At 43.1% G+C, this 49572-nt stretch carries 39 protein-coding genes and 1 pseudogene (1 of these 40 cut by a window edge); 13 read left to right on the top strand and 27 right to left on the bottom strand.

What is annotated here, in order from left to right; genetic code table 11:
- Positions 1-66 precede the first annotated feature (66 nt).
- From kduI to DW862_RS08120, 3 genes are all read left to right on the top strand, one after another.
- Complete coding sequence (kduI, locus tag DW862_RS08130; RefSeq protein WP_008023755.1) at positions 67-909, top strand: 5-dehydro-4-deoxy-D-glucuronate isomerase; 843 nt, start codon at positions 67-69, stop codon at positions 907-909.
- A 40-nt stretch (positions 910-949) separates the two neighbouring features.
- Positions 950-1753: a gluconate 5-dehydrogenase gene (locus tag DW862_RS08125; RefSeq protein ID WP_004313702.1), complete on the top strand. Its 804-nt coding sequence runs from the start codon at positions 950-952 to the stop codon at positions 1751-1753.
- 258 nt (positions 1754-2011) lie between these two features.
- The gene (locus tag DW862_RS08120) at positions 2012-3253 is read left to right on the top strand and encodes a DUF4861 domain-containing protein (RefSeq protein ID WP_120067717.1); all 1242 of its coding nucleotides are present in this window, start codon (positions 2012-2014) and stop codon (positions 3251-3253) included.
- 117 nt (positions 3254-3370) lie between these two features.
- Here DW862_RS08120 and DW862_RS08115 read toward each other — a convergent pair whose 3' ends face one another.
- From DW862_RS08115 to DW862_RS08020, 17 genes are all read right to left on the bottom strand, one after another.
- Positions 3371-3841, bottom strand: a complete 471-nt coding sequence (locus DW862_RS08115) for a lipocalin family protein (protein WP_117610914.1) — start codon at positions 3839-3841, stop codon at positions 3371-3373.
- A 49-nt stretch (positions 3842-3890) separates the two neighbouring features.
- Positions 3891-4610: a hypothetical protein gene (locus DW862_RS08110; protein ID WP_371414104.1), complete on the bottom strand. Its 720-nt coding sequence runs from the start codon at positions 4608-4610 to the stop codon at positions 3891-3893.
- A 105-nt stretch (positions 4611-4715) separates the two neighbouring features.
- On the bottom strand, positions 4716-5351 hold the full coding sequence (locus DW862_RS08105; RefSeq protein WP_120067712.1) for an outer membrane beta-barrel protein: 636 nt from the start codon (positions 5349-5351) through the stop codon (positions 4716-4718).
- Positions 5352-5371: 20 nt separating this feature from the next.
- Positions 5372-5863 (bottom strand): hypothetical protein, encoded by a 492-nt coding sequence (locus tag DW862_RS25845; RefSeq protein ID WP_165861896.1) that lies wholly within the window; start codon positions 5861-5863, stop codon positions 5372-5374.
- 99 nt (positions 5864-5962) lie between these two features.
- On the bottom strand, positions 5963-6193 hold the full coding sequence (locus tag DW862_RS08090) for a hypothetical protein (RefSeq protein ID WP_004313711.1): 231 nt from the start codon (positions 6191-6193) through the stop codon (positions 5963-5965).
- A gap of 681 nt (positions 6194-6874) precedes the next feature.
- Positions 6875-7489, bottom strand: coding sequence for a polysaccharide deacetylase family protein (locus tag DW862_RS08075; protein ID WP_004313712.1), 615 nt, complete (start codon positions 7487-7489; stop codon positions 6875-6877).
- Between the two features lie 110 nt (positions 7490-7599).
- A complete protein-coding gene (locus DW862_RS08070; RefSeq protein ID WP_120067706.1) occupies positions 7600-11013 on the bottom strand; it encodes a DUF2723 domain-containing protein in 3414 nt (1137 codons plus the stop codon).
- A gap of 562 nt (positions 11014-11575) precedes the next feature.
- Complete coding sequence (locus DW862_RS08065; protein WP_008770478.1) at positions 11576-12412, bottom strand: metal ABC transporter ATP-binding protein; 837 nt, start codon at positions 12410-12412, stop codon at positions 11576-11578.
- 37 nt (positions 12413-12449) lie between these two features.
- Positions 12450-13379 carry a metal ABC transporter solute-binding protein, Zn/Mn family gene (locus tag DW862_RS08060; RefSeq protein WP_120067703.1) on the bottom strand — a complete coding sequence of 310 codons (930 nt, stop codon included), beginning with the start codon at positions 13377-13379 and terminating at the stop codon, positions 12450-12452.
- Positions 13380-13417: 38 nt separating this feature from the next.
- Positions 13418-14218 (bottom strand): tRNA (5-methylaminomethyl-2-thiouridine)(34)-methyltransferase MnmD, encoded by an 801-nt coding sequence (gene mnmD, locus DW862_RS08055; protein WP_120067701.1) that lies wholly within the window; start codon positions 14216-14218, stop codon positions 13418-13420.
- A gap of 51 nt (positions 14219-14269) precedes the next feature.
- Positions 14270-14749 (bottom strand): YqaA family protein, encoded by a 480-nt coding sequence (locus tag DW862_RS08050; protein WP_008023780.1) that lies wholly within the window; start codon positions 14747-14749, stop codon positions 14270-14272.
- A complete protein-coding gene (locus tag DW862_RS08045) occupies positions 14734-15744 on the bottom strand; it encodes a hypothetical protein (protein WP_009041166.1) in 1011 nt (336 codons plus the stop codon). The genes DW862_RS08050 and DW862_RS08045 overlap by 16 nt, the downstream gene beginning before the upstream one ends.
- Before the next feature lie 114 nt (positions 15745-15858).
- Positions 15859-17133: a phosphoribosylamine--glycine ligase gene (purD, locus tag DW862_RS08040; RefSeq protein ID WP_120067698.1), complete on the bottom strand. Its 1275-nt coding sequence runs from the start codon at positions 17131-17133 to the stop codon at positions 15859-15861.
- Between the two features lie 68 nt (positions 17134-17201).
- A complete protein-coding gene (locus tag DW862_RS08035) occupies positions 17202-19400 on the bottom strand; it encodes a DPP IV N-terminal domain-containing protein (protein ID WP_120067694.1) in 2199 nt (732 codons plus the stop codon).
- Positions 19401-19414: 14 nt separating this feature from the next.
- On the bottom strand, positions 19415-19975 hold the full coding sequence (locus DW862_RS08030; protein ID WP_004296702.1) for an ORF6N domain-containing protein: 561 nt from the start codon (positions 19973-19975) through the stop codon (positions 19415-19417).
- A 145-nt stretch (positions 19976-20120) separates the two neighbouring features.
- Positions 20121-21560, bottom strand: a complete 1440-nt coding sequence (locus DW862_RS08025) for a class I SAM-dependent RNA methyltransferase (RefSeq protein ID WP_120067692.1) — start codon at positions 21558-21560, stop codon at positions 20121-20123.
- A 16-nt stretch (positions 21561-21576) separates the two neighbouring features.
- Complete coding sequence (locus DW862_RS08020) at positions 21577-22482, bottom strand: serine O-acetyltransferase (RefSeq protein ID WP_004296704.1); 906 nt, start codon at positions 22480-22482, stop codon at positions 21577-21579.
- 123 nt (positions 22483-22605) lie between these two features.
- Here DW862_RS08020 and DW862_RS08015 point away from each other — a divergent pair, with 123 nt between their 5' ends.
- A complete protein-coding gene (locus DW862_RS08015; RefSeq protein ID WP_120067689.1) occupies positions 22606-24648 on the top strand; it encodes a histidine kinase in 2043 nt (680 codons plus the stop codon).
- Positions 24645-25424, top strand: coding sequence for a LytTR family DNA-binding domain-containing protein (locus tag DW862_RS08010; RefSeq protein ID WP_004296706.1), 780 nt, complete (start codon positions 24645-24647; stop codon positions 25422-25424). Before DW862_RS08015 ends, DW862_RS08010 begins: the two co-directional genes overlap by 4 nt.
- An 88-nt stretch (positions 25425-25512) precedes the next feature.
- Here DW862_RS08010 and DW862_RS08005 read toward each other — a convergent pair whose 3' ends face one another.
- Positions 25513-25908, bottom strand: a complete 396-nt coding sequence (locus DW862_RS08005; RefSeq protein ID WP_004296707.1) for a DUF3836 domain-containing protein — start codon at positions 25906-25908, stop codon at positions 25513-25515.
- Positions 25909-26298: 390 nt separating this feature from the next.
- Positions 26299-29148, bottom strand: coding sequence for a DNA polymerase I (polA, locus tag DW862_RS08000; protein ID WP_120067687.1), 2850 nt, complete (start codon positions 29146-29148; stop codon positions 26299-26301).
- Positions 29149-29236: 88 nt separating this feature from the next.
- Between polA and DW862_RS07995 the strand changes: the two genes are divergently transcribed.
- Entirely contained in the window at positions 29237-30211 is a 975-nt protein-coding gene (locus DW862_RS07995; RefSeq protein ID WP_008641604.1) for a polyprenyl synthetase family protein, read from the top strand.
- On the opposite strand, the gene DW862_RS07990 is transcribed toward DW862_RS07995, so the two are convergent.
- The 8 genes and pseudogenes from DW862_RS07990 to DW862_RS07945 form a co-directional block, all read right to left on the bottom strand.
- Positions 30212-30892 (bottom strand): DUF1266 domain-containing protein, encoded by a 681-nt coding sequence (locus DW862_RS07990; protein WP_120067727.1) that lies wholly within the window; start codon positions 30890-30892, stop codon positions 30212-30214.
- 398 nt (positions 30893-31290) lie between these two features.
- Complete coding sequence (deoC, locus tag DW862_RS07980; protein WP_087321016.1) at positions 31291-32193, bottom strand: deoxyribose-phosphate aldolase; 903 nt, start codon at positions 32191-32193, stop codon at positions 31291-31293.
- Positions 32180-32518, bottom strand: coding sequence for a nucleotide pyrophosphohydrolase (locus DW862_RS07975; protein WP_004313731.1), 339 nt, complete (start codon positions 32516-32518; stop codon positions 32180-32182). The genes deoC and DW862_RS07975 overlap by 14 nt, the downstream gene beginning before the upstream one ends.
- A 39-nt stretch (positions 32519-32557) precedes the next feature.
- Positions 32558-33010 (bottom strand): D-aminoacyl-tRNA deacylase, encoded by a 453-nt coding sequence (dtd, locus tag DW862_RS07970; RefSeq protein WP_004313732.1) that lies wholly within the window; start codon positions 33008-33010, stop codon positions 32558-32560.
- A gap of 245 nt (positions 33011-33255) precedes the next feature.
- Positions 33256-35100 carry an excinuclease ABC subunit UvrC gene (uvrC, locus tag DW862_RS07965; protein WP_120067684.1) on the bottom strand — a complete coding sequence of 615 codons (1845 nt, stop codon included), beginning with the start codon at positions 35098-35100 and terminating at the stop codon, positions 33256-33258.
- 70 nt (positions 35101-35170) lie between these two features.
- Positions 35171-35701, bottom strand: a complete 531-nt coding sequence (locus DW862_RS07960) for an adenine phosphoribosyltransferase (RefSeq protein ID WP_004313735.1) — start codon at positions 35699-35701, stop codon at positions 35171-35173.
- A gap of 50 nt (positions 35702-35751) precedes the next feature.
- Complete coding sequence (gene mnmG, locus DW862_RS07955) at positions 35752-37638, bottom strand: tRNA uridine-5-carboxymethylaminomethyl(34) synthesis enzyme MnmG (protein WP_120067682.1); 1887 nt, start codon at positions 37636-37638, stop codon at positions 35752-35754.
- 923 nt (positions 37639-38561) lie between these two features.
- Positions 38562-38651, bottom strand: a pseudogene (locus DW862_RS07945) (DNA-binding protein); the annotation flags it as partial.
- Between the two features lie 308 nt (positions 38652-38959).
- On the opposite strand from DW862_RS07945, the gene DW862_RS07940 reads away from it, so the two are divergent.
- From DW862_RS07940 to DW862_RS07910, 7 genes are all read left to right on the top strand, one after another.
- The gene (locus DW862_RS07940; protein WP_074705652.1) at positions 38960-40285 is read left to right on the top strand and encodes a VapE domain-containing protein; all 1326 of its coding nucleotides are present in this window, start codon (positions 38960-38962) and stop codon (positions 40283-40285) included.
- A gap of 365 nt (positions 40286-40650) precedes the next feature.
- Positions 40651-41220, top strand: a complete 570-nt coding sequence (locus DW862_RS07935) for an RNA polymerase sigma-70 factor (RefSeq protein ID WP_087320994.1) — start codon at positions 40651-40653, stop codon at positions 41218-41220.
- A gap of 245 nt (positions 41221-41465) precedes the next feature.
- Positions 41466-42680 carry a FecR family protein gene (locus tag DW862_RS07930; protein WP_117683648.1) on the top strand — a complete coding sequence of 405 codons (1215 nt, stop codon included), beginning with the start codon at positions 41466-41468 and terminating at the stop codon, positions 42678-42680.
- Between the two features lie 51 nt (positions 42681-42731).
- On the top strand, positions 42732-46088 hold the full coding sequence (locus DW862_RS07925; protein ID WP_117683649.1) for a SusC/RagA family TonB-linked outer membrane protein: 3357 nt from the start codon (positions 42732-42734) through the stop codon (positions 46086-46088).
- A 14-nt stretch (positions 46089-46102) separates the two neighbouring features.
- Complete coding sequence (locus DW862_RS07920) at positions 46103-47626, top strand: RagB/SusD family nutrient uptake outer membrane protein (RefSeq protein ID WP_117683650.1); 1524 nt, start codon at positions 46103-46105, stop codon at positions 47624-47626.
- A gap of 21 nt (positions 47627-47647) precedes the next feature.
- Positions 47648-48394, top strand: coding sequence for a DUF4843 domain-containing protein (locus DW862_RS07915; RefSeq protein WP_004298027.1), 747 nt, complete (start codon positions 47648-47650; stop codon positions 48392-48394).
- Positions 48395-48412: 18 nt separating this feature from the next.
- Positions 48413-49572, top strand: partial view of a PKD-like family lipoprotein gene (locus DW862_RS07910; protein WP_008023805.1) — the 5' portion only. 514 nt of this gene lie beyond the right edge of the window; the window shows 1160 of its 1674 coding nt (coding positions 1-1160); its start codon is at positions 48413-48415; its stop codon lies off the right edge, out of view.

Raw genomic sequence — 49572 nt, 5'->3', positions numbered from 1 at the left:
AATAACAATTTAACTAACTGAATCAGCTAGTGATTTCAACTACTGATTCGCATAAATAAATAAGGTATGAAAACGAACTATGAAATTCGCTATGCTGCGCATCCTGAAGATGCAAAAAGTTATGATACTACAAGAATCCGCAGAGATTTCTTAATCGAAAAGATATTTGTCCCCAATGAAGTAAATATGGTATATTCCATGTACGACCGTATGGTGGTAGGTGGTGCGCTGCCGGTAGGAGAGGTGCTGACGCTTGAAGCAATCGATCCGCTGAAAGCTCCGTTCTTCCTCACCCGTCGCGAAATGGGTATCTACAATGTCGGCGGTCCCGGTATTGTGAAAGCGGGCGACGCAACCTTCGAACTGGATTATAAAGAAGCTCTTTATCTGGGTTCGGGCGACCGTGAAGTGACTTTCGAAAGCAAAGACGCTGCTCATCCTGCCAAATTCTACTTCAACTCACTGACTGCACATCGCAATTATCCCGACCGTAAGGTGACGAAAGCCGATGCCGTAGTAGCTGAAATGGGTTCTTTGGAAGGCTCCAACCACCGTAATATCAATAAGATGCTGGTGAATCAGGTGTTGCCCACCTGCCAGTTGCAGATGGGTATGACGGAACTGGCTCCGGGAAGTGTCTGGAATACGATGCCGGCCCACGTACACAGCCGTCGTATGGAAGCCTACTTCTATTTCGAGATTCCCGAAGATCATGCTATCTGCCACTTTATGGGTGAGGTAGGCGAAACACGTCACGTATGGATGAAAGGCGATCAGGCTGTTCTTTCGCCCGAATGGTCTATCCACTCGGCTGCTGCTACCCACAACTATACCTTTATCTGGGGAATGGGTGGTGAGAACCTCGACTATGGCGATCAGGACTTCTCGTTGATTACAGATTTGAAATAACAAATCCAATAGTTTTCCTAATTTAATAATAAAAAGAATTATGAATCAGTATTTGAATTTTTCTTTGGAAGGTAAAGTAGCGCTCGTTACAGGTGCTTCTTATGGTATCGGTTTTGCTATTGCTTCTGCATTCGCAGAACAAGGCGCTAAAGTTTGTTTTAACGACATCAATCAAGAGTTGGTAGACAAAGGAATGGCTGCATACGCTGCAAAAGGTATCAAAGCTCACGGTTATGTATGCGACGTGACAGACGAACCGGCTGTTCAGGCTATGGTGGCTACAATTGCCAAAGAAGTAGGTACAATTGATATCCTTGTAAATAATGCAGGTATTATCCGTCGTGTTCCGATGCACGAGATGGATGCTGCTGATTTCCGTCGTGTAATCGACATCGACTTGAATGCTCCGTTCATCGTTGCTAAGGCTGTTCTTCCTGCTATGATGGAAAAACGTGCTGGTAAGATCATCAACATCTGCTCTATGATGTCCGAACTGGGTCGTGAAACTGTATCTGCTTACGCTGCCGCTAAGGGTGGACTGAAGATGCTGACTCGCAATATCTGCTCTGAATATGGTGAATACAACATTCAGTGTAACGGTATCGGCCCGGGTTACATCGCTACTCCGCAAACTGCTCCTCTTCGTGAGAAACAAGCAGACGGAAGCCGTCACCCATTCGATTCATTCATCTGCGCCAAGACTCCTGCCGGTCGTTGGTTGGATCCTGAAGAACTGACAGGTCCTGCTGTGTTCCTTGCTTCTGAAGCTTCTAACGCTGTCAACGGTCACGTTCTTTATGTAGATGGTGGTATCCTTGCTTATATCGGAAAACAGCCGAAATAATGTAAGATAGAAGAGATTCCGATAAGGTGATAGAATGGCAAAGAGCATCCTCTTTTCATCTGTCACCTTATTTTTTATCATTCCCTTTACAGGAGTTATAGGACCGACTTATTGGACATATATGCCCAACGTGTTGAACATATATATACAACACGTTGGTTATATATAGCTGATGCGTTGGATCTATATATCCAACAGATGCGGATATAATAGCCTCTATTTGCAAAGTATATATTATTCATTCAATGTAGACTAATTATGAAAAAGATATTAATTCTGTTTGCTGTAGCCTTGATAGGGTTTGCTTCCTGTGCCGACAGTAAACAGTCAATGACAATCACAGTGACCAATCCGCTGGCTCTTGAACGGGTGGGAGAGATGGTTGAAGTGCCGATGAGCGATGTTGTTGCCAAGTTGAAACTGGCAGATACAGCACAGATTGTAGTGCTTGATGTTGACGGTCAGCAAGTGCCTTATCAGGTGACGTATGACGAAAAGGTTGTTTTCCCCGCTACGGTAGAAGCGAACGGAACGGCTATTTACACTATTCAACCGGGTACACCGGCACCTTTCGATGTCGTTGCTTGCGGTAAATATTATCCCGAACGTCTGGACGATGTTGCCTGGGAGAATGATCTTGGCGGATTCCGTGCGTATGGTCCTGCCTTGCAAGCTCGTGGAGAGCGTGGTTTTGGCTACGATCTTTTCACGAAGTACAACACAACGGAACCGATTCTGGAATCTCTCTATGCGGAAGAACTGAATCCTGAAAAGCGTGCCAAGATAGCTGAATTGAAAAAGACAGATCCTAAAGCTGCCTCTGAACTACAAAAAGCTATCTCTTACCATATCGATCATGGATATGGCATGGATTGCTATGCCGTAGGACCTACGTTGGGTGCCGGTGTTGCTGCTCTGATGGCAGGTGACACTATTATCTATCCTTACTGCTATCGTACACAGGAAATCCTTGATAATGGTCCGCTGCGTTTCACGGTGAAGCTGGAATTTAATCCGCTGGTAGTCCGTGGAGACTCTAATGTAGTGGAGACTCGTGTAATCTCACTGGATGCAGGTTCTTATCTCAACAAAACGATTGTTTCATATACCAATCTGAAAGAAGCAATGCCGGTGACTACCGGACTTGTATTGCGTGAACCGGACGGTGCGACTGTGGCAGATGCTGCCAATGGCTATATCACTTACGTAGATCCTACAACAGATCGTAGCGGTGCAAACGGCAAGATATTTGTCGGTGCTGCATTTCCTGCACAGGTGAAAGAAGCGAAAGTGGTTCTTCTTTCTGAAAAGGAAAAGAAAGAACGTGGCGGAGCCGACGGTCATGTTTTGGCTATCAGCGAATATGAGCCGGGTTCTGAATATACTTATTATTGGGGTTCTGCCTGGGATAAGGCCGCTATCAAGACTCCGGATGCCTGGAATAAATATATGGCTGAATATGCGCAGAAGTTGCGCACTCCGCTGACAGTAGCATATTGATGTGTTGAATTGCTTTTCCAATAGATTAAGCAAAGGTTTCTTTGGTAAAAAGAAACCTTTGCTTAATTTTATCTTCCTGAAAAAGAAAGAAAGTTTTTGCGTTATAACGCCTTTGAATTATCTCGTAAAAGCGTGTTGTTCGTAATATTCGTATGTTGTTCCGTCTTCTTTCTCTTTTTCACGAAGTTCATAGACTAATTCATTTTCTGTCATTGTGGTCACTGTCCACACTTCTGTGTAATTATCCTCTTCAGTGTCGATGAGAGTCAGCTTATTACCGGAGTAGCTCCATGTACCATGATAATAATTAGTACTTCCGGAGGAGTTGTAGACATCTTTTTCTACATACGTACCGTCTTCCTTGAACTCTATGGAATAACGGTTGGTTCCATTTACAAAATCTTCTTTAGAGTCACTTACCTTTTCACCATCTTCCCATTCTTGTGAAAGATAATACACTCCATTCCATGTTCCTAACAATAAATCGCGTGAACCGACAGTCTCATCGTCGTCGTCGCCACAGGAATAAATGCTGAACGACAGTAATACTGCAACTATGCAAACGCTTGCTTTCCAGATTGTTTTCATAATAAATTGTTTTAATTGTTTGATTTTGAGATGATTCGTTTTTTAGACTCTATTTGATAATAGTTTCCACATGTCCGTTCTTGAAGAACAGGTAGAACGAGCTGGAATACATCCATTGTACTTCTCCATTTGATTCTTGAATAGTCTGCGGTTTGCCGAAAGCCAGTAGACATTCATCTTCCGTCATGCCTTTCACCGGCTTGTTGATGTTGATTTCATTCCAGTGAGTAATCGGTGAAAGCTGGTTCGTTATGATGAAGTCGAACATTTTGTTCAATACTTGCGATTCAACCTGTACGAAGTCATCCATGATTTCTTTGTGAGATGCTTTCTTGCCCGGTTGTAGCTTCTCCATAGGAGTGATTCTTTTCATTATCACTGCTGATGACTCTATCCGTATATTGGAAAGATAATAAACCAGTTTGCCGTCCTTTACTTGAAACAGGGCCTTGCAATAGTAAGTATTCTTTTGGCTTGAGTCTGCCTGCGAGGCAAGTATCAGATCGCAACTGAAGTTTTTAGCCGGTACGTTGACCTCCGCTATTCCTTCCCGTAACTGTGGACAGACATTCTTGACGATCCATAGCAGTGCATTAGCGTAGATGTTTTCGTCTTGCATATCGCTGAAAGGGGTAAATCCGCTGACCACATATTTATTGCCGTCTGCACTGACAGGATAGCTCTTTTTCTGTTCGGTGAAAGTCTGTGCTGTTAGTGGGATAATTCCTACCAGTAGATATAAGATTACCAGAAATTGTCGTTTGGTCATCATATTCCGTTCTTTTTAAGAAAACAGCATCCACGGCCCTTTTTGTGAAAAGAAAAGATCGTGGACGCTGAATAAATAATATGGTTTATTGAGGTTTGGTTGTCCTTAGAAGGCAATACCCAGACGAATCATAAAGTTACTGGTTTTGAATCCGTCGGCATCGCTGAATGCATCTATAAATCCGCGTTCGTAGGTGAGATCCAGATTGAAACGGTCATACCAGACTCCTACGCCGATATTCATACCGGCATCAAAATGATTGTAGTCAACCTCCATATAATCTGCATAATCACCCCAACTGATGCTTTCTCCATCTTCTTTCATTTTGCTTGTGTAATCGTAACTAGCGAAGACTCCTACATGCGGGTCGATACGGACGTTGTCCGCCACAGCAAATTTCCATCCGAATGTGAACGGAGAATATTGTATGTTGTGAGCCATACATTTCGTGTCGTCCACTTTGAAACCACGGGAGCCAAGTCCAAACTCCATCCCCCAGTATCCTCCTGTACTGCCTAAAGGCTTCTGATAACCAAATGTTGCGTTATATCCGATGTTTGAATCAGCTCCTTCGGCCCCGTCACCGGAGAAATTCATGATATTCAAACCTGCACGCAAGAACCATTGTGTGCTGCTGGCTTGCTTCTCTGTTTTGACGATTGCGCTTCTGGATGATACGATTTGCGCTTGAGTTCCTACACACAATAAGAGTGCGGCAACCATTGATAGTACTTTTTTCATTGTTATTGATATTTTAGTGATTAATTCTTATTCTTAACGACGGGCGCTATCTGGCTTTTTCCATCTGTGGGTGACAACTTCTGTAGGCGAATCCATTCGTAATCGTCCTTAGTGGCCGGATGCCAGTTGACGAAAATTCCGGGATAACCTACCACCGTAACCGTGTACCCACCTGTTTTTTCATTATCTTCCACTTTGAAAGTGGCCCCCATGATGACGTCGCAATTATATTTAATGGTGGACAGATAAGTCCCCCAAGCACGGATGTTGTCAAGTTCTCCTTTCATGGCGATCTCCACTTCCTCTTTGCTTAGTGTCCATTCATCCTTGATCCGTCCCTTATCTTCCAGTATTTTCACCTCGACAACTGTCGGTTTGACACAAACTTCAGTAACTGCATCGCCTGCACGTGCCTGTGCGTCGCGAAACTTGAAGACCGTCTTTTGCGCATGGGCTTCGACGGCACAACCGATAACCAGAGCAATAATCAGAAATAGTTTTTTCGTTTTCATGTCCTTTTGTGATTATATGTTAATATGCCTGCAAAGGTATGCGAAAGGAGTATACTACCGGGTGAAAACATAGTTCCAAGAACGATACGAAATTGTATCCTATTTGGATACACTGGGGAAGCTTCCGGTGTTGATACTGTCAGACAGATCACGGAAAAAATCGTGGCCGAGGATGTAGGAGATGCGCCAGAGCAGGTGGATGTCAATATTCTCTTTCCGGAATATCTTGTAAACATTGGGGCGTGTGCAGCATAGTTGGGTAGCGAACCAGGTGACGGTGCGTCCCTGTTCGTGAAGCGTGCGTTCAATAAGTTGTCCTGCATGAATCATGTGCCTATTCTGCTTATGTGTGTCCCCCGGACTCCCGTTGGGCGGACAATTCAATCTATTATTGACAGGAATATATAGAAATGGCGTGGGAATCTCTCACCTTCGTCCGTTCCATGTTCAAGGCCTTCGCAATGCCAATTATCGGGAACGAACAACGCAGAAAGCCCACGCCGATATGTACAACACCCGTAGCCCCCCTTTGTTTATCAAAGTGAGGCACGGATGTATATAAATACACATCAGGAGGACGTCTTTGTTGCTGTTAGTCATTCCGATAGGTCAAAGTTTGCGAAGTTTTGAACATAAATGACAAACGCTTGTAAACGTCTTCTCAATATAAACATCTCTCCCTCGCCACCCGGAGGCTTTCTGCGGAAGAGACCGTTGCAAATGTATAAAAAAATACGGATGGAAAAGGTAATGTGAATCAGAAACTTTTTGAATACTGGTTATTTTGCCCTCTTTTTTCCTTTGCCGGGCGAAATGCGCTTGTACTGACATCTTATAAGAAAGAGGAGTGATCTCCCAATTTCGGGCACGAAACAGGCCTTAAACTACAAAAGCCGGGGCGTAAGACCTCGGCTTATATTTTTATCTTCTTATCAGGAAGCTTGGCTCATTGGAGACTTTTTTCAAAAATCTCTGTTTTTTTCGAAGTTTCTGTTTTCTCAAAGGTTGTTATTATAACACCTTGAACTCATACCCTTCCTCTTTCAGGAATTCAATGGCACGAGGAAGTGCATATTGCAGGTTACCATTATTCCAGGACTTCAGCGAATCATGGAAAGTGATGATGGAACCGTTGCGTGCATAGCGCTTCACATTGTTCAATACCTGTTCCGGGCGCATCCGTTTACTATAATCACGAGTTACGAGATCCCACATGATAATGCGGTAATGATAGCGCAAGGTATAATACTGCCGGAACCCCATGTGTCCGTGTGGCGGGCGGAAGAGATCGGAATGAATAATTTCGTCTACCTTTCTGGCGTTTGCGAGGTAATCCGGATTAGAATATTCAAATCCACGGATGTGGTTGAAGGTATGGTTACCGATGCGGTGTCCGTGTTCTACCACCATCCGGTATTCATCCGGGTGCTTGCGTATATTGTCGCCTACCATAAAGAAGGTAGCTTTAATATGATGCTTTTCCAATACTTCCAGTACCCAGGGAGTTACTTCAGGGATGGGACCGTCGTCAAAAGTCAGATAGACTGCCCGTTCATTCGGATCCATCCGGAAGATAGCTTGTGGATACAACGCCCGGAAAAGCCAAGGTGGTTGTTCTATAAACATGAGAGTCTGTGTTAAACAAGTATTAAGTAATAAGTATTAAGTATTATCCATGCGGAAAACATATCGGAAGCTATGGTAATACTTAATACCTGATACTTAATACTTACTATTTATTTCCCTTTCATTCTTGTCACGTACTCGTTATAAAGTTGGTCGAGCTGCGTGGAGTAATGTTTCGCGAGTTCTTCTGATTTGTATTTTTCCATTAAGCGGACTTCGGCGTCAAGCAAGCTGGCGTTGTACACGAAGTTTTCGCCGGCGATGGCAAGCTGGTTATCGTTCAGGCTAAGATACCAGATCATGTATTCGAGCGATTTGTTGGCAAGCTCGTCGATGATCTTGTTGGCTTTCTCGTTCTGTCCCAGTTGGTAATAAGATTCTGCCATTTGGAAGGCGCCGTTTGCCCAGTCGTACGGTACGTTGTATGACGGAATCATCTTTTCGGCGTAGTCGAGTGCGGCGAGTGCCTTATCCTTCTTGCCTTCTTTGATAAGCTGGCCTACGAGTTGCGTGAAGATACGGCGGTGCGTGTAGCACATACGCATCACGTTCTCGTCGATATAGATACCCGGTTTGTCGATACCGCCGAACTTGAACTTGTTCATCAGGTTGTCGTACATCTTTTCGCTGTCAATCTTGCTGTCCAGTTTGTCCGTATCGAACGGTGTGAAACGATAGGCAAGACCTTCCTGCATAAAGTGGTTGCCCATGCCCAGATGGTTTTCGCTTCCTACGGTGATTGCCATATAGATAGGACGTTCCCAGTTGGCATTGGCAAGCATTTCGAGCATCATTAGTTCACTCTTGTAGAGGGCGCGTTTCGGGTTGCCGTTGGCGTCTCTAAGGGTGATTGTCATGTATTCGGGGATAGAGTCGCCCAGAGCTTCCGGTATCTTCATGCCGGAGCGGCGTACGGCTTCTTTGTCCACCTTCATTACGATGCTGTCCGTAGGGATAAGCGGCAGTTGGATATCTTTTCCAGTCTTTTTGAGAAGCTCTTTCAACTGGTCGTTCTTACCGAGCATCCAGCGGTTGATGATTTCCTTCAATTCGTATGGATTCTCACCGAAAATGGAGTGAACGAGTGATAATATGGTAGTGTCTCCCTGTGCAGCCAGTTCGTTTGCCTGTTTGAAATAGCTGTCGATGAAAGCCTTCATTTCCGTACGGATAGGGATATATTCATTTTGTCCTTCCACATATTCCACACGGTCCCAAGTGATAGGAAGCGACGGGGAATCGTAGGCCGGACGTTTCATTTGGTCGATATACCAATCTGTTTGCAGATAACTTAGGTTACAGGTGCGGGCATCTGTACGGAAGCCTTCCGTTTCCTGGTTGTACCACAATGGGAAAGTATCGTTATCACCATTGGTATAGATAATCGGATTTCCTTTTTCCTGTAAGGTCATCAGGTAGTTCTGTCCGAAGTCGCGGGCAACGAAGCGTCCGCTACGGTCGTGGTCATCCCAAGTCTGTCCCGCCATCTGGATGGGGACGAACAAACAGAGCACTGAAGCCAGTACGGCTGCCGGAAGTTCCTGCATCTTGCAGTATTCTCGCAGCATACGGATGATACCTGCCACTCCCATACCTACCCAGATGGCAAAGGCGTAGAACGAACCGGCATACGCGTAATCTCGTTCACGGGGTTGTGCAGGGGTTTGGTTGAGGTAGAGCACGATAGCGATACCTGTCATGAAGAACAGGAAGAAGACCACCCAGAATTGCTGGATACCCCGCTGGCTATGATAAGCCTGCCAGAAGAGTCCGATTAAGCCGAGAATCAGCGGCAGACAGTAGAATACATTGTGTCCTTTATTGTTTTTGAGATCCTGCGGAAGCAGTTCCTGATTACCTACCAGCAAGTTGTCGATAAACGGAATACCGGTGATCCAGTTGCCGTGTTCAATTTCTCCGCTACCCTGTATGTCGTTCTGCCGTCCGGCAAAGTTCCACATGAAATAACGCCAGTACATGAAGTTCAACTGGTAGGAGAAGAAGAATTTGATATTTTCCCATTGGTTAGGCATGTTCACCATTACCATTTCTCCACACTGGTCGTAAGGAACGTCGTGTCCTTTGATGTCTACCCATTGCTTGTAGAGTGGTGCGTGTGACGAGCTGTACATACGCGGGAAAAACATATTCTGTGCATATTCGTATTCCACACGTCCGGGAAGTTCGATATAAGAGTCTTTTTCGTCGGGAGAAGTCTTTTCCTTGCGGACAAACTTGCTTCCTGCTTCCGACTGGCGCGGAATACAATAGCCGTCTTTTACGTCGAGTGCCACTTTCGAAGAGAAAGCAGGGCCGTAGAAGAGCGGACGGGTTCCGTATTGTTCACGGCCGAGGTATTCGCCCAGGGTGAATATATCCTCCGGTGAGTTTTGGTCCATCGGAGTGTTGGCAGTAGAACGGATAACGATCAGTGCGTAAGAAGAATACCCGATTACGATCATCATGGTGCACAGCAATGCTGTGTTCATGGTGCGGGCGGTGATACGCCATCTCTCTTTGATTTTAGCCTGTACACTCGGAGCAAGATAAAGTCCCAGTGCGGCAATAACCAAAATACCGATGATGATACTGCTGGCTCCGTGTCCGTAGAATGGGATACCCAGCAAAGCGATCGTCAGGATAAAGGAGATAGCCATGCGCGCTTTGTTCTTTTCGGTGTAACTTTCGTATACACCCCAAATCAGAGCGGCCGCAAGCAGAATGATATAAACCACTACGCCCGAATTGAATGACATTCCGAGTCCGTTGACGAACAACAGTTCAAACCAGCCACCTACTTTCACGATACCCGGTACGATGCCGTAAAGCACGGCTGCAACGAGCACCATTGAACCTAATAGCGCTATTAACGAACCTTTGGCGGTAGCATTCGGCGTTTTTTTGTAGTAGTATACCAATACGATGGCAGGCAGACAAAGCAAGTTCAATAAGTGCACACCGATACTCAATCCGGTCAGATAGGCGATGAGGATAATCCAACGGTCGCTGTGCGGCTGGTCGGCTACGTCTTCCCATTTCAGAATCAACCAGAAAACAACAGCGGTAAAGAGGGAGGAGAAGGCATATACTTCACCTTCCACGGCCGAGAACCAGAATGTGTCACTGAATGTATAAACCAGTGCACCGATCAGTCCGCTACCCATCACTGTGATAAGCTGTCCTTTGGTGATATTGTTTTCGTCAGTGATAACCAGTTTGCGTACCAGGTGGGTGATGCTCCAGAAAAGGAACAGGATACAGGCGCCACTCATGAGGGCACTCATGTAATTCACCATTTTAGCAACAGTTGTTACGTCGGAAGCAAATTGAGAAAACAGATTCGCCACTAGCATGAAGAAAGGTGCGCCGGGCGGGTGACCGACTTCCAGTTTATAGCCGGTGGTTATGAACTCCGGGCAATCCCAGAAACTTGCGGTCGGTTCTATTGTCAGGCAGTAGACGGTTGCCGCAATGATGAATGTAAGCCAACCCATAAGGTTGTTTACGGTTCTGTACTGTTTCATTAGCACTATCGTAGTTTATTCGTTAAAAACAAATTATGAGGTCGCAAAGATAGTGATTTGTAAGGATAATGAGGAAGAAAGTAAGAAATATTAAGTAACGGAGGGGTGATTTACTATCTCTTTCACTCTTCCGGAAGGCGGGAACTTGTGTGTTGGCAAGTAAGGAATTTATTTTTAGCCCTTTAATAAATGAGCTCTGATGTATTAGAGATAAACTTCCTTTATCCTGTTAGTGAACTTCTTTTGCCTTAATAGCAAACTTCTTTTTCATTAGTCATAAACTATAATTGCAAGTTTTGTTTTTATAAATGAAACTTGCAATTATAAAAACAAAGCTTTCAATTTTATAAACGTAACTTGCGTTTATAGATTATCCTTAGTCAATCATAACTTTCCTGTTAGAGAAGAACTAGTTTACTATTAATACAACGGAAGTTTACTATTAATAGCTTGGACGTTAGGTGTTAACACTTGTAATATCAGCTGTTAATGGTTGAGATTTCAGGTATTAATACTTGGGTTGCTGTATATATATGTTTGGGATATTGAATATGTGTATCCTTTAATGATGGTGATGATGTTCTCCTAAAACCCGATGAGGCAGTGTGCCGTGTCCCAATAGCTCGATGGGGCAGTTGAAGTTTCTTTCCAGCCATTCGGTAGTGACACCCGTGTCCGGATGGTAATCCAGCGTTTCATTGACACAGGCGATGGATTTTACCTGTTGCAATACAGTGCCGATGTCGTGACTGACAAGGATAATGGCACATTCTTTATTGATTTCAGCTAATAACTCATAAAGGCGTGCTTCGAAACGCTTGTCGATATACGTGCTGGGTTCATCAAGAATCAACACTGCAGGATCCGAGATGATGGCACGTCCTAACAGGGCACGTTGCAGTTGTCCACCGCTTAATTGTCCGATAGAGCGGCTTTCAAGCCCTTCAAGCCCCATGCGGGCGATAATCTGTTTGCCTTTCTCTCTCTGTTCGGGAGTGAACCGGGAGGTGAGCGACTTCTGTATGCTCAATCCGGACAGGATCACTTCTTCCACAGAAATAGGGAACTTTCGGTCTATGGTGCTATATTGCGGTAGGTAACCGAGGAAAAGCTGGGATTTCGCGGAAGAACTTTGGTGGGAGTTTTTGGCAGATGTTTCTGTCGAAGTCCCTTCCGTAGATGTTCTTATGGGAGCCTTCTCGGGAGTATGGAATATAATTTCTCCTCCGGTTGGTTTTAACAAACCGAGGATGCACTTTATAAGCGTTGTTTTGCCGCCTCCGTTCGGACCTATAATACCTAGAAAATCCCGTTCGTAGATGCTTAGATTAACATCGTGGAGAACAGTGCGACCGTCATATCCGGCGGAAAGATTCTTTATTTCGATTATCGGTTTCATCATTGGAAAGGGCTTGATTGGTTCTTTCTTTATACGTTTATTTGGTGGTAGCTTGCGGCGCAAGGGCTTTGGCTACATTCAGCATCTCTTCCTCCCAGTCATAACTTAACGGGTTGATAGGGACCACTTTCGTTCCGGTTTGCTGCGCGATGGTTTCCGCATTGCGTTTGTCAAACTCCGGTTGAACGAAGATAACGCCTACATTTTCCGCCTGACAGACGTCTATCAGGTCTTTCAGATGAGCGGGAGAGGGTTCTTTGCCTCCTTCTTCGATCGAAATCTGATGCAATCCGTAGTCGCGGGCGAAGTAGGAGAGAGCCGGATGATAAATCATGAAGGCTTTGGCTGCTTCGGGGGTGGAGAGTTGCCGGCGAATCAGGCTGTCGGTGTGCTGGATGCGCTGACAGAGAGAGTCGTAACGGTTTCTATAATATGGTTCGTTTGCTTTATCCAGTTGGCTAAGGGCCTTGTAGGTGTTTCCGGCGATGATTAAAGCATTACCGGTAGAATTCCATACGTGTGGCTCTACGGCGTGGATATGGCCGTCGTGACTGTTGTGGCCGTGGGCATGGCTATGGTCATCATTGTTGAGTATGAGGTCGATTCCTTTCGAGGTGTCGAACACTTGGATATGGGGAGTATTGTTCATCAGGCGGTCCATCCAGGTTTGTTCGAAACCGATGTACCCGATGCGGAAATAGGCTTTGCTGTCTCCTAAAGAAACAAGTTGCTGGGGGATAGGATCGTATGTCTCCGGACTGGAACCTTTGGGCACCATGCTGACTACTTTGAATTTATCTCCGGCAATAGCCTCGGTGAAATAACGTTGCGGTTCCAGTGTGACGGTTATCACCGGCTTTGTCTCGTCATCGTTACTTGCCTGGGAGGAACGTCCTGTGCAGGCTGCTATCAGGAGGCAGGTACCAAGAAGGAAAAGTGTTCTCATATCTTTTAGTTGTTGTTTCATGATTTTTTCTGTTTCGGGGTTTCAATCTTATCTTGTTTCTACTCTTGTTTCCGGGCCCGTAATATTTCCCGTTTACCACCCGGAGGTCCGGGGAGGCGTTCTACTGTGAATCCGGCTGTCTGCAACATTCGGCGTACTACACCTTTGGCACAGTAGGTAGTCAGAATTCCGTCTCTATCTAATAAAACATAGAGGCGGTTGAATAGTTCTTGCGACCACATTTCCGGTTGCTTTTCCGGGGCGAAGGCGTCGAAATAGATGGTATTAAACGGAGTATTGGAAGTTGAGTATTGAGAAATGACTGCATTGTTGTTGGTGCTGTTCATTTTTGACTCTTCCTTCTTTCCCGTTATCCATTGATTGACGTCCGTTTCTATTTTTCGTAAGGTGAAGTGTGGCGTAAGCTGCACGTCTTTCTCCCAGGGCGATGTATGAAGCTGCTTAAACAATTCGATAGCCGATTGTTGTTTTTCTTCATTCGGGGTAAATTGCTCGTCGGTTGTTGTTTGCTTCCGATGTATGGTAAGCTGCTCATCGCTGGAGATATATCCTAGCTGTTCTACTGTCTGCCAGTCTAGCGGATAGAGTTCCAACCCTGTATAGTGTATATTTCGTCTGCTTCTTTCCGCTTCTTCAAGGGTGAGCCAAGCGTTGAGTCCTGTCCCGAAGCCGATTTCAAGAACACGTGGAGTAGCGGCAGGAGAGGCTTTCAACCCCATATCGATGAAAATATGTTGAGACTCCGTGCGTGCCCCTTTCGTCGAATGATAATGTTCATTCAATTCCGGAACAAACAGAGTAGCGCTCCCGTCATCGGTTCTCTCAATTATTCTTTCCATCACTCAATCTTTAATACTTAATACCTAATACTTAATACTTAAAAAAGACCTCTACCCCGCCATAGCATCCCAGGCACTTTCGAGCACATACAGGAGAAGGATATAACGTATCAGTTTGCCGACAAACATGGAAACAATAGTAAGCCATGTGTTGCTTCGCATAAATCCCAGTGCAATGGCGATCACCTCGCCAATGGCAGGAAGAAAGGTGAAGAATGCCATTAATGCCCCTTTCCCTTGCAGGAATTTCACCATTTTGTCTACCTTTTCTTTCTTTACCTTGAAGTATTTCTCAATCCAGCTGATTTTGCCCAGACGTCCCATGTAGTAACAGGTCATTCCGCCCACTGTATTGCCCAGAGTGGCGGATATCAGACAGGCTATCGGGGGCAGGCCGAGTTTCACCAATGCCACCAATACCAGTTCGGAACTGAAAGGCACGATGCTCCCAGCCAATAAAGCCGAGATGAATAATCCCGGAAGTCCCCATTCTATGAGGAGTTGTATCATTGAATCTACAAAAGCGTCCATATATTAAAAGCAAATAAGAGGATGAGGCCGACCAATGAAATGATAAAGAACACATTCGAACTTTTACTATTGGTCAGTACAAAGAAATGTCCGATCAGGATGCTGTTGCTTATGATAAGCAAAGGCAGCAGGGCACTGCAATATATCGGTTGCAAGGCAATCAGCAGGAACAGGAAGAGCGTCAGGTCTATCAAAAACTGGAGATAGGCACGTGTGCGTATCTTATCTTCAAATCCGGCAGCGATGCAATGGACAGCACTGACGATAAACATCACGAGCAGATAGCCCAGTATAGCCAATTCCCAGGGTTGAAGGATTTGTAAGTTAAAGACTTCTCCGAAAGCTAATAGCTGGTTGAAAGGGCGGTAGAACAACTCCATCTCATTATAGAAGAAGGCGTGTCCGAACAGCATCCAGTAGGGCAGCATCCATCCGAGCAGCGCGCCGCAGAAACTACGCGGAGTGAGCGACTGGAAACGGTAGGCTTCGAGCAACCAAAGCACCGAGAGGATGGTGAGCTGTGGGAAAAGAATGCTTCCCGCTCCGATAAAGAAGAAGGAATAGAATAGATAGCCCGCAGCTTGAGCTTGCTGATAGCTTTTAAACAGAAAATAAATGGAAATAAGAGAACCGAGGGCGACAATGTCTCCTATGTATAGTAAATGCATTCCCGGACAAACGGTAACCAGCAGGAAATAAATAGCTGTCTGCATGGAAGCCCTCATGCGGATAATACTGAACTGGTTGTTCAATTCTATCAGAAAATAGCCGATGATTGCGTAAACCAGAAAGCTGACAATTCGTTCTGCCCATCCCGGAAGCAGTAGATCGCGGGTGGATTGCAAGAAAGAAGAGCTGTCCTTGGGTGTTGTTGAGGCTATGGAGTCGGGAAATAAAAAGTAAGTCAACACCCAGCATAGGGCGCAGATAAAGATAACGGCAGGCAGGGTCCACCGTCCTGCCGTCACTTGACTTTGTAGTCTTTTATTTCTCATTTGTCTGTCAGTTCTTTTGCCGCCCGGCGGGCATATATCATCGCTTTGTAGGATCTATATGCTGTGCAAATAAGGGATTTATGCCTGCCGTGGCGTATCATTACAGGTTGTTTCTTACAAATCGAATCCGATGTCGCGGCGGAAATACTTCTTGTTGAAGTCGATCATGTCTGCCACTTTGTAGCTCTGTGCCAGTGCTTCTTCTTTCGTTGCACCGTAAGAGCAAACGGCAATCACACGTCCTCCGTTCGTCACCACTTGTCCGTCTTTTATGGCTGTTCCGGCATGGAAGATGATGCTGTCGGTGGCGGAAGCCTGTTCCAGCCCGCTGATAGGGAATCCTTTTTCGTAGGCTTCGGGGTAACCGCCGCTGACAAGAATAACGCAGCCGGCCGAACGTGGGTCCATCACCAGTGTTTTCTCGTTCAGATTGCCTGCCGCTGTGCCTTCAAGCAACTCTACGAAGTCGCTTTGGATGCGCAACATCACGCTTTCTGTTTCCGGGTCGCCCATGCGGACGTTGTATTCGATAACCATCGGTTCACCTTTCACCTTGATAAGACCGAGGAAGATGAAACCTTTGTAGGTGATCTTTTCTTCTTTCAGACCATTGATGGTCGGTTCGATGATGCGTGTGCGTACTTTTTCCATATATACTTCATCAGCAAACGGAACCGGAGTAACGCTACCCATACCGCCTGTATTCAATCCTTTGTCACCTTCACCGATACGTTTGTAGTCTTTCGCTACAGGGAGGACTTTGTAGTTGTCTCCGTCTGTCAGTACGAATACAGAGCACTCGATACCGCTCAAGAATTCTTCAATCACAACGGTTGCCGATGCGGAACCGAACATGCCGCCGAGCATTTCTTTCAGTTCTTTCTTCGCTTCATCCAGCGTAGGAAGGATGAGAACTCCTTTCCCGGCACAAAGGCCATCAGCCTTCAATACGTAGGGAGCTTCCAACGTTTCGAGGAAAGCGAGGCCCTCTTCGAGGTTTTCGGAAGTAATGCTTTTGTAGCGGGCTGTCGGGATGTTGTGGCGCATCATGAAGCCTTTGGCAAACTCCTTGCTGCCTTCCAGTTGTGCTCCTTGAGCCGAAGGACCGATCACGGCAATATGCTTTAGCTCCGGACGGTTTTGGAAGTAATCGTAGATTCCTTTTACCAACGGATCTTCGGGGCCTACTACTATCATTTGGATGTTCTCTTTTAGAGCAAAAGCACTGATTGCTTCAAAATCGGTTGCTTTGATGTTGACATTCTCGCCTACGGCAGTTGTTCCGGCATTTCCCGGAGCAATGTATAGTTTTTCAACTTTCGGACTTTGGGCAATTTTCCATGCCAGTGCATGTTCGCGGCCGCCCGAGCCTAGTAATAATATCTTCATCTTTGTATTGTTATGGATTTATACTGTTATCTATGATTTGTATGGATACGGTGGTGTCTTTGTCAGTTTTATAAGTTCTGCTCAAAGTACCGGGTGATTTTCTCATGCAGATGTACACGGTCGCGTCCTGCTACGTTGTGCTTGTGGCACGGGTAGATAAACAGGTCGGGATAAGTGCGGGCATCTACACAGGCTTTCATGAACGACAGGGTGTGCTGTGGCACGCAGGTGTCGTCGTGGTCGTCGTGAATAATCAATAGGTGACCTTTCAGTTGGCCGGCAAGGTTTTTCAGGTTACATTCTTTGTAGCCTTCCGGGTTGCTTTCCGGTGTATCCATATAGCGTTCGCCGTACATCACTTCATAATAGCCCCAGTCGATTACCGGACCTCCGGCAACGCCTACTTTGAATATTTCCGGGTAACGAAGCATCAAGGCGGTAGTCATGTGTCCTCCGAAGCTCCATCCGTGTACGCCGATGCGTTCGCTGTCTACGTAGGGGAGGGATTTCAGGAATTCAACACCTTTTACCTGGTCTTTACCTTCTTCGATGCCAAGACGGCGGAAGGTGGCATTTTCAAATGCCAGTCCACGGTTGCTGCTGCCACGATTGTCGATGGTAAACATGATATAGCCTTTACCTGCCATGTATGTGTCCCATCCGCGTGCGCCGTTTTGCCATCCTCCGGTGACGCATTGCGCGTGAGGACCTCCGTAGACGTATACGATGACGGGATATTTCTTGGCCGGGTCAAAGTTGGCCGGTTTCATCAGGCGATAATGCAGGTCGGTGGTGCCGTCTGCCGCTTTGATCGTTCCGGTTTCGATGCTTGGCATTTGGTATCCTTCGTAAGGGTTTTCAGCAGTCAGCAGATTGGCTGTTTCTTTGAAGTTTTTGGTGTCTACCAGGTTGATGACGCGAGGCTGGTCTTTTGTTGAATAACGGTCGATAAGATAAGTGCCGGAAGCGCTAAGCATGCCGCTATGTTCGCTTTCTTTGCAGTTCTCGAACGGTTGGCTTATTTTTCCATTGCTCACGTTTACAGCGAAATGTCCGCTTCTCAAGCCTTCTACGGCTGTGAAGATGATTTCTTTACGCTTTGTGTTGAATCCCAGGACGTCGCTGACCAGCCAGTTGCCTTTGGTCAGTTGTTTGACTTTGCCGGCCTGGAAATAAGTACCACCGTTGTCGCTGTTATAAGTTTCACCTTTCATGTTGGCTGCATTGGCATCAAAGAGATAAAGATGATTGTAGCCGTCACGCTGACTTTGATAGATGAACTTGGTAGGGTCCCACGGCAAAAATACGATTGCGTTTTGTGGCTCCACGTATTTAGGATGCATTTCTTCGTAGAGAACGCCCATCGGTTCTCCTGTTTCTGCGTTGTACTGGCAAAGTTTGGCGTGGTTCTGGTCACGGTTTACTTCAATCAGGTAGAGGCTTTTTTCATCCGGTGACCAGCTGATATTGGTGAAATAACGGTCTGTGGGATCACCTGCGTTCAGATAAATGCTTTTGCCTGTGGCAGGATTGTAAATGCCTACTTTTACCTGATGGCTCGTCATGCCTGCCATCGGATAACGTACATTGTTCACTTCGCCTACGCGTGCAGTGATGTCTACAAGCGGGTATTGTGTCACCATGCTCTCGTCCATACGGTAGAAAGCGAGCAGGTTACCTTTCGGGCTCCAGAAAGTGCCTTTGTTGATACCAAATTCATTCCGGTGTACAGTCTGTCCGCAAACGATGCCTTCGGGTTCATTAGTTACCGCTTTCTCGTTTACATACAGATTGTTACCTATCGTGTATGCCACGTTTCCACTGGCTGCGCAATAGTCTTCATTATCTGCTCCGTCTTTGGGTTTGAGAGTGCTGACAACTTGATTGCTCTTGAAATCATATACAATGAACTTTCCTGCTATCTTGAATAGCATTTGTGGCTTATCGGCCCATGGGAAACTGACGGAATACAGGTGTGATAACTTTCCTGCCTTGTTCTCTTCAAGCACTTTGTTGATCTGTTCACGAGTGATAGCCATTGTTTCCTTTCCCGTTTTGGGTTGGATAGAATAAAGGGTATCTACGCCCGGCTTGATACATTCGTCACCCCACCATTGCAGTCCGTACAGGTTGTCTGCATAGCGGTAACTCTCGCCACCCGGAATCAATTCTTCCAGTATCGGCTTTTTGGTTTCTTGTGCCATAACATTGAATCCGATTGGTAGTGCCAACAATAAAAGCATGGCTCTTTTTCCAATTTTACTCATTGCTCTTTTCTTTATTATTTGTTTTTAAATCCTTCTATTTTTACTCTGTCCAAAGGAGTCTGTCTTGATTGGATAATTGCACTTATTTTAGCAAAGGCATTAAATAGGTCGTCAAATTGTTTTTCGTAACTTTCCCTATCAGAGGTAATATCTTCTTCGAGATATTCGATGCGTTGTTTTAATTCTTCCAACTCCTTTTTAGGTATATTGGATAGAAGATATTGGCGCATGCGTACAAAAGCACGGATAATATTGATATTTACTTCCACAGCGGTCTTGGATTTGAGGACGCTGGATAACATAACTATACCATATTCAGTAAATGCAAACGGAAGATATTTGATGTTATATCCTTGTCCTGTTTTCAAGGTCGCAATTTGCGACCTTGAAATTGCAACTTCTTCCTTTGTTAGCTCGAACATGAATTCAGCAGGAAAGCGTTCAATATTACGACGTACTTGTTCTTTGAGGCGTTTAGTCTCAACTCCATACATTTCTGCCAAATCAAAGTCAAGCATAACTTTTTGCCCTCTGATTTCGTATATTTTGTTTTCTATAATGGCTATATCATCCATCTTTTTTTGTTTAGACAGGTTCCAATTTGGGACTGAACATTAGAACTATGATGTAAACTTGAAGTTCCAAATTGGAACTTCAAGTTTTTAATTAATTATTAACTAGCGAATTACAGGATGAATAAGTTGTTGGAATTAGAATTGTTTATTCCTCTTCCTTCTTCGGAATCCTCGGCTCCCGGTTCCCCCTAAATTCTCTTGGCCCTCTTGAATCTCTTCCTCCGCGGAATTCTCCCCGTGGCTTTCTGTCTCTGTCACCACCTTTGAACTCACCACCTTCTCTGCGCGGCTTGTATTCTCCCTCTTTGCGAGGCCTGGATTCACCATCCCGACGCGGTTTGAACTCACCTTCGCGGCGTGGTTTAAATTCTTTTTTTTCTCTGAATCTTGGAGCCTGTTCTCCTTCAGCCTCTTTCTTTTCTTCTCCCTCTTCCTGGCTCTTGAACTCTTTGTATTTTCCGTCAAAAATCTCATATTCGCGGAACTCACACTCCAATGGTCCATTGAACAAAGGAACTTTCTGACTTGCTTTCAGACCAATCTGGTCGAAACACTCTTCCCGATAAGAAAGCACCCATGCCTCGTTTCCTACAAACGCATGTTTCAGACGTTCACCGATCATCTGATAAAGTCCAAGCAAATCATTAGTGGAAATACGTTCACCATATGGCGGGTTAGTGATGATAATCGACTTTTCCTGCGGCTGTTCAAACTGTTGGAACGGCTGCAGCTTCAACACGATGTCTTTCGATACACCGGCAGCTTTTATATTATGAGTCGCAATCTCATTAGCTTTCGGATTGTTATCGTATCCGTAAATCTTATGAACAAATTCGCGCTCCTGACTGTCATCATTGTAAATCTCATCGAACATATCCGCATCGAAATCTACCCATTTCTCAAAAGCAAACCCTTTACGGAATACTCCCGGAGCGATATTCTTAGCAATCAGTGCCGCTTCAACAGGGATAGTACCCGAACCACACATCGGGTCGATCAAATCACATTCTCCGCGCCATCCGGTCATTAGAATCATGCCGGCAGCCAATACCTCATTTAACGGGGCTTCTACTGCTTCCTGGCGATAACCGCGACGGTGAAGTGATTCTCCAGACGAGTCCAAAGACAACGTACAGGTAGTCTGTGCAATATGAATATTCAGAAGTACATCCGGATTGTTGATACGTACCGACGGACGTTTTCCTGTTTTATCACGGAAATAATCCACAATCGCATCTTTCACCTTATACGAAACGAATTTCGAATGGCGGAACTCATCGCTGAATACTACTGCATCGATAGCGAACGTCTTGTTCACATCGAGATATTCTTCCCATGGAATAGCCTGTATTTGATTATAAACCTCATCGGCATCTTTGGCTGTAAAGTTTTTAATTGGTTTCAGGATACGGATGGCGGTGCGAAGGCAAAAATTCGCCTTATACATCATACGTTTATCTCCTGTGAATGAAACCATGCGGCGTCCTATTTGAATGTCGTTGGCTCCTAATGCTGTCAGTTCTTCTGCAAGTATCTCTTCCAGTCCCTGGAAAGTCTTGGCTATCATCTCGAATTGTTCGCTCATATAGATTCTTTTGATTTTATTTTTTTGCTTTAGTTTGTACGATTCTTGCTCCTGCAGGAACATTCTCCGTTACCCAGATATTACCGCCTACAGTCGCATCACGCCCGATGGTGATTCTTCCCAAAATAGTGGCGTTGGAATAAACAATCACATTGTCTTCCAGGATCGGATGGCGGGGGATTCCCTTGATTGGTTTTCCGTCGGCATCCAGCGGGAAACTCTTGGCTCCCAGTGTGACGCCCTGATATAGTTTGACATTGTTTCCGATGATACTCGTGGCACCGATTACAACACCCGTACCATGGTCGATAGTGAAGTGAGTGCCAATCTTTGCGGCCGGATGGATATCAATTCCCGTTTCGCTATGCGCCATCTCCGTGATGATACGGGGAATTAAAGGAACACCCAGTTCCAGCAGTTCATGCGCGATACGGTAATTGCTGATCGCTTTAATGGCCGGATAGCAGAAAATTACCTCTCCATAACTTTCGGCAGCCGGATCGCCATTATAGGCGGCTTCCACATCCGTTGCCAGTATTCTTCTCATGGCAGGTAGCTTACTGATGAATTTAGCAGCAAGACGTGCTGCCTCTTCCCGTTTCGAGTCGGAGCAGACGTTGCATTTCCCCTCTATGGAAGTGCTAAAACACAATCCGGCCAGGATCTGCTCACAAAGTAAGTCAAACAATTTTTCAATGTTGACGCCGATGTGATAATTAATTGTCCGGCTGTTAATAGTAGAATTTCCGTAGTATCCGGGGAAGAGAATGGAGCGTGAAAGCTCAATAATTTCATACAAGACTTTAGCAGAGGGCAGTGGTTCGCCATCTTTGTGCTGATGAAACAGTCCTTTATAAGATTCGCTTTCCGATAGCTCATCGACTGCCTGTGTCAAAATGTGGGTGAAGTTCAGTGGACTCATTAGGTCAGTTACTCATATTTATATGGGCACAAAGGTATTAAAAAAAATAATAAAATTCGCTGGGATTCAGGATAAATAATGTATTTTTGTCACATTCAAAACATGACATGAATAAGGGGACTGATGAATCGGAAGACTGCTATGAAACTATTTGGACTGTTGGGGCTGTTGATGTTGTTGAGTTGCGGATATGCTGATAGACACCGCAATAACTCTTCGTGCGAACAGGTGTTGGTTGATTCTCTGGAAGTTCGTGTACAGGATTCTTTGTTTTCCAATGTGCATTATTCCCGTTCACAGGTGCTTGACGCACTGACACAGGCGCAAGATTCCCAGGTCTATTATCGTTTGCTTGCCCTTTATGGGAAAACATTCTTTGTCTCTTCCGATTTTGATTCTATACTCTATTACAATCGCCGGGTAAAGGAATTTTTCCGCAATGCTTCCCAATCTTCCCAATCTCCACAATGGAATGATGTATTATCCGATGTTTATAATATCGAAGGCAACGTGTGGATGCAACTGAACCGCCCTGATTCTGCAATTACCGACTATAAGAAAGCCTACGAATATCGCCTGAAAGGAAAGAAACTGCACCTGCTCCCGGATATTTGTATCAATATTGCTGATGCCTATCTGCATCGCAGTGACTTGGCGCACACTGCTTCGTATTACCGGCGCGCCCTGTTTCTCTGTGATTCTTTGAACTTGTCCGAGCACACGAAATTTCCTGTCTACTACGGATTGGGGCAGACTTACATGGAACTGCGCGATTTCGATTTATCCAATCATTACTATGAATTGGCCGGGCAGTTCTTCGATGAAATGAACGTGAGCGAGCAATGGACCTATCTCAACAATCGCGGCAACCATTATTATTACCGGAAAAACTATCAGGAGGCTTTGAAATATATGCGCAGGGCCAATGCACTCGTATCTTCTTATCCGCAGATGGTGTTTGAACAGAACTTTATCAAAGTAAACCTGGGAGAATTGTACTTGCTGACTGACAAACTGGACTCCGCACAGATCTGCCTGGACGAAAGTTATCGTTTCTTCTCCGATATACAGCATAACTCGGCTGTTCATTACATTGAAACCCAGATGATTGAACTGGCATTGAAGAAAGGTAATATAGCCCAAGCGAAGACTATGATCGCCCGGACTGCTCCTGTGGGGCATCTTGACGCCAATATGTTGACTATACGCAATCAGTATCTGCAACATTATTTTGAGCATACCGGTGATTACCGCCGTGCCTATGAATACCTGAAACGTGATTGCCATCTGGACGATTCCATCCGGAGCGAACGGATACAGATGCGTGTTGCCGAATTGGATATGCGTTACCGGCAGGATACGATAGTGCTTCGTAAGGAAATGAAGATTCAGCGACAGGCGGCAGAGATGAGAGTGCTCAAGTTGAGCGTATCTATCTGGGTACTTGTCTGCGTGTTGCTTGTGGCAGGGGTAGTGGTAGTTGTCTGGTATATGCGTAAAAAGAGGGAGTTTCTTCGCCAGCGTTTCTTCCAGCAAATCAACCGTGTCCGCATGGAGAATTTGAGAAGCCGGATTTCTCCTCATTTTACTTTTAATGTACTGGGACGTGAGATCAATCAGTTTAACGGCTCGGAAGAGGTGAAACATAATCTGATGGAACTGGTGAAATATCTCCGTCGTAGCCTCGAACTTACCGAGAAATTGAGCGTATCTTTGCAAGACGAACTGGATTTCGTCCGTACATACATCGAACTGGAACGTGGACGTGTCGGAGAAGATTTTGTCGCAACAATCACGGTGGAGGACGGTTTAGATGCAACCCGCATCATGATTCCATCTATGATTGTGCAAATTCCGGTGGAGAATGCTATTAAACATGGACTGGCGGGAAAGGACGGAAAAAAGGAGCTAATGGTATATGTTTCCCGTGAAACAAATGGGATTCGCATAACGGTTACCGACAACGGACGCGGGTATCTCCCGCAGGTAGTTTCCGCCACACGGGGTACTGGTACAGGATTGAAAGTGTTGTATCAGACCATTCAATTACTGAATACAAAGAACAAGAGTGATAAAATACGTTTTAATATAACCAACAGAAGCGATGGACAAACCGGTACGGAAGTGTCGGTATATATCCCGTTTCGTTTTTCTTATGATTTATGATGGAGACAGAAGAAAAGTATAAGGTAGTCATCGTTGACGATGAACGTACAGCGATTGATGCTTTGCGCCGAGAGTTGGAGCCCTATCGTGAATTTGAAGTAAAAGGAATCGCAGGGAATGGTGCAAAAGGTAAAAAGATGATTATGGAGTTGCATCCGGACTTATTGTTTCTTGATGTGGAACTTCCGGATACGTTGGGACTCAATCTATTAAGTGAAATCAGGGAGGATATTTTGTGGGATATGAAGGTTGTGTTTTACACCTCTTATGACAAATACTTGCTTCAGGCGTTGCGTGAGTCGGCTTTCGACTTCCTGCTGAAGCCTTTTGAAGCAGAAGACCTGAAAGTAATTATGGACCGTTACCGGAAGGCTATGACCTCTACTTCGCTTCCTCTTTTGCCTTCTTTTGCTTCTTCTATTAGTGCATTGATGCCCCAGCAAGGCATGTTTATGATTAGTACAGTGACAGGCTTCAAACTCTTGCGACTGGAAGAAATTGGCTTTTTTGAATATCTGAAAGATAAACGTCAATGGCAGGTGGTCTTGTTTAATCAAACTTGTCTGAATTTGAAGCGAAATACAAAAGCAGAAGATATTATCAGTTATTCACAAGCTTTTGTACAGATTAGCCAATCTGCTATTGTAAATGTTAATTATCTGGCAATGATTGATGGTAAATGCTGTCAACTTTATCCGCCTTTTCACGATAAGAACGATTTGATTATTTCCCGAAGTTATCTAAAAGAACTGCAAGAGCGTTTCTTTGTTTTGTAATGTAGACCTCATATTATGAAATACGCCACTTCTTCAGCAGAAGCGGCGTATCCTTTTGTTAGAATATTAGAATGAGAGAGAGTTTATGTTACATGTTTGTATTATCCATCGTAACGGTCATTTCGGGTACCAGTACGTAGGCTTGTTTTTTAGCGTTCCATTTATAATAATTCGTAGTAACGGTCTTGCCTTCATAAGTGTAATTGATACGTAGGTCTTTTTCCCATGCGTCTTTGCTATTGTTCCATTTCAAGGCCTCGCTTTCAATCATACGTTTGTTGTCATCGTACTTGTAGTTGTACTTCATGTAGTTGGCAAGTGTATTTCCGTCCATTTTGTAAACGGTTTGTCCCACTGTCATGCCATTCTCTTCGATTGGATTATAAATCAATTGATTATCGTAGCTACGTGCAGAAGTAGCAAGCGATACAACAAGAAGAGCTGCAGATAAAACGAACATTTTTAAAGATACTTTTGCTTTCATGGCTATTTAAGTTTTTGGGTTATACTTTCATTTGTCTACCAAATACATTGGTTTTATGCTGCAAATCTACATATTAATTTGGTATTTACGCATTTTAGAAGATAAAAGATTGTCAAAATGTCAAGAGTGGAGGTGGGTGATAACTAGCTTTTTGCCAATATTGGTGACAAAAAAATATCCGGCAGTCAATCTGCCGGATATAGAATGAATCACTTCGTCGAAAAAGGAATCTTTTTTCTAGCTTTCTGGATACAGAGTTAAATAATGTTATTACCCAGACTTGCCTCCATTTTGTAAGCGGAGGTCCCTGATAAGGTGGAGTCTCCTTGTGTAATTAGTGTCTAAAAGATAGCAATTCCTTATTGAGGTGGCCTTTATTCACTTGATGGTTTAATGTGCCTCAAGCCAGTTTTTGCCCCATCCGCAATCTGCTTTCAAGGGGACGTGCATGCGGTATGCTTTCTCCATTTCTTCGATGACGATTTCTTCTACACGCTCTTTTTCATTGACAGGAACGCTGAAATTTAATTCGTCATGTACTTGCAGGATCATTTTGGCTTGTATTCCTTCGGTCTGGAACCGTTGATAGATACGTGCCATTGCTACTTTTATAATATCTGCCGCACTTCCCTGGATAGGGGCGTTGATGGCATTTCGTTCCGCATATCCGCGTACAACGGCATTCCGCGAATTGATGTCCGGCAAGAAGCGCTTCCGATGGAAGATTGTTTCCACATAGCCTTTTTCCTGGGCCACCTGAATGCTTTTATCCATATATGCTTTCACTCCCGGATAAGTTTCAAAGTAACCGTCGATTAACTCTTTGGCTTCTTTACGATCTACATTCATTCGTTCGGCAAGACCAAATACGGATATGCCATAGATGATACCGAAATTGGCAGTCTTGGCTTTACGGCGCATGTCGGAACCTACGTCTTTCAGGTCGATCTTATAAACTTTGGCAGCAGTGGCCGCATGAATATCGTGATTGCTAAGGAAAGCATCAATCATATTCTTATCCTCGCTAAGGTGTGCCATGATGCGCAATTCAATTTGCGAATAGTCGGCAGAGAAGAAGAGGCAGCCTTCATCGGGGATGAAAGCCTTGCGGATTTCTTTTCCATTCTCGTCGCGGATAGGGATATTCTGTAAGTTCGGGTTACTTGAACTAAGGCGTCCCGTAGCGGTTACAGTCTGGTTGAAAGAGGTATGCACCCTTCCTGTGCGTGGGTTGATAAGTAGGGGAAGCGCATCGATATACGTGCCCAATAGCTTTTTCAGTCCGCGATGTTCCAGAATCTTTTCTACCACAGGATGTTTATGCCGGAGGCTTTCGAGCACTTCTTCCGAGGTGACATACTGCCCGGTCTTGGTCTTTTTTGCTTTTTCTATAATCTTCAGCTTGTCAAACAAGACTTCGCCGACTTGCTTGGGTGAAGCGATGTTGAAGGTCTCACCGGCCAGTTCGTAGATTTCTTTTTCGATTTGCTCCATCTGGGCGGTGAAATGAGCGGATGATTGTTGCAGTGCTTCCGTGTCTAGCAATACTCCGTTCCGTTCGATATTGACTAATACCGGAACAAGAGGCATTTCTATATCATAGAATAAACGTTCGGCGTCATTCTCTTTCAGCTCTTTCTCCAATACGTTTTTCAGTTTCAGAGTGATGTCCGCATCTTCGCAAGCGTACAGATATACATCTTTCGGGTCGAGGTCGCGCATGTTCTTCTGATTCTTTCCTTTGGGGCCTATCAGTTCGTCAATATGGATAGTCTGATAATGCAGATAAATTTCTGCCAGGTAATCCATACCATGACGAAGTTCCGGTTGAAGAACATAGTGAGCGATCATCGTATCGAAAAGCGGACCTTTTACTACTGCACCATAATTTTGAAGAACAATCATATCGTACTTGATATTCTGTCCGACTTTTAACGAATTCTCATTTTCGAAGACCGGGCGGAACTCCTTTACGATTTTTAACGCTTCGTCCCAGTCTGATGGAACAGGAACATAAAATGCTTCATTTTCGGCAATGGAAAAACTCATTCCGACCAATTCGGCATCCATTGGTTCGGTTCCGGTGGTTTCCGTATCTAACGAGAGAATTTTAGATGTAAGTAATTTTTGAACAATTTCTCTTCTTTTCTCCTCTGTATCAATGAGTTGATAGTTGCGTGACTGCGATTCTAACGTCTCTAGATTTGATTTTTTTGCTTCATCCGGCTCATTGGGCGTGAAATTCGCAAACAAATTGCCTTGTATTCCGCCTCCTTCTTCGGGAAAAAGTGGAAGAGGAGAGGGGGCGCTTTTTCCGGTGGCGACTTTGCTTCCAGGAGTGGAGGTTATTCCATTTCCGGAAACTCCTTTTTTTAGTACCCGGTCGATGAGCGTTCTAAATTCCAGTTCTTCGAAAATGCTGCGAAGTGAATCTTCGTCTGCTTCTTCGCGGACAAGAGAATCCATTTCAAGTTGGATGGGCACATCAATTTTAATCGTGGCGAGGAATTTCGAGAAAGTAATCATTTCCCGGTTCGTTTCCACTTTTGTTTTCAGTGCACCTTTCAGTTGGTCGGTATGCTCTAATAAATTTTCGATGCTTCCGAATTCGGAAATCAGTTTTTGAGCAGTCTTTTCTCCTACTCCGGGACATCCGGGGATATTATCCGAAGAGTCGCCCATCAGTCCGAGCATGTCAATCACTTGTGCCGGAGACTGAATGTCAAACTTGGCTTTCACTTCTTCAACACCCATCACTTCGAAACCTCCTGTGTGCTTGGGACGGTACATAAATACCTTGTCGCTTACCAACTGCCCGTAATCTTTGTCGGGAGTCATCATATAAGTGGTGATACCCTGACGGCCGGCTTCAGTGGCAAGCGTACCTATCACGTCGTCGGCTTCGTAGCCTGCAACTTCCAGAATGGGGATGCGGTAAGCACGTATAATATCCTTTATAATAGGTACGGAAAGGCGAATCGCTTCCGGAGTTTCCTCCCGCTGTGCTTTATATTGTTCGAAAGCTTCGTGTCGGAAGGTAGGTCCTGCGGGGTCGAAGGCTACTCCTATATGAGTGGGATTTTCTTTTTTCAGCACTTCTTCGAGGGTGTTTACAAAGCCCAGTATAGCTGAAGTATTGAATCCTTTGGAATTGATTCTTGGGTTTTTAATAAAGGCGTAATACGCTCGATATATTAATGCATAAGCGTCTAAAAGAAATAATTTATTACTTGAATCCATAGATTTAATTAATTTTTCATGGTAAAAGTACAAAAAAATACGGTATTCAGCGTTTTATTATTACTTTTGTGCTCAAATTGTGTAATTAATGGACAGCATCTCACTCATCAGAACTCCGATTGAAGCAGAACTGAGAGACTTCAAAGAACTTTTTGATAGTTCTCTCTCCAGTTCAAATGCATTGCTCGATAGTGTCGTATCTCACATACGGCAGAGGAATGGTAAGATGATGCGTCCTATTCTTGTTTTGCTGGTGGCACGTCTTTATGGTGCTGTATGTCCTTCCACTCTTCATGCAGCTGTTTCATTGGAACTCCTTCATACAGCCAGTTTGGTGCATGACGACGTCGTGGATGAAAGTACCGAACGCCGTGGACAACTCTCGGTGAATGCTATCTTTAATAATAAAGTAGCCGTATTGACGGGCGACTATCTGCTGGCAACCAGTTTGGTGCATGCCGAACTGACGAACAGCCACCGCATTATTCAACTGGTGTCTACTCTTGGGCAGGATCTTGCTGACGGCGAGTTGCTTCAGCTTTCAAATGTAAGTAATCATAGCTTTTCTGAGGAGGTTTACTTTGATGTAATCCGTAAGAAGACTGCCGCTCTTTTTGCTGCCTGTACGAAAGCTGCCGCTTTTTCGGTAGGTGTAGGGGAGGGAGAAGCCGAACTAGCTCGTTTGTTGGGTGAATATATTGGTATCTGCTTTCAGATAAAAGATGATATTTTCGATTACTTTGATAATAGAGAGATTGGCAAACCGACAGGTAATGATATGCTTGAAGGTAAACTGACATTGCCCGCTTTGTATGTATTGAACACGACAAAAAACGATGAGGCGCAAGAATTGGCAATCAAGGTAAAGGAGGGTGCAGCTACTCTCGATGAAATTGCCCATTTGATCTCGTTTATCAAAGAAAACGGGGGCATTGAATATGCCGTTCAGACGATGAATGTATATAAGCAAAAGGCTTTTGATTTACTGGCTTCTTTGCCGGAATCTGATATTTGTGTAGCTCTCCGGGCTTACTTGGATTACGTGGTAGACCGCGAAAAATAGTTACTTCCTGTGCCTGCCCAGGAGTGAATAGCACGATAATAATCGATCCCAATCTTCTATTTTTCCCGATTTCATCGCTTTTCCTAAAAGGAAACTCTTGTCTATTTCTTCAGCTGTATGAAGATCTAGAGAACATAATTGGGCTGCTTGTTCTATGTACTTCCAGGCTTGTTCCTTGCTGATGTGCCCGCATGTTTGGGAGGCGCGCGCCAAGCTGACAAGCAATCCCATGTCCCATCCGATAATCCCTTTTTCTAAGTCATTTATCCATATAATCGGGTCTCTTCTTTCTTCTGTATATTTCACGAATCTGTATAGATTCTTTCCTTGCTGAATGAAGCGTTCTACTCCGAAAAAGCGCTTTTGGATGATACTTTCGAACTCGTTGATGTTCTCTGTGGAGAGTAAGTAGGGGAGCATAATCTGGTAGGAGACTCTGTTTCCTTCGTTGATCAGGAACTGGAATAATCCGGTGACGGACTTGGTATCGGTGCAGTGGAACTCTTCTGCCAGCAGTCTGGATAGCTTTTGCGGATGGACTCCGGTCTCCATGGAGTTGAGATAGAAGCCTTGCAGTCCAGCTTCCATATAACCGATGCGTAGCCCCTTCTTTTTCTCTGTTCCGAGGATGAGATTCAGAGGGTTGTGATTGAATCGTAAGGTTCTCGTGTAAGCGTCCATCCTTAATACCTCCATAAAGTTCATGAAAAGCGTGAGAACTGTTGCCATGTATTTTCCTGAGGCTTCGGCAAGCCGTTATGAGTATACAAGCAACAGTCCCACGCTCCATTCGATATATAACAAAATTATATACATGAAGGTGCGTGAGACCCGTTTGCTTATTACCATTCATAACTTTGAATTTTGCCGAATTCCAGGAACTGGTAATAAATGAAACGTTCTCTAATATAACTAATTAGCTATATTTTCATCGCTAAACCTTTTACAAAGATAATTATTTTTCCGAATTGTCCAGTAACTATCTTTAGTTTTTCTTAAATAAAAAATACCGCGTCGATTCCCGTGATACGGGAGTCGCGCGGTAAGGCGTATTTGATTGCTAATGTAGCCTTTAATTTTTAGAAGAACTTGATTTCTTCGCCTTTGATGTCGGAAAGGAGGAGGTTGGCTAAACGGCTGGTTCCCAGGCGGAACAGTTGGTTGTCAAGCCATTCTTCACCTAATAGTTCTTTTACAATAGTGTAGTAAATAATCGCATCGTTAACAGTGTTGATACCACCTGCCGGTTTGAATCCAATCTTGTTTCCTGTCTTCTGATAGTATTCTTTGATAGCTTCACACATCACGTAAGCGGCTTCCGGCGTTGCGGAAGGCTGCTGCTTTCCGGTAGATGTCTTGATGAAGTCTGCGCCCGAATACATGGATAGGATAGAGGCTTTCTTGATGTTGGAAGCACTCTTTAATGCGCCTGTTTCGAGGATTACTTTGAGGTGGTGTTCCTTGCAAACTTCTTTTAGTTCCTGTATTTCTTCGCACATTCCTTCGTAGTCTCCGCTAAGGAACTTGCCGATGGAAATCACAATATCTATTTCGTCTGCACCGTCTGCAATGGCCAGTGCTGTTTCTGCCACTTTCACTTCAATGAATGTCTGTGAAGAGGGGAAACCTCCTGATACACAGGCGATATTGACTCCGTCTACTTCCAGCGTGTTTTTAACGATGGCTGCAAAGTTGGGGTACACACAGATGGCTGCTACGTTTTTCAGATCAGGATATTCGTCGTCAAACTGATTGACTTTTTCAGTAAAGTGCATCACGCTTTCGTCGCTGTCCGTACTGTTCAGGGTGGTCAGATCAATGCAGTTGAACAGGAATTTCTTAACGTCCTCCGTGTTGTTCTCCGGCACTTTTTTCTCAATCAATTCAGCTACGCGAGCTTGAATATCTGCATCGCTCAGATTGGTATTATACTTTGCCAATGCGGCCTTGTACTTGTTGGGCTGTGAGTTATTCTCTTCCATGATCTTTCAGTTTTGGGTTGTTGATATGTCTTTTATTATCTCGTTTCGTTTTCTTCTCCATGCTTTTCCGGAAAGCGTCAGTGATGTCTACTCCCGTCTGGTTGGCGATGCAGAGAAGCACCCATAAGACGTCTGCTATCTCTTCATCTATGTTGTCTTTTTCTCCTTCCTTGAAGGATTGGTCGCCATATTTGCGGGCCATGACACGGGCCAGTTCTCCTACTTCTTCCGTCAGGACTACCATATTGGTCAACTCGCTGAAGTAGCGGACACCGTATGTTTTCACCCATTGGTCCACTTGTTTCTGTGCTTCTTCCAGAGTCATTTTTTTAATGATTAGTGATTAATGATTAGTATGGAATATCTATTCTTTGTTTTTGGTATCCATGCATATAGTAACAGGACCGTCGTTTAAAAGTTCAACTTTCATGTCTGCTCCGAAGATTCCTGTGCCTATTTCTTTTCCCAGTGCACCGCTTAAATCTTTGCAGAATTGCTCGTAGAGTGGGATAGAGATATCCGGTTTGGCAGCTTTGATGTAGGAGGGGCGATTTCCCTTTTTGGTAGAAGCGTGTAGCGTGAACTGGCTGATAACTAAAATTTCGCCTCCATCTTCTAAAATAGACTTGTTCATCACCCCATTTTCATCGTCGAAGATACGTAGATTTACTATCTTTTTGCAGAGCCAGTCGATGTCTTCCTGCCCGTCTGATTCTTCGATGCCAACTAATATCAGCATCCCCTTTCCGATGGACGATTTGCAGTGTCCTTCAATGGTTACTGACGCATGGCTTACCCGTTGTATAACTATTCGCATTGTTATTTATTCTATTTCGTGGTTAGGAAAGGCAAATTTACAAAATTCGAAAGAGAAAACGGTGTGTTGGCAGGAAAATATTATAAGGTTTTGCCGAAAGCTTTAATGGTTTATTATTTAGGCATGGATTATACAGATTGAAAGGATAATGCGGTTTTTAGTAATTTAACCGTGAAATCCATGCAATCTGTGTAATCCGCGGCTAAAAATGATAGAAAGATAACTGACTCCATTCCGCCGGCTTCTTATTCATTTTTTGATGATTCATTGCTTAATCCCTCTTTTACGGTCTTGGCTTTCGCTTCTCCGATGATAGCGGCAATCTCCTCAAAAGAGGTTTCTTTTATTCGTTTTACGCTCTTAAACTCTTTCAAAAGTGCTGTTTTTGTCTTTTCTCCGATACCTTTGATGGTATCCAGTGCGGACGCAACTTGTCGTTTGCTGCGTTTATCACGATGGAAACTAATAGCAAAACGGTGTACTTCATCCTGAATCTGTGTCAGCAGACGGAATAATGGGCTTTGCTGTTTGATACCAATCGTCTGCGGAGGAAATCCAAAAAGCAGCTCCGATGTGCGGTGGCGGTTGTCCTTTGCTAGTCCGGCAATAGGAATAGCCAGATTCAGTTCGTCTTCAATGACTTCTCTGACGACCTCCATTTGACCTTTTCCACCATCAGTGATAATCAGGTCGGGTAGAGGAGAATTCTCTTCGATAGCGCGTTGATAACGCCTTCTGACGACCTCTTTCATGGAAGCATAGTCATCAGGCCCTACAACCGTCTTTATATTGTATTTCCGGTAATCTTTCTTTGATGGCTTGGCCTTCTTAAATACAACACAGGCTGCCACGGCATCAGAACCCTGTATGTTTGAGTTATCAAAACACTCGATTTGTAGCGGCGGTCTTTCCAAATGCAACTCTTGCTGAATTTCTTTCATTAAACGCATGCTTCTTTGCTCCGGATTCAATTTTTCCGCCTGTTTTAGGCGATCGGCCTTGTACTGTTTCACGTTTAGAACCGAAAGATCCAGCAATTTCTTCTTATCTCCCCGCTGTGGAACGGTAAATACGACATTGTTTAACTCCAAATCGAGTTCAAAAGGCACTATAATCTCTCTGGATTGGCTTTTGTAGCGTTCCCGCATTTCGATAATACCAAGCCTTAAAAGCTCCTCTTTTGATTCGTTCAGCTTCTTTTTGTATTCGAACGTGAAAGCCTGATTGATGGCACCATTTGTAATGTGCAGATAATTGATGAAAGCAGAGTTCGACTCGTCTTCTTCGATTGAGAATACGTCGATATTGTGCAATACGGAGCTTACTACTTCCGATTTCGAACGATAACTCTCAATCAAAAGATACTTCTCTTTAACCTTCTGTGCCTCTTCAAACTTCATTTCGCCGGCCAGCGTCTGCATCCTTTCCAGCAACATACGGCTGATATCTTGTGTATTCCCTTTCAGGATTTCCTTGATTTCATCTATGTTTTTGAGATATTCTTCCTGTGATTGCAATCCGATGCATGGCCCGGCGCAGTTTTTTATATGATATTCCAGACATACATTAAATTTGCCCGCCCGTATGTTTTCCGGACTTAGGTTTAAATTGCATGTGCGCAAGGGATATAAATGCTTTATCAGGTCCAATACCGCATACATTGATGGAATGTGACTGTACGGGCCATAATAAGAGGAGCCGTTCCTGATAACCTTTCTTGTTTTGAAGACTCTCGGAAAGTATTCATTCTGCACGCAAATAGAAGGGTAGGTCTTGTCGTCCTTTAACAGAACGTTGTAGCGCGGCTTATATTTCTTTATCAGATTATTCTCCAGCAATAACGCATCTTCTTCTGTGTTGACTACGATATAGCGAATATCAGCGATTTTGCTGACCAGTACTCGCGTCTTTCCCGGCTCATGCTCTTTGCTGAAATAAGAATAGACTCTTTTCTTTAGATTTTTTGCCTTTCCAACGTATATAATCGTTCCTTCCGTATTCAGGTATTGGTAAATACCCGGTTTCTCGGGAAGGTTGGCTACAATCCCTTTCAGATATTCATTGGTTTTGCTTTCCGGTTCTACATTCATAATCGTTAGGTATGAGAGATCGCTAGCTGCTTACTTTTGACATATTCTCTGCAATATAGATGCAAATCCTTTATAAAGTCAATACCGATTCTACTTCTACGTCGTCTCCGAATACTGATTTCCCATTCAGTTCTTTCAATTCAATGATGAAGTTTACATATACCTTTTTAGGTTTTAATCTTTTCACCAATTCGCAAGCCGCTTTCATCGTACCTCCTGTTGCCAGCAAGTCGTCGTGTAATAAAACTACGTCGTTTTCATCCAGTGCATCTTTGTGAATTTGCACGGTGTCCTTTCCGTATTCCTTGTCGTAGCTTTCTTCAATTGTTTCTGCAGGGAGCTTGCCGGGCTTGCGGATAGGAATGAAACCGGCGTTCAGGCGGGTGGCTAAAATCGGTCCCATGATGAAGCCCCTTGATTCTATTCCTACTACTTTGGTGATCCCTTTATCCTTATACATATCAAACATAATGTTTGATAATTCTTGCAGGCACCATGGATCTTTGAATAGGGTGGTGACATCGTAGAATAGGATTCCGGGGATCGGAAAATCGGGTACTTCCCGAATACTTTTGATTAGTGTTTCTTTGCTCATAATCATTGAATTATATCGTTTCTTTAAATGATTTGTTTCACGTGAAACGTTACCGCCTATCGTCCCGAAAGCACGAGCAGTACGTTGATGTCACTTGGAGAGACTCCCGGAATTCTGCTCGCCTGCGCAATCGTCTCCGGATCTATCTTTGCCAACTTTTGCCGAGCTTCGGTGGATAGGGACTGAATGGTGGAATAATCAAATTTTCCTTTGATCTTTATGCTCTCCAAGCGTGCCAGCTTTTCAGCAATCATTCGTTCTCTGTCAATGTATCCTTGATACTTGATTAAAATTTCAGCCGCTTCGAGAATCTCTTCTTTTCGATCTTGATCCGAACTTGTCGCTTTCTCCAGTTCCCGTTGAAACGCCGGAACATGTTCTATTATATTCTCAATTGTCACCTGCGGACGGTTTAGAATTTCTATCAACTTGCACCCTTGACGCAGGGGAGTTGTTCCTATCTTTTCGAGAGCATCATTAATTAATGCCGGTTTCATCGAATAGTTGCGTGCGAAAGAGACGATTTGTTCCACAGCTTCCTTCTTGCTTCTTACCAATTGATAGCGGTCTTTCTTTGCCAATCCAAGCTTAAATGCTTTTTCTGTCAGGCGCATATCCGCATCGTCCATGCGAAGCAAAATGCGATATTCTGCACGGGAGGTAAACATACGGTAGGGTTCATCCACACCTTTGGTAACCAAATCGTCGATTAATACGCCAATATATGCTTCGTCGCGGGCTAGAGTAAATGCTTCTCCGCCGTGGCAGTTGATATGCGCATTGATGCCGGCTACCAATCCTTGTCCTCCTGCTTCCTCGTATCCGGTAGTGCCGTTCACTTGTCCGGCAAAGAACAGATTTTTGATAATCTTCGATTCCAACGTATGTTTTAATTGGGTCGGATCGAAGTAATCATATTCGATAGCATATCCCGGACGATAGATGACCAGATCTTTGAAAGCCGGGATTTGTTTCAGTGCCGCAATTTGTATTTCCATCGGAAGTGAAGAAGAGAATCCGTTAAGATATAGCTCTTGTGTTGTTTCGCCTTCCGGTTCCAGGAATAATTGGTGCTGGTCTTTATCGGGGAAAGTAACAATCTTGGTTTCGATGCTCGGGCAATAGCGTGGTCCGATACTTTGTATCTGTCCGTTGAATAGGGGAGAATCGGGCAAACCTTCGCGCAAAATCCGATGTACTTCTTCATTAGTGTAGCATGTCCAGCATTGAAGTTGCTTTAAGTGGTGCGTGCTGGTATTCATGAAAGAGAACTTGTGGAAGTCACATTCGCCGGCTTGTGTTTCCATTTGGTCAAAATGAACGCTGCGTGCATCGATTCGTACCGGAGTACCGGTTTTCATTCTTCCATAGGTGATGCCGTGACGGGCGATGGATTCGGTCAATTGATAAGAAGCCGGTTCGGCCATTCTTCCTCCCGGTAATTGATGGCGACCTACGTGCATCAGTCCGTTGAGGAAAGTTCCTGCGGTGAGCACAACGCATTTCGCTTTGAAAGTGACACCCCACGCAGTGACCAATCCGGTAACCTCACCGTTTTCAACGAGCAGTTCGCATACCGTATCTTGCCAGATATGAAGGTTGGGTGTATTTTCCAGTTTCTCCCGCCAGGACCAGATGAACTTAGCCCGGTCGCATTGGGCGCGGGGACTCCACATGGCAGGGCCTTTCGAACGGTTTAGAATTCGGAACTGAATGGCTGTTTCATCTGTCACCAATCCCATTTGTCCACCCAGTGCATCTATTTCACGTACAATTTGTCCTTTGGCGATTCCTCCTACAGCCGGGTTGCAACTCATCTGCCCAATCTTGTTCATGTCCATAGTGATGAGACAAGTCTTGGAACCTAAATTAGCTGCGGCTGCCGCTGCTTCACAACCAGCATGTCCGGCACCAATTACAATTACGTCGTACTTAAAATCCATTCCTATCTTATTTATTATCAAACGCTGCAAAGTTACGGAAAAGTTGCGAGACTTGTATCTTCAAGCTGTTTTTGCTTCTGAAAATCCGGGGAGGAATCCGGTTTGACTGAAAAAAACGCTGTAATTTTGAGTTGGAAATATGCAGATTGTTCAAAAATAGGCCGCTTATTGGTTTTTGTGATTGTATGTTTTTGAATAGAATGGTAATAGATTGTGTTTTAAATTCCCTGTTTTGCTTTCTTTTTGTTAGTTGTGTACTTGCTCAATTATGAATGCAACTAGAGAGTAAAAGGAAGAATTTGTTAAAAAGACGGATTGTTGTGGGAATAAACGTGAGGTTTACACTCTAAATTTACCCTACCTCTTGACATAAGTCAAAAAAATAAGTCTGAATGTAATTTTTTGCATGATGGCTTTTGCTGTTTTCGCAAACAGCTATACCTTTGCAGTGTAGTTGTGAAACTACTTATATTTTAGGTATTAGAAAAAGGTAATAATTAAAAGGTATTAGTTTATAAAATTAAGGTATTAGATTTTAAGATTAGTTTTTAGGAAAAAGATTGTTTTGATTAGGTATTAGGAAAAAGACGTTTTCAGGTAAAGAGTAAATGAAAGATGAAGAAAAAGAAGAATCCCATTTATGGGGATTCTTTAAAGGTGGAGCGGAATGATTCGCTCTTTTTTTTGTGCCCTTTGCTCTCGTAAATAATAGGTTCACCGATAATAATATACATTCGGCTGTCTGATGAGATATGACGATGCAGGATATAGTTTTATGCCAATATATTTTCTTTACTAAATGTTTGTTCATTCTCTTCACATGAGGATAAGTCTCAATCTATCAACTCTTTCGTGTGATTACTCTAAGAAATATGCTTCTTTCACATCTTCACAGTCGTTAGTATGTAAGGATGTGCCGTATCTTTTCCATTCATGAAGATACGTGGATGCAACGCTTCTTCTTCTTCCGAAGAGGCATTAGGATTTTCATACCAATCAAACACAATAGCCATTACTTCTTATCAATTTAAGTGTGTAACTTCATCATAGGACAACTTTAATTGGCTATTCGGACGACTGTAATCGGCTGTTCAGCCAACTATTGTCAGCCAACCGGACAACTCCAGTCGGCTTCTCTTAAACAAGTACTAAAGATACGACAAAGTAACGACTTATCCCCATAAGAAAGCTTGTTTTTCATTTCAGGAGAAAATAAACATTTTCTTAGTTAAATACTTGCAAACCCCATATTTCATGTTATACCTTAGCAGCATCAACCGGTCGAAAAAACAACATTTATTCATTTAAAAAGAAGAAAAATATGAAGACATTAGAATATAACTCGAAACGTTTGGCGAAAAGAATACGGGTATTAATGAAAGAATCGTCAAACGTCATCGTTTCACCGAACACTTTAAAGGAAGAGCCAAAAATACAAGAATTGCATGAGCAGGAAGCAGATAAGAAAGAAGTACATAAACAGGAAATACATAAGCAACCCGTCCTTCTGACGCAACAAGTGATCGACTTTTTGAAAGTGCGATATGATTTCCGCTACAACCTACTCACCGAAGAAACTGAATTTCGCCCATTCGGCCAACGAGAAATTCCTTTCTGCCGCATAGACAAGCGAGAACTGAATACTTTCTGCCTAGAAGCCCACAAAGAAGGAATCAACTGCTGGGACAAAGATCTTCAAAGATACATCTACTCCACCCAAGTGGAAAGTTACCATCCTTTCCGGCTTTATATGGACGAACTACCTGCATGGGACGGAACGGATCGGTTGAAGTCTCTGGCGAAGCGAGTATCCGACGCTCCTATATGGATAAAAAGCTTTCACACCTGGATGCTGGGGCTTACTGCTCAATGGATGGGAATGAGCCAAGTACAAGCCAACAGCGTTGCCCCGATACTTATCAGCGAAGAGCAAGGGCGGCATAAATCCACTTTCTGCCGCATGCTAATGCCGCCACAACTGGCCCGTTATTATTCGGATAATCTGAAATTAACCGCACAAGGTAATCCCGAACGCCTCCTAGCCGAGATGGGATTACTGAACATGGATGAATTTGACAAATACGGAGCGCAAAAGATGCCGTTACTGAAAAATCTGATGCAAATGTCCAACCTCAACATTTGCAAAGCCTATCAGAAAAATTTCCGGTCGCTTCCTCGTATCGCCTCTTTCATCGGAACGAGCAATCGGACTGACTTACTGTGCGATCCGACAGGCAGCCGCAGATTCATCTGCATTGAAGCGGAACATGATATTGACTGTACCGGAATAGAATATTCACAAATCTATGCCCAACTGAAAGAGGAATTGCTTGCAGGTGCCCGCCACTGGTTCAATAAGGAGGAAGAACATGCTTTGCAATATCATAACATGGCATACTATCATGTCAACCCTATAGAAGACATTGTACGCAACACATACGCACCTGCCACGTTGAACGAACCGGATTGCTTGTCACTCTCCGCTGTTATTATTCATCAGGAATTAAAAAAGAGATTTCCCGCCGTGCTTCGCAACTGTACACCTATCCAACTGGCGCAAATTCTGACCGTAGCAGGTATCAGCCGACAGCATACGAGATTGGGTAATGTGTATTTGGTGAAGAAGGTGAAAGGTTGTGAAGAGTGAGAATGATACTGCTTGTTCACATAAGATGTCTGTGAATAAGGTAGTTATATCTTTGTGACGACTGTGAATAACAGCATATGTCATTATAAACAGAAAGTAATAAATAATCAAGCCTCGGAGATATTTTGATTGGTAATGACTTTAGTTCCAATAATGTTGTTACTAATCGAAGTATTTCTTGTTTTTATATTCTTCTTTAAGGCTAGTCTTTATACCTTGTTGCATTTTATTTTCTATTTTGTAAGCCGGCAAGGTCTGCGTTTCTGAAAAAAACAATATATTTGCATCCATAATTATCGCAAAAGTAAGTAGTTACGGCGATTTTTGTGAATTCTGTTTCCTTTTTTCGCAGGTAATGTGACAGTATGAACGATAAAATTGACACCATAGTAGCGGGAGTAAACCGGAAGGATGAAAAGATGTGGGGCGATTTCTACGATCGTTTTTATGCTGCTTTATGTGTTTATGTTTCCAAGATATTGCCGGTTCCTGATGCAGTCGAAGATTTAGTACAGGAAGTCTTTATTTCTATATGGGAGGGGAAACGTACTTTTTCTGGTATTAAAGAGCTTACCAATTATCTTTATCGTGCCTGCTATAATAACACCTTATTATATATACGCAATAATCAAATCCATGATACCATATTGAGATCTTTAGCCGAGGAAGAAAGCGTGGAGGACGAGGATATGATTTATGCATTGACGGTAAAAGAAGAAATTATCCGCCAACTGTATTGTTATATTGAAGAACTTCCTGCCGAACAGCGCCGGATTATTTTAATGAGAATCGAGGGGTATACATGGGAGGAGATAGCGGAACGTCTGGAGATAAGTATCAATACTGTCAAAACCCAAAAAACTCGCAGCTATAAATTCCTCCGTGAAAGGTTGGGGGATTCCATTCATTCCATAATTCTTTTCTTATTTTTCTAAAAATAAAAAAAACATTCTGATACTTCTTTGTCTTTTTATTGATTGATTAAGATTTGTTCTATTTGTTAAAATCAAATCTTTTTCTTTTATATAATGACATTATGATATATTTCTACCTCTAAATTCTGATTCATTATTCTTTTATCTCAAAAAAATGTCATCTTTTTGTCACCCGTTTTTATGAGTTGTGTATATCTATAATAAAGATGAATTAAACAATTGTTTAATTAAAAAAACGCAATAAGATGAAGAAGTTCGAAAATGTATATCAAGACGCTGCTTTAATGAGAAAGGTTCTTTTGGGGGAGGCTGATGAAGTGGAACAAAAAGATCTTGAGAAACAGTTGGCAGAATGTCCGGACTTACGAAATGTATACGAGCAATTACGGAGCGGGGAGACTTTGAAAGTCGCCTTTGGAGAATATCAAAAATATTCGTCAAAGAAAGCTTATCAGTCTTTTCTTCAGAGTATCGGACAGATGGAATCGAAAAGACGGAAGAGTCGTTCTCGTCGGGTTGGGTGGTACGCTGCTGCGGCTGTCGTTACTTTAGCCGTTGCTCTTTCTTTCTATATGTCGAATTATATCTCATCGGAAAAAGAGGGGAAAACTTTGATTCAGCCGGGAACGCAGCAGGCACAATTGACTTTGTCCGATGGCAGCGTGATTGATGTGCATAGAAAAGAAGTAAGCGTAGTAGTAGATGGCGTTCAAGTAAAATATAAGAAAGGAGTGCTGTCTTATCAGCCTACCGTCACGACACAACATGAGGAGAAAAACATTGAAGAACAACCTGGCAAATCAAATGAACTGGTAATACCGCGTGGAGGTGAAAATACTGTAATCCTTGCAGATGGAACGACAGTACATTTGAATGCCGGTTCCAAATTGACCTATCCGGTACGTTTTGCCGGTAAACGTCGAATTGTACGTTTGGAGGGTGAAGCTTATTTTGATGTAGCAGAAGATGAGAATCATCCATTTGTGGTACAAACTCATCTTGGGGAAATAACTGTACTTGGTACTGAATTCAACGTGAATGCTTATGCCGATACCCCTGTTTGTTATACAACCCTAGTACATGGAAAAGTGAAATTCTCTACATTAAATGCGGAAACGATTACTCTTTCTCCGGGTGAACAGGCTGTTGTATTTGCCAATAGTTCAACGAAACGCAAGGTGGATTTGGAAGAATATGTTGGTTGGGTAGATGGTATGTATATCTTTAATAACCGTCCTTTGGGCGATATAATGAAGACATTCGAACGCTGGTACGACATACAGGTTTATTACGAAACCCCTAACCTGCGCGACATTACCTATAGTGGCAACTTGAAACGCTACGGAACAATAAATTCATTCCTGGATGCACTGGAACTGACAGGCGACCTTACTTATAAAATCAGTGGCAGGAATATATTGATATATGACAAGGTGGAAGAACAGGAATGGAAAAGATAGAATATTAGAATAGTTAGAATATTAGGTACACAAAAGTTTAATTATTAATTTATGAGAGAAAAACGATGGCTGCTATGTTTTCTAGTGGCAATGTGCTGTACGTTTAGTGCATGGGCATTACCGTCACAAGACAAGACGGTGACTTTGAAACTGCACAATGTCTCTATAGAGACTGTCTTGGATGCAGTGAAGAAACAGACAGGTGTGAATATGTTATATAATTCACAAATGTTCAAGGGTGTTCCTTCGGTATCACTTGATGTGAAGAACGAGAGATGGGATACAACTCTTAAATTAGTGTTGAATCCTCAAGGGTTTGACTATGTGATGAAAGACGGTATTGTTGTCATTCGAAAACAAAAGCGTGAAAACCGTGTCCGTGGTATGGTGACAGACTCACATGGAGAGCCGATTCCCGGAGCTAGTATTATTGTTAAAGGTACCCGTACAGGTACTTCTACCAATATTGAAGGTGAATTTACTTTGGACGTAAAAAGTGATAAGGTGGTGTTGGAAGTTTCTTTTATAGGTATGAAGAAGCAAACTGTCCAAGTGGATGCTACTCGTCGGAAAACGGTTGAAATTACATTGGTGGATGATGTCAAAACATTGGAAGATGTGGTTGTGACCGGATATAGCAATGTACGTAAATCCAGTTTTACGGGTAGTTCGACTCAGATTTCGGGTGATGACTTGCGTAAGGTGTCACAGACAAATATAATTGGGGCGATCCAGTCATTCGATCCCTCTTTCCGTTTGGTAGATAACGTACAATTTGGTTCTGACCCGAATGCTTTACCAGAAATGTATATTCGTGGACGTTCCGGTTTTGGCGTTAAAGAACTGGATAAAGATCAGCTTTCAAAATCAAATTTGGAGAATAATCCTAATTTACCAACTTTTATCATGGACGGTTTTGAAGTAAGCATTGAGAAGGTATATGACTTGGATCCTACCCGTATTGAGAGTTTGACGGTTTTGAAAGATGCTGCTGCTACTGCTATGTATGGTTCACGTGCTGCTAATGGAGTGGTGGTAATTACTACTGTTGCTCCGAAAGCAGGAGAGGTTCGTGTCTCTTATAACTTTACAGGAACGTTGGAGATGCCCGATTTACGGGATTATAATTTGGCAAATGCATCGGAGAAGCTGGAAATAGAGCGTCTCGCAGGATTATTTGATAAAGGACAAGCTAACATTCCATCGACTGCGGTAGGGATGAACAACTATTATAAGAAATATGCTTTAATTCAAAAAGGAGTAGATACGGATTGGATGTCTATTCCACTTCAAAATTCTTTCAATCATAAGCACAGTATTTACTTAGAGGGAGGAACACCTAATTTGCGTTATGGTGTGGACGGTTCATTTAATATAGCAGATGGTGTGATGAAGGGTACAGAACGTAATCGCTATAGTGCAGGCTTCTCTTTGGATTATCGCATCAAGAATTTGCAAGTAAGAAACTATGTATCTTTCGGGCATACGAAATCGAAAGAATCTCCGTATGGTTCGTTTAGTGATTTTAGCGGACTACAGCCTTATGACTCTCCTTATAAAGATGATGGAACACTTCGGGAGAAACTCACATATTCGAAAATTAGCGGACGTGACAATAATAATCCGCTATATGAAGCAACTTTGGGTAATTATAATTGGAACTCTTATGATGAGGTTATTGATAACTTGAGCTTTAACTGGTACCTGAATGATTACTGGACGGTTAAAGGGCAGTTCAGTGTAACGAAGAAGTATTCCAAATCAGAGAAGTTTATTGATCCGCTTTCAAGTAAGACTAGTGTTACAGGTTCAAAAGATAATAATCTTGCCGGTGATTTGTATACGACGAATGGAGAAAGTTTGGATTGGAATTCCAATGCTTTTTTATACTATACACGTAGCTTTAACAAGCAGCACAATTTGAATGTTTCAGCAGGTTGGGAAGCAGCTTCAGGTACCACTGAGAGTACCAATGCTCATTATCGTGGATTTCCGTCGGGTGAGTTTCACTCTCTGAATTATGCGGCGGAAGTATATAAGAAACCTACCCGTACTGAGAATACCACACGAAGGGTTAGCGTATTAGCTTCTGCCAATTATACGTGGAATGATATTTATTTGGTAGACGCTTCTGTACGTTTCGACGGTTCGTCAGAGTTTGGGGCGAATCAGAAGTGGGCTCCTTTCTTCTCTGGAGGTTTGGGTGTTAATATTCATAACTATGATTTCTTCAAAAGTAACGGATATATCAATAAGTTAAAATTACGTGCTTCTTATGGGCGTACCGGTAAAGTTAATTTCCCGGCTTATGCTGCAACGACAATGTATGAAACTTTATTTGACGAATGGTATATAACAGGTTATGGGGCTGTATTGAAAGCTTTAGGTAATAAAGATTTGACTTGGGAAAAGACGGATAAGCTGAGTGTTGGTATCGAAACAAAAACGTTCCATGATCGCCTGACTGTTGATTTCGAGTATTACTATAATAAGACAATCGACTTGGTGAATGATGTCACTCTTTCCCAAACTTCTGGTTTCTCTACTTACAAAGATAATATGGGACAAGTTGCCAACAAAGGCGTAGAATTAAAACTTCGTGCGGATATTTATCATGACAGAAACTGGAATGTGGCGTTATGGGGAAATATGGCGCACAATAAGAATGAGATTCTGAAGATTTCCGACTCTCAGAAAGCATATAATGAGAGAGTGGCCGCTTATTATAAAAATGAAGCACTTTATCAAGAAACATTAGGGCTGTCTCATGGTGCGGAATATTCGGTACCACTGCCACAGTATGAGGAAGGAGCTTCTCTGACTTCAATTTGGGCTGTACGTTCATTGGGCATTGATCCTACTACGGGTAAAGAGATCTTTTTGAACCGTGATGGCTCTATAGCTGATAAGTGGAATGCTGCGCAGGAAGTTGTAGTTGGAAATACAGAACCTAAATGTAGTGGTGCTTTCGGGTTGAACCTGTCGTATAAGAATTGGACTCTGTTTGCTTCATTTCTTTATGAGTGGGGTGGACAGGAATACAATCAAACATTGGTCAACAATGTGGAAAATGCGGACTTAGTGAACAAGAATGTCGATTTACGCGTATTGACGGACAGATGGAAAAAACCGGGTGACATAGCTCAGTTTAAGGATATTAAAGACCGGGGGATGACTACTTTGCCAACATCACGTTTCGTGCAGGATAAAGCATTGGTTCGATTGAATTCATTGAATGTCAGCTATGATTTTAACCGTGACTGGATAAAAAAACATCTCCGCATGAATCTGCTTCGTCTGGAAGCTTCTACGAGCGACTTGATAAACTGGTCCTCTATTAAACAGGAACGCGGATTGAGCTATCCGAGATCTTGGAAAGTGGAATTCTCATTAAAAGCACAGTTCTAAAAAAAGAAGAAAAAATGAAAAAGATATATACAATAATATTTGTGTCATGTCTAGCAGCTATCTCGTTCAGTTCTTGTAGTGACTGGCTGGACGTGAGACCCGCGGATGAGATAAAGGAAGAATATTTGTTTGAGACAGGAAACGGCTATCGTACAGCCTTGAACGGTATATACCGGAAGTTGGCGACTTTCGATTTATATGGTAGTAATCTGAGTTGGGGATTGATAGATGGCTGGGGACAGGTATATGACTTGGACAAAGCTCCCGACAGCGGTGGTGGTAAAGCTATGAAGAAATTATCGAAGTTTTTGTATAAGAACTCTGAACTTACTCCTACAACAGATGCTATGTGGAGCGCAGCGTGGAATATCATAGCCAATTGTAATAACCTTGCACAGCAGGTGGCAGAGGAAGATACAATGCTGTTCTACAAACGTACGCAGGAGAAAAATATGATTTTAGGAGAAGCTATTGCCTTACGGGCGTATATGCATTTTGATTTGTTACGTATATATGCGCCGTCTTTGGCAATGAATCCGGGAGATAGGCTTTTTATTCCTTATGTGGACAAATATCCATCTTATTTATCCGATCGACAAACAGTCGGTTACTGTTTGGAACGCATCATCGCTGATTTAGTAGAAGCGCAAAATATTTTGAAGGATGTGGATAAGTCATCAGAGTTTACTTCGGGTAATCGTTTTACTAAGTCTCCTTCCGGAGAGGAACGTTTTGTGTGGTACAGAGGATTCCATCTTAATTATCATGCCGTAACTGCGGAGTTGGCTCGTGTTTACTTATATGCAGGACAATCGGAAAAGGCCTATGAAACAGCGAAGTTACTAATAGATATTAATGCTGATAAAGGTTATTATAAGGCAGTAACAAGTAGTTATAGTGGACCTATGAATATAGAGAATGGGAATATAAAGATGTATGAAGACATTATATTTGCATTATACTCTACAGATCAGACTGATTGGGATTTGGAGATTAATCATGCAAGTGATAATGCTACCAAACCGGATGATGAAAAGTATCTGGCTTTGAGTGATGCTGTGATAACGAAATTCTTCGGTACCGAAAGCGATAAAGACTGGCGTCTTAAGTATCAGTTAGGACCGAATACTTCTTCTTTTTATCGTTCATTGAAGTATAAAAAACAAGATGAAGGTTCTGGTTTTGGTAAAGTGAATAGTACAATGGTGCCTATGATTCGTATGTCTGAAGTATATTATATAGCTGCAGAGGCTATTTATGATACAGATAAGGAATTGGCCAAGACATATCTTAAAACTGTGAAACAAGGGAGAGGTATTAGTTCTCCTGACCTTAGCAAATCGGGTACGAAGCAAGACTTTATTAATCTGATTGTTGATGACGCCCGTCGCGAGTTTATTGGCGAAGGACAGACTTTCTTTTTATACAAGCGTTTGAAACGGAACTTGGAAGGGGCGGATGAAAAGCAGTCCGTAGAATATCCGGCGATTGAAGATAATTTGGTGATGCCATTGCCTGATTCGGAAAGCAATATTTAAATTTTGAAAGATTGAAGATATATGAAAAGAATAAGTTTTTATATAGTCATTGTATTGTTGGGAGTCTCCTTCTTTACTTCTTGTGAGGAGCAAGGATTACTGACCCATACAAATGATGTGTCATATATTGCATTTGAGAAAAATATGACAACAGATACAACAGGTGTATCTTTTAAGTTTTACAATGAAGGTGAAAATGCTAAGATATTATTAGGAGTTACCATTTCTGGAAAAGTACAGGATAAGGATTTGGAGTTTACGGTCAGTGTAGATCCGGAACGAACGACTTTGCCTGCTACCCAATATGAATTGCCAGAGAAGTGCGTAATTAAAGCAGGAGAACTAACCGGAGAAATATTGGTGGTTCTGAAGTATTACGAAAAATTGGATACGAAAGCTGAACTGCTGACGTTACAAGTGAATGACGGTGGTGAGGTTCGTCAAGGTCCGAGTGTCTATTCACGTGCTATTATTTCTGTATCTAATTTGTTGTTTGCACCTGAGTGGTGGACTAGAAACGACGGTGATGTGAATAATCCCTACAACATTGTTGAAGAATGGTATTTGGGGAGGTATTCGGAAAAGAAATATTTAATGTTTTTGGAAGAATTGAAAAAAGACGGGGTGGTATTTGACGGAAAAGATATGTTTATATTGCGTAAATATGCACTGCGTCTGAAAAATAGAATTAAAGATTATAATACTCAACATCCGGATGAACCCATGAGTGATGAGTATGGTAAAATGGAAATTCCTGTTGCCGGATAATTAAAAAACGGAAGAAGTATGAAAAAGATAACAGTTTATATTTTATTACTACTTTTATTGAGTAGCATTTGCAGTTGCCTGGATGATAAAAACAATTATGATTATACACCGATTAATGAACTGAAAGGCACTATTAGTAATATTGAAAAAAACTATAGTGTTGGGATAGATGAAGACTTAGTTATAACACCCACGTTTGAGTTTACAATTGATAAAACAGATCCGGATGTGAGCTACGAATGGAGACTAGACGGAGAATTGTTGAATGTAAAAGCACCTTCGTATACTTTCAATTCTCATAAGATCGGATTGTTTGAACTCACATTTTCCGTCATCGACAATAAAACAGGGGTTAAGTACTCTGCTTCAACTGACATTTTGGTTCGTTCTCCTTATCAGAGAGGATGGGTGGTTTTGTCTGACGTAGATGGAAAGTCAACACTTTCATTTATCAAGATTAAGACCTTGTATGGCGTGTCAGAAACTGTGAATATCTGGGGTGAGAAAGTGGTACGTGATTCTATCGCATATCATTCTGTCGAAAAGTATTTAGTCAAAGATTTAGGAACCAACCCCAAAGGTGTTTTTGAGCATTTGGGTTATCCTAGTACTTTCGGACAGGTAGAGACTGTATATGATGAACTGGTAGTGATGCAAGATCGTTGGGTGGAGCTGAACGGTAATACTTTGGAGCGTGAAGTATATACAGAGGATGAGTTCTATGGGGATTTGCCGGTGGGAGGCTTCAAACCTGTAGAAGCTGCCATGTCTTACTCTGCAAAATTTATTCGTGATGAAAATGGATATATCTATATGCACACGAAGCCGGTTGCAAATGATTTTCATGCTGGAGCCTATATGTCTATTCCACTGTGGAATTATACTAAATTCAGTGCTTTATATCCTGTACAGAAGTTTAAGGACAGAAATATGGATGCGGTTCTGGCTCTCCGTGAAGAGGATAACTCATTGGTAATTATTCGAAATGGAGGTGGGGTGAAGAATAGTTCCAATGATCCGACATTTTATGATAATACGGTGAAGGATACCGGAGAAATAGTTGAATTTGAAGGAGAGGATGCTAAGAACTTTCAGAATATGCGTGATGAAAGTATTGTAACAATGAAAACTGCGTCAGTTAATGTGAATGGCGACATGATGCAAGCATGGGTTGCCTT

The sequence above is a fragment of the Bacteroides sp. AM37-9 genome, from assembly GCF_003603455.1.
GTDB lineage: Bacteria > Bacteroidota > Bacteroidia > Bacteroidales > Bacteroidaceae > Bacteroides > Bacteroides xylanisolvens.
Note: the sequence above shows the minus strand (reverse complement) of the source record. Positions and strands in the feature narration are given on the sequence as shown.

Excerpts from the sequence above, each read along its gene's own strand:
- kduI (WP_008023755.1), top strand. The coding sequence starts at position 67 with ATGAAAACGAACTATGAAATTCGCTATGCTGCGCATCCTGAAGATGCA.
- DW862_RS08125 (WP_004313702.1), top strand. The coding sequence starts at position 950 with ATGAATCAGTATTTGAATTTTTCTTTGGAAGGTAAAGTAGCGCTCGTT.
- DW862_RS08120 (WP_120067717.1), top strand. The coding sequence starts at position 2,012 with ATGAAAAAGATATTAATTCTGTTTGCTGTAGCCTTGATAGGGTTTGCT.
- DW862_RS08115 (WP_117610914.1), bottom strand. The coding sequence starts at position 3,841 with ATGAAAACAATCTGGAAAGCAAGCGTTTGCATAGTTGCAGTATTACTG.
- DW862_RS08110 (WP_371414104.1), bottom strand. The coding sequence starts at position 4,610 with ATGACCAAACGACAATTTCTGGTAATCTTATATCTACTGGTAGGAATT.
- DW862_RS08105 (WP_120067712.1), bottom strand. The coding sequence starts at position 5,351 with ATGAAAAAAGTACTATCAATGGTTGCCGCACTCTTATTGTGTGTAGGA.
- DW862_RS25845 (WP_165861896.1), bottom strand. The coding sequence starts at position 5,863 with ATGAAAACGAAAAAACTATTTCTGATTATTGCTCTGGTTATCGGTTGT.
- DW862_RS08090 (WP_004313711.1), bottom strand. The coding sequence starts at position 6,193 with ATGATTCATGCAGGACAACTTATTGAACGCACGCTTCACGAACAGGGA.
- DW862_RS08075 (WP_004313712.1), bottom strand. The coding sequence starts at position 7,489 with ATGTTTATAGAACAACCACCTTGGCTTTTCCGGGCGTTGTATCCACAA.
- DW862_RS08070 (WP_120067706.1), bottom strand. The coding sequence starts at position 11,013 with ATGAAACAGTACAGAACCGTAAACAACCTTATGGGTTGGCTTACATTC.
- DW862_RS08065 (WP_008770478.1), bottom strand. The coding sequence starts at position 12,412 with ATGAAACCGATAATCGAAATAAAGAATCTTTCCGCCGGATATGACGGT.
- DW862_RS08060 (WP_120067703.1), bottom strand. The coding sequence starts at position 13,379 with ATGAAACAACAACTAAAAGATATGAGAACACTTTTCCTTCTTGGTACC.
- mnmD (WP_120067701.1), bottom strand. The coding sequence starts at position 14,218 with ATGGAAAGAATAATTGAGAGAACCGATGACGGGAGCGCTACTCTGTTT.
- DW862_RS08050 (WP_008023780.1), bottom strand. The coding sequence starts at position 14,749 with ATGGACGCTTTTGTAGATTCAATGATACAACTCCTCATAGAATGGGGA.
- DW862_RS08045 (WP_009041166.1), bottom strand. The coding sequence starts at position 15,744 with ATGAGAAATAAAAGACTACAAAGTCAAGTGACGGCAGGACGGTGGACC.
- purD (WP_120067698.1), bottom strand. The coding sequence starts at position 17,133 with ATGAAGATATTATTACTAGGCTCGGGCGGCCGCGAACATGCACTGGCA.
- DW862_RS08035 (WP_120067694.1), bottom strand. The coding sequence starts at position 19,400 with ATGAGTAAAATTGGAAAAAGAGCCATGCTTTTATTGTTGGCACTACCA.
- DW862_RS08030 (WP_004296702.1), bottom strand. The coding sequence starts at position 19,975 with ATGGATGATATAGCCATTATAGAAAACAAAATATACGAAATCAGAGGG.
- DW862_RS08025 (WP_120067692.1), bottom strand. The coding sequence starts at position 21,560 with ATGAGCGAACAATTCGAGATGATAGCCAAGACTTTCCAGGGACTGGAA.
- DW862_RS08020 (WP_004296704.1), bottom strand. The coding sequence starts at position 22,482 with ATGAGTCCACTGAACTTCACCCACATTTTGACACAGGCAGTCGATGAG.
- DW862_RS08015 (WP_120067689.1), top strand. The coding sequence starts at position 22,606 with ATGAATCGGAAGACTGCTATGAAACTATTTGGACTGTTGGGGCTGTTG.
- DW862_RS08010 (WP_004296706.1), top strand. The coding sequence starts at position 24,645 with ATGATGGAGACAGAAGAAAAGTATAAGGTAGTCATCGTTGACGATGAA.
- DW862_RS08005 (WP_004296707.1), bottom strand. The coding sequence starts at position 25,908 with ATGAAAGCAAAAGTATCTTTAAAAATGTTCGTTTTATCTGCAGCTCTT.
- polA (WP_120067687.1), bottom strand. The coding sequence starts at position 29,148 with ATGGATTCAAGTAATAAATTATTTCTTTTAGACGCTTATGCATTAATA.
- DW862_RS07995 (WP_008641604.1), top strand. The coding sequence starts at position 29,237 with ATGGACAGCATCTCACTCATCAGAACTCCGATTGAAGCAGAACTGAGA.
- DW862_RS07990 (WP_120067727.1), bottom strand. The coding sequence starts at position 30,892 with ATGGACGCTTACACGAGAACCTTACGATTCAATCACAACCCTCTGAAT.
- deoC (WP_087321016.1), bottom strand. The coding sequence starts at position 32,193 with ATGGAAGAGAATAACTCACAGCCCAACAAGTACAAGGCCGCATTGGCA.
- DW862_RS07975 (WP_004313731.1), bottom strand. The coding sequence starts at position 32,518 with ATGACTCTGGAAGAAGCACAGAAACAAGTGGACCAATGGGTGAAAACA.
- dtd (WP_004313732.1), bottom strand. The coding sequence starts at position 33,010 with ATGCGAATAGTTATACAACGGGTAAGCCATGCGTCAGTAACCATTGAA.
- uvrC (WP_120067684.1), bottom strand. The coding sequence starts at position 35,100 with ATGAATGTAGAACCGGAAAGCAAAACCAATGAATATCTGAAAGGGATT.
- DW862_RS07960 (WP_004313735.1), bottom strand. The coding sequence starts at position 35,701 with ATGATTATGAGCAAAGAAACACTAATCAAAAGTATTCGGGAAGTACCC.
- mnmG (WP_120067682.1), bottom strand. The coding sequence starts at position 37,638 with ATGGATTTTAAGTACGACGTAATTGTAATTGGTGCCGGACATGCTGGT.
- DW862_RS07940 (WP_074705652.1), top strand. The coding sequence starts at position 38,960 with ATGAAGACATTAGAATATAACTCGAAACGTTTGGCGAAAAGAATACGG.
- DW862_RS07935 (WP_087320994.1), top strand. The coding sequence starts at position 40,651 with ATGAACGATAAAATTGACACCATAGTAGCGGGAGTAAACCGGAAGGAT.
- DW862_RS07930 (WP_117683648.1), top strand. The coding sequence starts at position 41,466 with ATGAAGAAGTTCGAAAATGTATATCAAGACGCTGCTTTAATGAGAAAG.
- DW862_RS07925 (WP_117683649.1), top strand. The coding sequence starts at position 42,732 with ATGAGAGAAAAACGATGGCTGCTATGTTTTCTAGTGGCAATGTGCTGT.
- DW862_RS07920 (WP_117683650.1), top strand. The coding sequence starts at position 46,103 with ATGAAAAAGATATATACAATAATATTTGTGTCATGTCTAGCAGCTATC.
- DW862_RS07915 (WP_004298027.1), top strand. The coding sequence starts at position 47,648 with ATGAAAAGAATAAGTTTTTATATAGTCATTGTATTGTTGGGAGTCTCC.